55 protein-coding genes and 1 other RNA gene (2 of these 56 running past the window's edge) are annotated in these 57,671 nt (G+C 30.5%); 31 read left to right on the plus strand and 25 right to left on the minus strand.

Going from position 1 to position 57,671, the window contains the following annotated elements; genetic code table 11:
* Together H0I23_RS02425 and H0I23_RS02430 are read right to left on the minus strand one after the other, a co-directional pair.
* Positions 1–419 carry the 5' portion of a DUF4268 domain-containing protein gene (locus H0I23_RS02425; RefSeq protein WP_216784882.1) on the minus strand. 10 nt of this gene lie to the left of the window's left edge, so the window shows 419 of its 429 coding nt (coding positions 1–419); it begins with the start codon at positions 417–419; its stop codon lies off the left edge, out of view.
* Positions 420–1,091: a ZIP family metal transporter gene (locus H0I23_RS02430; RefSeq protein WP_216784883.1), complete on the minus strand. Its 672-nt coding sequence runs from the start codon at positions 1,089–1,091 to the stop codon at positions 420–422.
* 81 nt (positions 1,092–1,172) lie between these two features.
* Here H0I23_RS02430 and H0I23_RS02435 point away from each other — a divergent pair, with 81 nt between their 5' ends.
* Positions 1,173–2,339 (plus strand): class I SAM-dependent RNA methyltransferase, encoded by a 1,167-nt coding sequence (locus tag H0I23_RS02435; protein WP_216784884.1) that lies wholly within the window; start codon positions 1,173–1,175, stop codon positions 2,337–2,339.
* A gap of 2 nt (positions 2,340–2,341) precedes the next feature.
* A complete protein-coding gene (locus H0I23_RS02440) occupies positions 2,342–2,572 on the plus strand; it encodes a hypothetical protein (protein ID WP_216784885.1) in 231 nt (76 codons plus the stop codon).
* Here the strand turns inward: H0I23_RS02440 and H0I23_RS02445 are convergent.
* From H0I23_RS02445 to rlmD, 3 genes are read right to left on the minus strand one after another with little or no spacing between them, the layout of a single operon-like run.
* Positions 2,569–3,333, minus strand: coding sequence for a DUF6048 family protein (locus H0I23_RS02445; protein ID WP_216784886.1), 765 nt, complete (start codon positions 3,331–3,333; stop codon positions 2,569–2,571). The two genes, H0I23_RS02440 and H0I23_RS02445, sit on opposite strands and share 4 nt — an antisense overlap.
* Entirely contained in the window at positions 3,314–3,820 is a 507-nt protein-coding gene (locus H0I23_RS02450; protein ID WP_216784887.1) for a DUF6452 family protein, read from the minus strand. Before H0I23_RS02450 ends, H0I23_RS02445 begins: the two co-directional genes overlap by 20 nt.
* Before the next feature lie 12 nt (positions 3,821–3,832).
* Positions 3,833–5,248, minus strand: coding sequence for a 23S rRNA (uracil(1939)-C(5))-methyltransferase RlmD (gene rlmD / locus H0I23_RS02455; RefSeq protein ID WP_216784888.1), 1,416 nt, complete (start codon positions 5,246–5,248; stop codon positions 3,833–3,835).
* Between the two features lie 235 nt (positions 5,249–5,483).
* Here rlmD and rocD point away from each other — a divergent pair, with 235 nt between their 5' ends.
* On the plus strand, positions 5,484–6,764 hold the full coding sequence (rocD, locus tag H0I23_RS02460; protein WP_216784889.1) for an ornithine--oxo-acid transaminase: 1,281 nt from the start codon (positions 5,484–5,486) through the stop codon (positions 6,762–6,764).
* Between the two features lie 73 nt (positions 6,765–6,837).
* Here rocD and H0I23_RS02465 read toward each other — a convergent pair whose 3' ends face one another.
* From H0I23_RS02465 to H0I23_RS02475, 3 genes are read right to left on the minus strand one after another with little or no spacing between them, the layout of a single operon-like run.
* Entirely contained in the window at positions 6,838–7,149 is a 312-nt protein-coding gene (locus tag H0I23_RS02465; protein ID WP_216784890.1) for a CCC motif membrane protein, read from the minus strand.
* 1 nt (position 7,150) lies between these two features.
* Positions 7,151–7,483 carry a CCC motif membrane protein gene (locus tag H0I23_RS02470; protein ID WP_216784891.1) on the minus strand — a complete coding sequence of 111 codons (333 nt, stop codon included), beginning with the start codon at positions 7,481–7,483 and terminating at the stop codon, positions 7,151–7,153.
* A gap of 19 nt (positions 7,484–7,502) precedes the next feature.
* On the minus strand, positions 7,503–7,802 hold the full coding sequence (locus tag H0I23_RS02475) for a DUF2752 domain-containing protein (RefSeq protein WP_216784892.1): 300 nt from the start codon (positions 7,800–7,802) through the stop codon (positions 7,503–7,505).
* A 49-nt stretch (positions 7,803–7,851) separates the two neighbouring features.
* Here H0I23_RS02475 and H0I23_RS02480 point away from each other — a divergent pair, with 49 nt between their 5' ends.
* Positions 7,852–8,034, plus strand: a complete 183-nt coding sequence (locus H0I23_RS02480; RefSeq protein WP_216784893.1) for a hypothetical protein — start codon at positions 7,852–7,854, stop codon at positions 8,032–8,034.
* Positions 8,035–8,036: 2 nt separating this feature from the next.
* Positions 8,037–8,582 (plus strand): Smr/MutS family protein, encoded by a 546-nt coding sequence (locus H0I23_RS02485; RefSeq protein WP_216784894.1) that lies wholly within the window; start codon positions 8,037–8,039, stop codon positions 8,580–8,582.
* On the opposite strand, the gene H0I23_RS02490 is transcribed toward H0I23_RS02485, so the two are convergent.
* Positions 8,579–9,085: a hypothetical protein gene (locus H0I23_RS02490; protein ID WP_216784895.1), complete on the minus strand. Its 507-nt coding sequence runs from the start codon at positions 9,083–9,085 to the stop codon at positions 8,579–8,581. The genes H0I23_RS02485 and H0I23_RS02490 overlap by 4 nt on opposite strands.
* Before the next feature lie 159 nt (positions 9,086–9,244).
* Here H0I23_RS02490 and H0I23_RS02495 point away from each other — a divergent pair, with 159 nt between their 5' ends.
* Positions 9,245–10,393 carry a cysteine desulfurase family protein gene (locus tag H0I23_RS02495; RefSeq protein WP_216784896.1) on the plus strand — a complete coding sequence of 383 codons (1,149 nt, stop codon included), beginning with the start codon at positions 9,245–9,247 and terminating at the stop codon, positions 10,391–10,393.
* 1 nt (position 10,394) lies between these two features.
* Here H0I23_RS02495 and H0I23_RS02500 read toward each other — a convergent pair whose 3' ends face one another.
* Genes H0I23_RS02500 through H0I23_RS02510 form a run of 3 tightly spaced genes read right to left on the minus strand, consistent with a single transcriptional unit; the run spans position 10,395 to position 15,198 of the window.
* Complete coding sequence (locus H0I23_RS02500) at positions 10,395–11,048, minus strand: hypothetical protein (protein ID WP_216784897.1); 654 nt, start codon at positions 11,046–11,048, stop codon at positions 10,395–10,397.
* 10 nt (positions 11,049–11,058) lie between these two features.
* A complete protein-coding gene (locus H0I23_RS02505; RefSeq protein WP_254073638.1) occupies positions 11,059–13,506 on the minus strand; it encodes a TonB-dependent receptor plug domain-containing protein in 2,448 nt (815 codons plus the stop codon).
* Positions 13,507–15,198 (minus strand): M23 family metallopeptidase, encoded by a 1,692-nt coding sequence (locus H0I23_RS02510; protein WP_216784898.1) that lies wholly within the window; start codon positions 15,196–15,198, stop codon positions 13,507–13,509. It abuts the gene before it with no gap.
* Between the two features lie 190 nt (positions 15,199–15,388).
* Here H0I23_RS02510 and H0I23_RS02515 point away from each other — a divergent pair, with 190 nt between their 5' ends.
* From H0I23_RS02515 to H0I23_RS02535, 5 genes are all read left to right on the plus strand, one after another.
* Positions 15,389–15,679 (plus strand): hypothetical protein, encoded by a 291-nt coding sequence (locus H0I23_RS02515; RefSeq protein WP_216784899.1) that lies wholly within the window; start codon positions 15,389–15,391, stop codon positions 15,677–15,679.
* A 15-nt stretch (positions 15,680–15,694) separates the two neighbouring features.
* Positions 15,695–15,991: a cell division protein ZapA gene (locus H0I23_RS02520; RefSeq protein ID WP_216784900.1), complete on the plus strand. Its 297-nt coding sequence runs from the start codon at positions 15,695–15,697 to the stop codon at positions 15,989–15,991.
* Between the two features lie 52 nt (positions 15,992–16,043).
* Positions 16,044–16,155, plus strand: a non-coding RNA gene (gene ssrS, locus H0I23_RS02525) — 6S RNA.
* A 51-nt stretch (positions 16,156–16,206) separates the two neighbouring features.
* On the plus strand, positions 16,207–17,778 hold the full coding sequence (gene rny / locus H0I23_RS02530) for a ribonuclease Y (protein ID WP_216784901.1): 1,572 nt from the start codon (positions 16,207–16,209) through the stop codon (positions 17,776–17,778).
* Between the two features lie 188 nt (positions 17,779–17,966).
* Entirely contained in the window at positions 17,967–20,843 is a 2,877-nt protein-coding gene (locus H0I23_RS02535) for a pitrilysin family protein (protein WP_216784902.1), read from the plus strand.
* A gap of 81 nt (positions 20,844–20,924) precedes the next feature.
* Here H0I23_RS02535 and H0I23_RS02540 read toward each other — a convergent pair whose 3' ends face one another.
* Entirely contained in the window at positions 20,925–23,390 is a 2,466-nt protein-coding gene (locus H0I23_RS02540; protein ID WP_216784903.1) for a M14 family metallopeptidase, read from the minus strand.
* A 226-nt stretch (positions 23,391–23,616) separates the two neighbouring features.
* Between H0I23_RS02540 and bshC the strand changes: the two genes are divergently transcribed.
* Entirely contained in the window at positions 23,617–25,218 is a 1,602-nt protein-coding gene (bshC, locus tag H0I23_RS02545; protein ID WP_216784904.1) for a bacillithiol biosynthesis cysteine-adding enzyme BshC, read from the plus strand.
* Positions 25,219–25,289: 71 nt separating this feature from the next.
* Positions 25,290–26,660 (plus strand): aminotransferase class V-fold PLP-dependent enzyme, encoded by a 1,371-nt coding sequence (locus H0I23_RS02550; protein ID WP_216784905.1) that lies wholly within the window; start codon positions 25,290–25,292, stop codon positions 26,658–26,660.
* Here the strand turns inward: H0I23_RS02550 and H0I23_RS02555 are convergent.
* The gene (locus H0I23_RS02555) at positions 26,657–27,202 is read right to left on the minus strand and encodes a pyridoxamine 5'-phosphate oxidase family protein (protein WP_216784906.1); all 546 of its coding nucleotides are present in this window, start codon (positions 27,200–27,202) and stop codon (positions 26,657–26,659) included. The genes H0I23_RS02550 and H0I23_RS02555 overlap by 4 nt on opposite strands.
* 142 nt (positions 27,203–27,344) lie before the next feature.
* Between H0I23_RS02555 and guaA the strand changes: the two genes are divergently transcribed.
* The 3 genes from guaA to H0I23_RS02570 all read left to right on the plus strand — a co-directional run bounded on the left by guaA (position 27,345) and on the right by H0I23_RS02570 (position 31,665).
* Positions 27,345–28,877 (plus strand): glutamine-hydrolyzing GMP synthase, encoded by a 1,533-nt coding sequence (gene guaA / locus H0I23_RS02560; protein WP_216784907.1) that lies wholly within the window; start codon positions 27,345–27,347, stop codon positions 28,875–28,877.
* 74 nt (positions 28,878–28,951) lie between these two features.
* On the plus strand, positions 28,952–31,117 hold the full coding sequence (locus H0I23_RS02565; protein WP_216784908.1) for a LysM peptidoglycan-binding domain-containing protein: 2,166 nt from the start codon (positions 28,952–28,954) through the stop codon (positions 31,115–31,117).
* A gap of 17 nt (positions 31,118–31,134) precedes the next feature.
* Positions 31,135–31,665 carry a DUF922 domain-containing protein gene (locus H0I23_RS02570; RefSeq protein WP_216784909.1) on the plus strand — a complete coding sequence of 177 codons (531 nt, stop codon included), beginning with the start codon at positions 31,135–31,137 and terminating at the stop codon, positions 31,663–31,665.
* Positions 31,666–31,705: 40 nt separating this feature from the next.
* Here the strand turns inward: H0I23_RS02570 and H0I23_RS02575 are convergent, their stop codons facing one another.
* Complete coding sequence (locus H0I23_RS02575; RefSeq protein ID WP_216784910.1) at positions 31,706–32,572, minus strand: hydroxypyruvate isomerase family protein; 867 nt, start codon at positions 32,570–32,572, stop codon at positions 31,706–31,708.
* 180 nt (positions 32,573–32,752) lie between these two features.
* Positions 32,753–34,024, minus strand: a complete 1,272-nt coding sequence (locus H0I23_RS02580) for an MSCRAMM family adhesin SdrC (RefSeq protein WP_216784911.1) — start codon at positions 34,022–34,024, stop codon at positions 32,753–32,755.
* 101 nt (positions 34,025–34,125) lie between these two features.
* Between H0I23_RS02580 and H0I23_RS02585 the strand changes: the two genes are divergently transcribed.
* The 6 genes from H0I23_RS02585 (at position 34,126) to mazG (ending at position 41,310) form a co-directional block, all read left to right on the plus strand.
* The gene (locus H0I23_RS02585) at positions 34,126–34,359 is read left to right on the plus strand and encodes a DUF3820 family protein (RefSeq protein WP_216784912.1); all 234 of its coding nucleotides are present in this window, start codon (positions 34,126–34,128) and stop codon (positions 34,357–34,359) included.
* A 60-nt stretch (positions 34,360–34,419) separates the two neighbouring features.
* On the plus strand, positions 34,420–36,033 hold the full coding sequence (locus H0I23_RS02590) for a CTP synthase (protein ID WP_216784913.1): 1,614 nt from the start codon (positions 34,420–34,422) through the stop codon (positions 36,031–36,033).
* A gap of 124 nt (positions 36,034–36,157) precedes the next feature.
* Positions 36,158–38,011 carry a membrane protein insertase YidC gene (gene yidC, locus H0I23_RS02595; RefSeq protein WP_216784914.1) on the plus strand — a complete coding sequence of 618 codons (1,854 nt, stop codon included), beginning with the start codon at positions 36,158–36,160 and terminating at the stop codon, positions 38,009–38,011.
* A gap of 358 nt (positions 38,012–38,369) precedes the next feature.
* Entirely contained in the window at positions 38,370–39,560 is a 1,191-nt protein-coding gene (mnmA, locus tag H0I23_RS02600) for a tRNA 2-thiouridine(34) synthase MnmA (RefSeq protein ID WP_216784915.1), read from the plus strand.
* Positions 39,561–39,563: 3 nt separating this feature from the next.
* Positions 39,564–40,505 carry a nitronate monooxygenase family protein gene (locus tag H0I23_RS02605; protein WP_216784916.1) on the plus strand — a complete coding sequence of 314 codons (942 nt, stop codon included), beginning with the start codon at positions 39,564–39,566 and terminating at the stop codon, positions 40,503–40,505.
* A 31-nt stretch (positions 40,506–40,536) separates the two neighbouring features.
* Positions 40,537–41,310, plus strand: coding sequence for a nucleoside triphosphate pyrophosphohydrolase (mazG, locus tag H0I23_RS02610; RefSeq protein WP_216784917.1), 774 nt, complete (start codon positions 40,537–40,539; stop codon positions 41,308–41,310).
* Between the two features lie 11 nt (positions 41,311–41,321).
* On the opposite strand, the gene H0I23_RS02615 is transcribed toward mazG, so the two are convergent.
* A complete protein-coding gene (locus H0I23_RS02615; RefSeq protein ID WP_216784918.1) occupies positions 41,322–41,723 on the minus strand; it encodes a response regulator in 402 nt (133 codons plus the stop codon).
* 229 nt (positions 41,724–41,952) lie between these two features.
* Between H0I23_RS02615 and H0I23_RS02620 the strand changes: the two genes are divergently transcribed.
* The 4 genes from H0I23_RS02620 (at position 41,953) to H0I23_RS02635 (ending at position 45,842) form a co-directional block, all read left to right on the plus strand.
* Positions 41,953–43,329 carry an MATE family efflux transporter gene (locus H0I23_RS02620; RefSeq protein WP_216784919.1) on the plus strand — a complete coding sequence of 459 codons (1,377 nt, stop codon included), beginning with the start codon at positions 41,953–41,955 and terminating at the stop codon, positions 43,327–43,329.
* A gap of 64 nt (positions 43,330–43,393) precedes the next feature.
* On the plus strand, positions 43,394–43,621 hold the full coding sequence (locus tag H0I23_RS02625) for a hypothetical protein (protein WP_216784920.1): 228 nt from the start codon (positions 43,394–43,396) through the stop codon (positions 43,619–43,621).
* Between the two features lie 5 nt (positions 43,622–43,626).
* Complete coding sequence (locus H0I23_RS02630; protein WP_216784921.1) at positions 43,627–44,196, plus strand: phosphatase PAP2 family protein; 570 nt, start codon at positions 43,627–43,629, stop codon at positions 44,194–44,196.
* Positions 44,193–45,842 (plus strand): glycosyltransferase family 39 protein, encoded by a 1,650-nt coding sequence (locus tag H0I23_RS02635; protein WP_216784922.1) that lies wholly within the window; start codon positions 44,193–44,195, stop codon positions 45,840–45,842. The genes H0I23_RS02630 and H0I23_RS02635 overlap by 4 nt, the downstream gene beginning before the upstream one ends.
* A 3-nt stretch (positions 45,843–45,845) precedes the next feature.
* Here the strand turns inward: H0I23_RS02635 and meaB are convergent, their stop codons facing one another.
* Positions 45,846–46,925: a methylmalonyl Co-A mutase-associated GTPase MeaB gene (gene meaB, locus H0I23_RS02640; RefSeq protein ID WP_216784923.1), complete on the minus strand. Its 1,080-nt coding sequence runs from the start codon at positions 46,923–46,925 to the stop codon at positions 45,846–45,848.
* A 147-nt stretch (positions 46,926–47,072) separates the two neighbouring features.
* Between meaB and H0I23_RS02645 the strand changes: the two genes are divergently transcribed.
* Positions 47,073–47,498 carry an Ohr family peroxiredoxin gene (locus H0I23_RS02645; RefSeq protein WP_216784924.1) on the plus strand — a complete coding sequence of 142 codons (426 nt, stop codon included), beginning with the start codon at positions 47,073–47,075 and terminating at the stop codon, positions 47,496–47,498.
* A gap of 62 nt (positions 47,499–47,560) precedes the next feature.
* Here the strand turns inward: H0I23_RS02645 and H0I23_RS02650 are convergent, their stop codons facing one another.
* Together H0I23_RS02650 and msrA are read right to left on the minus strand one after the other, a co-directional pair.
* A complete protein-coding gene (locus H0I23_RS02650; RefSeq protein WP_216784925.1) occupies positions 47,561–48,460 on the minus strand; it encodes an aldose epimerase family protein in 900 nt (299 codons plus the stop codon).
* Between the two features lie 144 nt (positions 48,461–48,604).
* Positions 48,605–49,273: a peptide-methionine (S)-S-oxide reductase MsrA gene (msrA, locus tag H0I23_RS02655; RefSeq protein WP_216784926.1), complete on the minus strand. Its 669-nt coding sequence runs from the start codon at positions 49,271–49,273 to the stop codon at positions 48,605–48,607.
* Positions 49,274–49,382: 109 nt separating this feature from the next.
* On the opposite strand from msrA, the gene H0I23_RS02660 reads away from it, so the two are divergent.
* The 4 genes from H0I23_RS02660 to H0I23_RS02675 all read left to right on the plus strand — a co-directional run bounded on the left by H0I23_RS02660 (position 49,383) and on the right by H0I23_RS02675 (position 51,393).
* On the plus strand, positions 49,383–50,063 hold the full coding sequence (locus H0I23_RS02660) for a peptidoglycan DD-metalloendopeptidase family protein (RefSeq protein ID WP_216784927.1): 681 nt from the start codon (positions 49,383–49,385) through the stop codon (positions 50,061–50,063).
* Between the two features lie 185 nt (positions 50,064–50,248).
* Complete coding sequence (locus H0I23_RS02665; protein ID WP_216784928.1) at positions 50,249–50,491, plus strand: hypothetical protein; 243 nt, start codon at positions 50,249–50,251, stop codon at positions 50,489–50,491.
* Between the two features lie 292 nt (positions 50,492–50,783).
* Positions 50,784–51,026: a hypothetical protein gene (locus H0I23_RS02670; RefSeq protein ID WP_216784929.1), complete on the plus strand. Its 243-nt coding sequence runs from the start codon at positions 50,784–50,786 to the stop codon at positions 51,024–51,026.
* Positions 51,027–51,150: 124 nt separating this feature from the next.
* Entirely contained in the window at positions 51,151–51,393 is a 243-nt protein-coding gene (locus H0I23_RS02675; RefSeq protein ID WP_216784930.1) for a hypothetical protein, read from the plus strand.
* Between the two features lie 122 nt (positions 51,394–51,515).
* Here H0I23_RS02675 and H0I23_RS02680 read toward each other — a convergent pair whose 3' ends face one another.
* The 5 genes from H0I23_RS02680 to H0I23_RS02700 all read right to left on the minus strand — a co-directional run.
* The gene (locus H0I23_RS02680) at positions 51,516–52,715 is read right to left on the minus strand and encodes a sensor histidine kinase (RefSeq protein ID WP_216784931.1); all 1,200 of its coding nucleotides are present in this window, start codon (positions 52,713–52,715) and stop codon (positions 51,516–51,518) included.
* 182 nt (positions 52,716–52,897) lie between these two features.
* On the minus strand, positions 52,898–56,260 hold the full coding sequence (gene secA / locus H0I23_RS02685; protein ID WP_216784932.1) for a preprotein translocase subunit SecA: 3,363 nt from the start codon (positions 56,258–56,260) through the stop codon (positions 52,898–52,900).
* A gap of 173 nt (positions 56,261–56,433) precedes the next feature.
* The gene (locus tag H0I23_RS02690) at positions 56,434–56,658 is read right to left on the minus strand and encodes a DUF2795 domain-containing protein (RefSeq protein ID WP_216784933.1); all 225 of its coding nucleotides are present in this window, start codon (positions 56,656–56,658) and stop codon (positions 56,434–56,436) included.
* 127 nt (positions 56,659–56,785) lie between these two features.
* Entirely contained in the window at positions 56,786–57,358 is a 573-nt protein-coding gene (locus H0I23_RS02695; protein WP_216784934.1) for a cob(I)yrinic acid a,c-diamide adenosyltransferase, read from the minus strand.
* A gap of 234 nt (positions 57,359–57,592) precedes the next feature.
* Positions 57,593–57,671: the 3' end of a hypothetical protein gene (locus H0I23_RS02700; protein WP_216784935.1), read on the minus strand. Its footprint extends 266 nt past the window's final position; only the last 79 of its 345 coding nucleotides appear in the window; its start codon lies beyond the right edge, outside the window; it ends in the stop codon at positions 57,593–57,595.

Below are 57,671 nucleotides of genomic sequence, written 5' to 3' on the forward strand. Positions count from 1 at the left end.
AGTACTTCTTCGAAATCTATAAAGAAAGCTTCAAATTTTTTCATATTGTCATTCAAAAACATCATGGTTTCTTGCCATGTATTTTTATTATGAATAGAAACATTTTCTCTTATAATATATATTCTTGATATTTCTGTTTGATTTTCTAGATAAGTATATTCTTGAAAAATAATATCTTCAATATAATTTTCTTTTAAAACAGATTTTAAGGAAATTAACTTCTCCCAAAGTTCAATACGCTTTTCTAGATCTTTACTCTCTATATCCATTGATACCATTGCTCTAGAAGTATCAAAATGAAACTTTAAAGAGAAATCTTTAATCTTTGTATCGTATAATATCCATTTTGTAGGATATGATTTTCCAAACGATATCCAGAAATTTTGACGTAATTTTTTAGATTCTTCTTTACTAAACATTTATAAAAAATAAGCAATTATAATACCAAGTGTAATAACTAATAATTTTCCTAAATTAAATTTGTGACCTTCTGAGCTTTCAAATAAAATTACTGTTGAAATATGAAGAAATACACCTATAGCAATAGCGGTAAGTTCAAGTGAATAATTAGAAATAAGTTCAATGTTTGAAGATAAGTAAGTACCTAAAGGTGTCATTATAGAAAACAAAATAATGAAGAATAATGCGTTTATGATTTTTATTTTAGAACCTAATAAGAAAATACTTAAGATTATTGCAATAGGTATTTTATGAATTAAAATTCCATATAATATAGTATGATCGTAATTAGCAGGTACACCTTCTAAAAGTGAATGTATAGATAAACTTATAAATAAAAGCCAAGGAAATTGTTTTTTTTCGCTATTTAAATGAACATGACCATGTTCTGCTCCTTTTGAAAAAAATTCTAAAAAGATTTGCAATAAAATTCCTAACATTACAAATACTCCAATCCTTTTTGGATTGGTGTTGATGTAAATTTTTGGAAATAATTCGAAAATAGTTAAAGACAGTAGAAAAGCGCCACTAAAAGCAAGTAATAATTTAAAACCTTCTTTATTTTTTGGTTTTACAAAATATACAAATGCGAAACTGAGTAATACAGCTAGTATGGGTAATAAATAGGACATGTATTGTTATTAGGTTTATTTGAAATAGTAACCTTTAAGGGGTAAAATTAATGTATTTTTGCGGTATTGTTTTAGATACTTATGGATAATAATTTTAAAATGGTTGCCAAAACCTTATTTGGTTTTGAAGAAATTTTAGCTAAGGAACTTAGAAAGCTTGGAGCGATGAACATTCAAGAGGGTGTAAGAAGCGTTAGTTTTGAAGGTGATACTGGTTTTATGTATAAAGCTAATCTATGTTTAAGGACTGCTATTAAGGTGTTAAAGCCTATTCATTCTTTCAATGTAGTTAGTGAAGAAGATTTATACAAAAAAATATATGCTTTTGATTGGTTCGAATACTTATCGGCAGATACTACTTTTGCAATAGATACCACTTTAAATTCTGATAATTTTTCTCATTCACTTTATGTATCACAAAAAGTGAAAGATGCTATTGTTGATAAATTTAGAGATACAGATGGAGAAAGACCTAGTGTTGATATTAAATTTCCGGATATTAGAATTAATATTCATATTCAAAAAGACCATTGTAATGTTGCGTTAGATACCTCTGGTAAATCTTTACATCAAAGAGGTTATAAAACAGCTACTAACATAGCACCAATAAATGAAGTTTTAGCAGCAGGTTTATTGTTGTTGAGCGGGTGGGATGGACAATCTGATTTTCTTGATCCTATGTGTGGTAGTGGAACGATATTAACTGAAGCAGCTATGATTGCTTGTAACATACCACCTAACTTAAATAGAAAGGAATTTGCCTTTGAAAAATGGCCTGATTTCGATCAAGATTTATTCGAAAAAATTATAGAAGTCTCATTAAATAAAACGAGAGAGTTTCATTTCAAAATTGCAGGCTATGATAAAGCGCCATCTGCAATACAAAAAGCAAAAGATAATATTGAAAATGCTAATTTGTCAGAATATATACAAGTTGGTCAATACAATTTTTTTGAAACTGAAAAAACAGTAGATTCACATTTACATATTTTATTTAATCCACCTTATGGTGAGCGATTAGATATAGAAATGGAGGGCTTCTATAAAGAGATTGGAGATACTTTAAAACAACATTATCCAGGAACAGATGCTTGGTTGATTACGTCTAATTTAGAGGCATTAAAACACGTAGGTTTAAGGCCGTCTAGAAAAATAAAAGTATTTAATGCTCACTTAGAATCTAGACTTGTGAAATACGTAATGTATGAAGGAAGTAAAAAAGCTAAATTTAATAAGGATAATTATTAATTATGTCTTTAAAAAATAAAGCACTCATATTTAATTTCTTAGGTTTTGCCATTTTATACATTTTAATGAAATGGCTTGTTATGAGTTTTGTTGAACTAAATTCTATTGTAGAATCAATAATATCGGCGATTGTAGCAACCATTTTAGCTCCTAAGTTTGCAGAAGTAAAAATTAATGGAACCTTTAAATTAGTTTTAAAGTGGATTTTTATTAAAGGGTTTAAAGAACTTTAATTTGTAGGTTTTTCTTCTTCAGAAACTTTCTTTTTCTTAAGTTCTTTTTTCTTTTTATATAATGGTATTAAATAGCTAATAGAATAGTTATAACTAGCACCAAAATTACTGTTATCTGTAACTTTATTAAAACCAGGAATCCATAAATTCTTAAAACGTTCGTCTTCTTTATTAGTAATTAATAGACCAATACGAACACTAGCTCCTAAATATAAATTTTTAAACAATTCAACTTTTGTTCCTATAACGGCTTCTAACCAAGAGGCATTCAAAGATCCAAATTCTTCAGAAACATCTGATCCAAAAGCAAAATCAGCATCTTCAAAATATCTTTCTGTACTGAATATTTGATAGTTGTTTAAGGTTTGACTAAATGAGCTAACCGCATACCGACCACCAATGTGTATTATATTGCTCATACCAAACCAGTTCTCGTATGTATTAAAATCTACACCAAATTTTAAGTAGCTTCCTGATACGGTAAAATTATACAAATCTTCTTGCTTAGTAAATTCTTCATTTCCTAATTCAGCGGCTAAATATAGATTTCTTTTAAGTCTGTAATCGCCAACAAGTTCTAAGCCTTTATAATTTTCATCAAGAGTAGATAGAATTATTTTACTTAAATCTAGACCAACACGAATACCATACTTATCTGTTTTAGTAATGGTATCTTTTGGTTGTAGATCTATAGGTTTACTTTGTGACCAAACCAAAGAAATAAATAAAAATAAAAATAAATTAATGATATATTTTAACATGAGTAGTTGTTTGGTTTTCAATTACAGCATTTGCTATTTCAACTTCTTTAATCCAGTTTAATTCATCAATAGTTAATTCTGCTGATAAATTTTCGTAATTAACAATAAACCCGCAAGCTCTTGATATAAAAAGATCGTTTGTAGTATAATTAAAGGTTATAATATCTACATTGTCGTTAGCTTCATCTGTAGTAGTATTGGTAGAAAAACTATAAACAGTTGTTAATTCTTCAATCCGTAACGGTATATTTAAAGAGTCAGTAGCTGTATTTGTTATAATATCTCCAAAAGTGTCGTCATCTAATAATGCTGTTACTATTAAATTTGAAGGATCTTTTCTAGTCTCCTTATCTTCAAAATCATAAAACTCTACAACCATTAAGGGGGTAGTGCCATCTACGCAAATATCATCCTTCTCACAGCTGTTTAAAAATATAGCTGTGAGGGTTATTACAGTAACCAGACTTAAGTATTTAAATAACTTCATATAATTGTATACTTATCGTTTTTCTAAAAGTACAACATTTTCAACATGGTGTGTTTGTGGAAACATGTCTACAGCTTGTGTTTTTGTAATAGTATAGAGGTCTTTCATCATTTCTAAATCACGAGCTTGCGTTGCACTATTACAACTTACATAAACTATTTTTTGAGGTGCAATATTTAAAATTTGCTGAACAACATCTTTGTGCATCCCATCTCTAGGAGGGTCTGTTATAATAATATCAGGCACTCCGTTTTCAGTAATAAACTCTGGATTGAAAATATTTTTCATATCACCAGCAAAAAAAGAAGTATTGTCTATATTGTTTAATATAGCATTAGCTTTTGCATCTTCAATAGCCTCAGGAACAGCTTCTATACCAACTACTTTCTTAGCTTTTTTTGAAACAAACTGAGCGATTGTTCCTGTGCCAGTATATAAATCGTAAACCAGTTCTTCACCTGTTAGGCCTGCAAAATCACGAGTAATTTTATATAACTCATATGCTTGATCAGAGTTTGTCTGATAAAATGATTTAGCATTAATTTTAAACTTAAGGCCTTCCATTTCTTCAAAAATATGGTCTCGGCCTTTAAAACAAACTATAGTTTGATCGTAGATAGTATCATTTTGTTTTTCATTTACAACATAAAGGAGAGCTGTAATTTCAGGAAATTTTTCAGATAAATGATTCAAAAGCAATTCTCTTTTTGTTTTATCATTTTCAAAAAACTGTACAAGAACCATAATCTCTCCTATAGATGAAGTTCTAATCATCATGGTACGTAAAAGACCAAATTGATTTCTTGGGTTAAAAAACGATAATTCATTAGCAAGAGCAAATTCTTTAGTAGCTAATCGAATAGCATTAGAAGGGTCTTTTTGTAAATGACATTTTTTTATGTCTAGTATTTTATCCCACATGCCTGGAATATGAAAACCTAAAGCATTTCTATCCTTTATTTCTTCATTAGAATTTATTTCATTTAATGACAACCAGCGGCTATCAGAAAAAGAAAATTCCATTTTATTTCTATAAAAATACTGTTCTTTAGAACCTAAAATTGGTGTAATTTCTGGAAGCTCTAGATGGCCAATTCGTCTTAAATTATTTTCAACCTCTTTTTGTTTGTAAAAAAGTTGATTATCGTAAGACATATTTTGCCATTTACAACCACCACAAGTGCCAAAATGTTCGCAAACAGGTTCTGTTCTTTTATCAGATAAAGTATGAAAATTAATAGCAACACCTTCAAAATAGGCTTTTCTTTTTTTTGTAGTTTGTACATCTACAATATCGCCAGGTACTGTGTTTGTTAAAAAAATCACGCGACCGTCAGGAGCCTTTCCAATAGTTTTTCCTTTTGCACCAGCATCTACTACGGTTACGTTTTCAAAAACCGTTCTTGTTTTTTTATTTTTTCTACGCATAACGCAAAAATAGAGTGTTTTTATGTAAGTAAACAGAAGTTTAAGAATTTATAAGTGTAAAATTTTATTTTAAGAAATTTAGAATCAGTTTGGCGAAAAACTTTAGTATCGTATTAATATTTACTAATTTGCAGCTTCTAGGGGTGATTTCTTTCCCACGCTGAATTTTCGAGCCTTCGAAAGGATAAAGGTAGAGAAGGAATGGTTATTTTATTCACAATATAAATTTATTAGAATGGCTATTTTAGAAACATTAACTTCTAAAGATGCAATCGCATTAGAAGAAAAACACGGAGCCCACAATTATCATCCACTACCTGTAGTTTTAAGTAAAGGAGAAGGTGTATTTGTTTGGGATGTAGAAGGAAAAAAGTATTACGATTTTTTATCTGCATATTCAGCAGTAAATCAAGGTCATTGTCATCCTAAAATTGTAGGAGCAATGGTAGAACAAGCTCAAACATTAACACTTACATCTAGAGCGTTTTATAATGACGTTTTAGGGGTATATGAAAAGTATGTAACTTCTACTTTTGGTTTTGACAAAGTATTACCAATGAATACAGGTGCAGAGGCAGTAGAGACTGCTTTGAAATTATGTAGAAAATGGGGTTATGAGAAAAAAGGAATTGCAGAAAATGAAGTAGAGATTGTAGTTTGCGAAAATAATTTTCATGGTCGTACAACAACAATTATTTCTTTTTCGAATGATCCGGTTGCGCGCAAAAATTTTGGACCATATACAAATGGTTTTATTAAAATTGAGTACGATAATTTAACAGCTTTAGAAGAAACATTGAAAGATAATTCTAATGTAGCAGGTTTTCTAGTAGAACCAATACAAGGTGAAGCAGGTGTTTATGTGCCTTCAGAAGGATATTTAAAAAAAGCTAAAGATTTATGTAAAAAGTATAATGTACTTTTTATAGCAGATGAAGTTCAGACAGGTATTGCAAGAACGGGAAGATTATTAGCTACTTGTGGTAACTGTTCTTGTGCAGATAAGCACTGTAGTGGTACACCAGAGGTTAAAGCAGATATTTTAATTTTAGGAAAAGCACTTTCTGGAGGAGCTTATCCAGTTTCTGCTGTTTTAGCTAATGATGATATAATGAATGTTATTCAGCCAGGAAACCATGGAAGTACATTTGGTGGTAACCCTGTGGCAGCAAAAGTTGGTATAGCAGCTTTAGATGTTGTTAAAGAAGAAAAATTAGCTCAAAATGCTTTTGATTTAGGGGAGTTGTTTAGAGCAGAATTAAATAAATTTATTCCAACATGTACTGTAGTAAATTCGGTAAGAGGAAAAGGTTTGTTAAACGCTATTTTAATCAATGATACAGAAGATAGCTCAACTGCTTGGGATATTTGTATGGCTCTAAAAGAAAATGGCTTATTAGCAAAACCAACACACGGTAATATTATTCGTTTTGCACCACCATTGGTAATGAACAAAGAGCAATTATTAGCTTGTGTATCAATTATTACGACTACGATAAAAACATTTGAAAAATAAGAGTTGTAAGTAGAAAAAAATAAAAATCCCCAAAGTTTTACTTTGGGGATTTTTTATATAATAATTTTTAACTTTAAAGGTTGCCTTCAGCTATTGCAGCAACTACAACAGCTGCTATTACTCCAAAATAAAGAATAACAAATAGCAAGTATATTGCTGAAATAGCAAGACCAATATATGATAATATTTTTCCAATTTTAGAGTTTTCATATCCTGTATATTGCCCATTACCTTCCATATATATGCGTTTTGCTTTATTTGCATTTGAAATGCCTATAAAACCGAATATACCTCCGAATGGTCCACAGCAAAAAAATGTTAATACTATAGATAGAATTCCGAAAGTTAAGGCATTATTAGAGCCAGGTAAAGATTCTTGATGCATTTTACTGGTTATTAAACTGTTCCATCATAATGTTAAACTGCTCCATGTAAGCATCCCATCCCCCCATTTGAATTATGCTGTATGATGTCCAAAGTAAACTTCCGATAGCTAATACTAAACCGATAATTGCAACTATTTTGGCAGTTTTTAATGCACTAAAGTTTGAGTATTCTTGAGGGTTTTGGTTATATAATTTGGTGTCTTTACTTATTAAAAATAAAGCAATACCAGATAATATAATACCGCCAATACCCATACTAAAACAGCAGCATAAAAAAGACACGATTGAAAGTACTAGGGCAATTGTTACATTAGGTAATTTTTGTTGTTCCATAATTTTAAAGGTTTAGTTGTTATAAAAATTTTAATATATAATTCGTAAGTATTAAGAATACCGTAATTGTGGTTAATATTATAATTATTTTACCAGCATATTTAATAGTGAAAAAACTATCTGCTAATAAAAAAGCAAAAAGTAATAGTAAAGTATATATTGCAGGGTACATTTTAAAAGCAGCAATAAATTCACCATGAAATATTAATGAAATAGCTCTTTGAATACCGCAGCCAGGACAATCTACTCCAAATATTTGTTTGCTAAAACATGGAAGCATATACTCTTCAAGGCGTAAAAAATACACAACTAATTGCATTTTGATAAAAATTCGATTCTTTTCGGAAAAATACTACTAATTTTAACCAATGAAAATAAAACAATTAACTTATTTTGCTCTAATTGCAATTGGTGCATCAATTATGGCCTTTGGTAAGCTTTATATTTTAGAAGAATATGCCTTAGCAATTGGTATTGTGTTTTTAATGTTTGGTATTTATAAGATGAGTACATCTTGGAAAAATACAGAAGAGGATTCAAAAGAAGTATAAAAATGGATTTTGTAAAAGGAGATAGAGTAGAGGCAATGGATGATACTATAACAGGTGTTATTGAAAAAATAGATGGTACTACAATCATGGTTTTGAGTGATGATGGTTTTTTGATTAAATATTTGCCATCAGAACTTATTAAAATTGTAGACGATAGAAATTTAACGGTTACTAATTATGAAGTAGCTAAGATTAAATCTGAAAAAGCTCAAGGAAAGAGAAAAAATACGCCAGTTGTAAAACCAAAAGAAAGAACGGCTCCTAAAATGGAAGTAGATCTTCATATTCATCAATTAGTACCTTCTAAAAGGGGAATGTCAAATTATGACATTTTAAATATACAGTTAGATACAGCAAAAAGACAACTTAACTTTGCGATCAGTAAAAAAATACAAAAAATAGTTTTTATACACGGCGTAGGCGAAGGTGTTTTAAAAGAAGAACTTCGTTACTTATTTGGCAGGTATGATAATGTAAAGCATTATGATGCAGATTACCAGAAATATGGTTTAGGAGCTACTGAAGTTTATATTTTTCAGAATTTTTAACTTGTTGTAATAGTACCAAACTCGTCAATAGTTAAATCCGTAATTCTTTGCCCTTGAGATGTGTCTAAGGTGATATCTATAATTTCTATAGTATGTTCAAAACTACCTTCTGTTGTATCTGATAAAACTGTAGTAATTTTAAGAGTACCTTTTGATGCAACAATTTCATCAATAACAGTTGGTGTAATTGGAGGAATATCATCACAGAAGTAATTACTGGTAGCTGCGTCAGAAAAAATTCGATAAATTAAAGTAGTATCAGTACTGTCAGTAATTTCTACCTCAATTACACCTTCTTCGTTTTTAAGAACATTAGCAGCTAAATCTATTATTAATGCTTGATTATCATTTAATTTAAACAAAGTGTTTTGAGTAGTAATAGATACTGTGTTACATGTTTGTACAGTGACAATACTATTAAAATCTAAAGTTTCTATTTGCAAATCTCCATCATCACAACCAAAAAATAAAGGACAAATTAAAAGTAAAAACAATTTTTTCATTTATAAATTTATTTTTGGTGTCTGATAAATAATAATTTATTTTTAATACTTCTCCAAAGTTACAAGAATTAGGATTGATATTCCTAGAGGTTTATCTTCATTTTATGAAAAATTAACTTTATTTCAATTAATTTTGTGTCTTATTAGATTTCAAATTTCATGCAAAAAATTTATTTAGATAATGCTGCAACTACAAAAGTTAGAGCATCTGTAATTGAAAAGATGCAAATTGCTTTAGCTGAAAGTTATGGTAACCCATCATCTACTCATACATTTGGCAGGTCAGCAAAAACAGCTATTGAAAAAACTAGAAAAATTATAGCAAAACTAATAAATGCTCATCCTTCAGAAATAATTTTCACATCTGGCGGAACAGAGGCAGATAATATGATACTTCGTTGTGCAGTTCGTGATTTAGGGGTGCGTACAATTATTACCTCTAAAATTGAGCATCATGCTGTTTTACACACCGTAGAAGATTTAGAAAAAGAGCATGGTATAAGTATAGAATATGTTGCATTAGATGAATTTGGTAACCCTGATTTAGAAAATTTAGAATTTTTATTGAAAAAAGATGATTCTAAAAAATTAGTAAGTTTAATGCATATTAATAATGAAATAGGAAATGTTTTAGATATTGATGCTGTTTCTCATTTATGTGGCGAAAATGGAGCACTATTTCATTCAGATACAGTACAATCATTAGGTCATTTTGCTTTTGATGTTCAAAAAATAAAGGCTGATTTTTTAACAGCTGCAGCTCATAAGTTTCATGGACCAAAAGGAGTTGGTTTTGCTTATATTAAAAGAAACATAGGTTTAAAAGCATTACTGTCTGGTGGTTCACAAGAGCGTGGTTTTAGAGCTGGTACAGAGCCTTTTCATAATATAATAGGTTTAGAAGAAGCTTTTGTGAAAGCTTATGAAAACTTAGATGAAGAAAGAGCTTATATATTAGACTTGAAATCTTATTTTATCAAAAATTTACAAAAAGCGTTACCAGGAGTCGAGTTTAATGGCCATTCTGGTAATTTAGAAAAAAGCACATACACATTAGTAAATGTCAGATTACCTTTTGATCAAAAGAAATCTCTAATGTTATTATTTCAGTTAGATATAAAAGGTATTGCTTGCTCTAAAGGTAGTGCTTGCCAATCTGGCAGCGATTTAGGATCACACGTATTAACACAAATATTAAATGCTGAAGAGATGAAAAAACCTTCTATTCGATTTTCGTTCTCTAAATACACAACAAAGCAAGAATTGGATTATGTAATTAATGAGCTAAAGATTTTCTCAGAAAATTAATTTAGTTTCCTTTTCTGCTTTTTAAAGATTCTCTATCATAAGGAAATTTTTTAGTAGCTTGTTTCATCATCAATTCAATTAAATCTTGTGTGTTTTTGCCAGATTTTTTATTTATTTTCTTTTCGTAACGCCATAAAAGTTTACTGGTTTCGCCATCACTAATTTTTATTCCGATTCGGCCATAATCAGCATCAACTAAAATATAATCTATAAAACTAAAATCAGAAGCGATACCATCTGATAGCAAAACATTTAAATCAATATTGCCACTAATAATACCATCAACATTTAATATTTTACAAAGTTCTTTTATACTATAGATATCAATATTACCATAGTTGATATCGTTTTGAGCTAAAATAGCATTAGTATTTTTTGTATTTTGAAACTCTACAGAAAATTTCTTTTTCTTTTTTCTTTTTGAAAAATAGATTTCTAAAGCATCTTGTACAGCGTAACCCTCTTTCTGTTCTAATATCTTTTTCTCTTCTTTTGATATAGATTTTTCTAAATCTAAATGTGTAAAAAAAGGAAGTATAGCTAGTACTTTATGATCTTTAGAAAGGTTATCAAACTTTGGGCTCTCGTATATGTTTTTCTGTGAAAAAGTTAAAGTAGCAATTAAAAGAAAGATTGATGTAATTACATTTTTCATTTTTACGTATCTATAGGCGCATGCGAATTCTTAAATTTAGAATACGGCTTGTTAAATAATTAGGCACTGCAAATTGCTGCTTTGTATCAATATCTCTAACCCATGTGTTTGTTATAGAGTTTTGATTGTTGAAGATGTTGAAAATTTCGAAACCTCCAGAAAGTTCTTTAAAACTATTTAGCCAACTATTTTTTAATGCTTTTTTGTTTTCGCCTACAAAAGTATATGAAATTCCTAAATCTGCGCGTTTATAATCTCTTAATCTTGATTGAAAATTGTATGGATCGGCATAATTAGGAGATCCACTTGGTAAACCTGTATTATAAACTAAATTTAAATGCATTTTTACATCAGGTATTGTTGGAATATAATCTTGAAAAAGAATAGCAAATTTCAGTCTTTGATCTGTTGGTCTAGATATAAAACCTCTATTAGAGCTATTTTCTTCAGTTTTTAAATACCCAATGCTTATCCAGGATTCTGTGCCAGGTACAAACGCTCCATTCATTCTAAATTCAGCTCCATAAGCATATGCTTTTGCATCATTATTAGCGACATACCTAATACGCACATCTTCTACGGTATAGGTGTTTACATTTGTTAAGTGTTTATAATATAATTCACTTGTGAGTTTAAATGGACTATCCCACATTTTAAAACTATATTCATTGCTTAATACAGCGTGTATGGCTCTCTGTGCTTTTACATCTGTATTAATAGTACCAAAAGTATTTCTAAACTCTCGATAAAAAGGGGGCTGATGATATATACCTAAAGCTAGTTTAAAAAATAAATCTTTTTTCCAATCTGGTTTAATCGCAAACTGTGCTCTTGGACTTATAACAGGATTTGAATTACCTTTTTCATCAAAATTTGAAGTGGACCAAAATTGACTTCTAACACCAATATTATAATAAATATCGTGTGTATTCCATTGTGTTTGTTTACTGAACTGTACAAATGCAGAAAACCTATCGGTTTTGATATTATTTATAGCATTGCTGCTTTCTAGAGCAGTCAGAGGAATATTCAAAGGTTGTTCGGGCTGGTTATTAGAAAATTCAATGCCAGAAGGCCTAACAAAAAAACCTGTAGAATCTAAAAATTCAGATTCTCTTATTTGATCACGTACATCTTCATGGGTATATTTAAGTCCCCAGTTTATTTGATTAACACCTTTACTAAATTTTCCTTTGTGTTCTAGGTTAAAAATTAAAGCATCTAAAATATTTCTAGCTCTATTAAATTGTGTACCTAGTTTTTTAGTAGTATTATCTTCTCCTAAATTATTTGAAACACTCACTAACTCGTATTGAGAAATTAAATCTGAAGATTCTTCTTCTATAGTGTGATAAATAGAAGGTATAAATTTTAGAGTCACATTTTTATTAAGATTATAAGTAGTTTTTAAAGCTCCAGAAAGAGATTGATATGTATTCTGTTCCTTACCTGCGTAAAATATAGAAAGTGACCTTGGATCATTGAGTGTTCCGAAATTTGTTTTTCTAGTTTTTGGTTCGTTTAAGTAATTGTTAACCGAAGCATTACCTAAAAAATCAATATTTATTTTTTTTGAAAATTGATAACTTTCATAGGTTTGAATATCAAAAAACCTCGGTTTTACATTTGTAATTGTTTCTTGGCTATTTATAAATAAACTATTGTCTCTATAACGAACACCTGTAATTGTGCTTAATTTTTTATTTTTAGAACTAGTTTCTACAGTTACACTAGCGCCAATTAAACTGGCATCAACATTTAAACCAAAAGAGCTTGGTTTTTTATAGGTTATATCTAAAACAGACGAAAGCTTGTCTCCATATTTAGCTTGAAACCCTCCTGAAGAAAAATTAACTTTCTGAGTCATATCGCTATTTATAAAACTTAAACCTTCTTGCTGACCAGAACGTACTAAAAAAGGGCGATAAACTTCAACTTCATTAACATAAACAAGGTTTTCATCATAATTTCCACCTCTTACATTATACTGGGTACTTAATTCGTTATTTGATGATACACTTGGTAATAATTTTAAAATATTCTCTACACCTGCATTTGCTCCAGGTATGTTTCTAATAATATTAGGTTGAATAGTATTAATAGTGTTAGCTATTTTAGAGCCATTAGCTGTTATTGTAATTTCGCCAATTTGAGTAACTTTTGATTTTAAAACAGGATTAAACTCAAAACTCTCGTTAGTAGATAGTGTAAGTTTTTTTAATATAATGTTTTCATGTCCTAAATGAGAAAAAGTTACTGTAATTTCTTGATCGGCAGCAACTTCTAAAAAATAAAAACCATTACTGTCAGAAATACTGCCGGTTGTTGCGGTACTAATATTTGTGTTAGGTACAGGTAGGTTTTCTTCATCTAAAATAACCCCAGTAATAATAGCATTTTGAGCGGCTAGTATCGTTGGGAAAAATAATAGAATAAATAATTTAAAAAACTTCAACATTTATTTTCTAAAGAAAGTACTCTTAAAGGTAGTACTATTACCAACATTATCGGTAACAATAAGTTCTAGATTACATTCTTTTTCATTTAAAATATTAGAGTCAAAATTATAGGTAAGTGTATTTTTTTTAGATTCATACTCCATTAAAATCCATTTTCCATTTAAGGTTGCAGAGTAGGTATCTATACCACTTAAGTCATCTGTAATTTCTACACTAAGGTAATTGTAGTTACTCAACCATTGCTTCTCTTTAAAGTTCTTAGCACGCACTTTAGGAGCAATTGTATCTTTAGCAAGTGTAAAAGTACCTAGGTATCTAGTTCGTGTAGAAAATGTTGTTCCTCTTCTGTAAGTTGATTCGTAGCTAGGTTCTAATCGGCTATTTAATCGTGCAATAAATAATTTTTTAAGATCCTCTTTTGGGTATTTAGATACATCAAATGATATGGTAAAGTTTTTATGAGCAGGTGTAGAGCTATCATGTATTTTAACAGTGTCAGCACCTTTTTCTAAATCGATATAAAAATCGTTGTAAAAGATATTGGCAGGAAAATAAACTTGAGCTATTCCTAAATCATATGTATTTGGTTTTTTAGCAACTAAATAATTATCTGTCTTTTTATCTTTTTTATCAATTTTTAAAACTTCTTTTTTCCCTTCAACAGGTATTATAACTTTAGTTGTGTTACCATGAAAATCTTTTAGAAGTAACTCTACCGAGTAACTTAAGCCTTCAGTTACATCAATTTTACCGTCGTTATATAATTCTTTGTAGATACTTAATTTGTTGCTAGGGTCTTTATACAGTTTTTGAATTCTTTGACGAAATCTCGCATAATGGCTATAATCTATTAATGTATTGATATATCTAGATTCGCCGAAAGAAAAACTCTCAAGGTCATAATTGGTATATGTTTTTCCATTTACAATTTGTTCAACTTTATATAAGCCATTTTTGTTAGCGGCCATATCTTGTCTGTCATAAGAGTTTACTCCAAAGCCAATAGTTCCGGTAGCATATACTTTATCCGCTAAAAAAGTACCATCACTTTGTTTTGTAAAATTAAGCGCTACTTTTTGGTTGCTTTGGTTTACAATACTATTATCTGTTAATGGATAAGTATATAAATTAAGTAAAATAGGATCTAGAGCGTCTCTAACTTCTAAACCATATAATAGCGGATTTGTTGGTTTTTCGGTAACGCTACTACGTATTTCAAAATGTAAATGAGGCCCGCCAGAACCACCAGTATTACCAGTGTATGCAATTACTTGACCTTTTTCTACTTTTAGCTCGCCAAAATCAGGAAAAACCTCTATTTCGTACGCTTTTTTGTTATACTGTATCTTTTTTACATATTCTTCTATCTCAGGTCCAAATTTTTGCAAATGACCGTAAACAGAAGTGTGTCCGCTAGGGTGAGCAATGTACAAAACTTTACCATAACCATATAAAGAAACTTTTATTCTGGTAATTGTACCATCGGCAATAGCGTACGTTTTTAAACCTTCACGTTGTTGTGTTTTAATATCTACACCTGAATGAAAGTGATTACTTCTTAACTCACCAAAGGTGCCAGATAACACAAGGGGTATATCTAAAGGAGATCTAAAAATTTCTTTTGAGTATTTTTCTTGAGCTGTAATTGTTAAAGAAAATAACAATAGGAAACCAAATATGGCTTTTTTCATAATAAAACGTACTTATACTGCGAAAGTAATTAATACAAATTAAAATTTAAAAACAATCGAGTGTAAATAAAATAAGAATTGAATACCAATTTTGGCTTTAATGAATTTTAAAAAAAAAGAATATTTAAAAAAGAATTGGGAAGTCTTAATATCTGTGTTAACTTTGTGTAAAATGCATTGATGTTTGCATATGAGTGAATTAGTAGAAATAGTAGATTCTTTAGAAAACAAAATAAGCAAGCTGTTACACAAAGTAGAGCTGTTACAGCAGGCTAATACTAGGTTAGAAGAAGAGCTTACGGTTGTTAAGAGTGATCATGGCAATACTAGAGATTCGCTTGTTGGTTGGGAAGAAAAATATAATTCTTTGAAACTAGCAAATTCGATGCTGGGTAGTAATACGAACAAAACAGAAGCTAAGCTTAAAATAAATACATTAATCAGAGAGTTGGATTATTGCATAACGCAACTATCTGAATAATACATTTACAATACAATGTCTGAAAAACTCAAAATAAAGCTTTCTATCGCAGATAGGGTATATCCGTTAACGATAGATCCAAGCCAAGAAGAGGGTTTACGTAAAGCTGCTAAAAATATTGAGCAGTTAGCTAAAAATTTTGAACAGAATTATGCAGTAAGAGATAAGCAAGATGTACTGGCTATGTGTGCCTTACAATTTGCTTCGAAGATAGAACAACATAGTATTGAACAATTAGAAGATACAACAGAGGTAACCGCTAGATTAAAAGCGTTAGACGAACTAGTATCAGATAAACTTAGTGTAAAATAAGTTCTTTAAAATAGATTAAATTACTACCCACATTGGTGATTATTTTTGACAAACTCAACGTTAAATTGTTTAAAAAGGGTGAGTTTAGGTTGTAAAAGCAGGCCTTGTATTCTAATAGGATCCTTGAGCAATCTGTTAGCCCTAAACTTGTTATTTTGGAGTTTGTACAAAACTTCGATCCAATGTGGGTTTTTTTATATAAATAGGTTAAAATTATGAATGATACAGCAGTACTTATAATAGCAGTAATAGTCGGTTTAGCAATTGGTTTTGCGATTGCAAAATTTATGGAAAAAGGAAGAGCTTCCAGAACAATTGCAAATGCAAAGAAAGAGGCAGACAGTATAGTTAAAGATGCTAAAGTAGAAGGAGAAAATATAAAGAAAGATAAAATATTTCAAGCTAAAGAAAAGTTTTTAGAATTAAAGGCAGAGCATGAAAAGGTTATTATTTCAAAAGATAAGAAAATTGCTGATTCAGAAAAACGAGCAAGAGATAAAGAATCACAAGTAGGTAGTGAGTTAGCTAAAAATAAAAAACTTAACGATCAGCTTGAAGATAAAATAAAAGATGTTGATTATAAAGGTGAATATTTTGATAAAAAACAATCAGAATTAGATAAGTTACATAAAAATCAAGTACAACAGTTAGAACTTATTTCAGGGTTATCTGCTGATGATGCTAAAGGACAATTGTTAGAATCTTTAAAAGAAACGGCAAAGTCAGATGCCATGTCGTACATGCAAACGACAATGGAAGAAGCTAAATTAACGGCAGAACAAGAAGCTAAGAAAATCATTATAAATACAATACAACGTATTGGTACTGAAGAGGCTGTTGAGAACTGTGTGTCAGTATTTAACTTAGAGTCTGATGATGTTAAAGGTAGAATTATTGGTAGAGAGGGGCGTAACATTAGAGCCTTAGAAGCTGCAACTGGGGTAGAGATTGTTGTGGATGATACTCCTGAGGCAATTATTCTTTCTTGTTTTGATTCTGTTCGTAGAGAAGTTGCTCGTTTGTCATTACATAAATTGGTTACTGATGGTCGAATTCACCCTGCTCGTATAGAAGAGATTGTAAAGAAGACAGAAAAGCAAATAGAACAAGAAATAGTAGAAATAGGAAAACGTACTGTTATTGATTTAGGTATACACGGTTTACACCCTGAACTTATTAGAGCAGTAGGTCGAATGAAATACAGATCATCATACGGTCAAAACCTTTTACAACACTCTAGAGAAGTTGCAAAACTTTGTGGTGTTATGGCTGCAGAACTTGGTTTAAATACTAAAATGGCTAAAAGAGCAGGTTTGTTGCATGATATAGGTAAGGTACCAAATACAGAAGCAGAGATGGAAACACCACATGCTATATTAGGTATGCAATGGGCTGAAAAATATGGTGAGAAACCAGATGTTTGTAATGCTATTGGAGCTCACCATGATGAGATTGAAATGAAAAACTTAATAGCACCAATCGTTCAGGTTTGTGATGCTATTAGCGGAGCAAGACCAGGAGCTAGAAGACAAGTATTAGATTCATATATACAAAGATTAAAAGATTTAGAAGAAATAGCTTTTGGTTTTGGAGGTGTGCAAAAAGCATATGCAATCCAAGCAGGTAGAGAATTACGTGTAATTGTTGAAAGCGAAAAAGTAACAGATGATAAAGCTGCTGAACTTTCATTTGAAATTTCTCAAAAAATACAGACTGATATGACATATCCAGGTCAAGTAAAGGTTACTGTTATTAGAGAAACAAGAGCGGTAAATGTTGCTAAATAAATAAACTTTAAAATAAAAAAAAGGGACTCATTTTGAGTCCCTTTTTTTTATTTTAAATTTAAGTTAAGATTCTTTATGTAGCTGTAATCTTCATATTACAAGTGTATTACCTTCAATATTTAACTTTATTTTTTGATTTTTAGTTTCTTCGAATTGTATATTTAGAGAGACTAAAAACCATCATTAAAATGAGAACACAAAAATTACTAAAACTTCCTATTATGGCAGCCGCGTTGGTTGCATTTAGCTTTACGTCTTGTAAAACTACTGATGAAGAAGTGGCTCCGGAAAGTACATCATTATCAGTTGATTTTGAGAAGTATGAGCTGGAAAATGGACTTGATGTTATTTTGCATCAAGATAAAAGCGATCCAATTGTATCTGTAGCAATACAGTATAATGTAGGGTCTAATAGAGAAAAAACAGGAAGAACAGGCTTTGCGCATTTGTTTGAGCATATGTTATTTCAAGAATCAGAAAATGTTCCGCAAGATCAATTTTTCAAGAAAATTCAAGATGTAGGTGGAACGCTAAATGGTGGTACTTGGAAAGATGGAACTATTTATTATGAAGTAGTACCTAAAAATGCGATGGAAACTGTTTTGTGGCTAGAGAGCGATAGAATGGGATTTTTAATTAATACCATAACAGAGTCAGCATTTAATAACCAACAAGAAGTTGTTCAGAATGAGAAAAGACAACGTGTAGATAACAATCCTTATGGTCATGAAGGTTGGGTTTTAGATAAAAATATTTATCCAGAAGGTCATCCTTATAATTGGCAAGTAATAGGTGAGTTAGAAGATTTACAGAATGCTACTGTTGCTGATGTAAAAGAATTTTACGATAAATATTATGGACCAAATAACGCAACATTGGTATTAGCTGGTGATTTTGAAATTGCAGATGCTAAAACATTGGTAGAAAAATATTTCGGAGAAATAAAGAGAAGGCAAGAAGTAGAGCCTTTAAAACCACAACCTGTTACTATTTCAGAAACAGTTCGTCTGTTTCATGAAGATAATTTTGCTAACACGGCTCAATTAAATATGGTTTGGCCTACCACGTATCAGTATACAGAAGATGCGTATGCGTTAGATTTTCTATCAGAACTTTTATCAAGTGGTAAAAAAGCACCGATGTACAAGGTTTTGGAAAAAGAAAAACAACTTACATCTAGGTCATATGCTTATAATAATTCTCAAGTTTTAGCAGGAGAATTTCATGTAACAGTAACTGCAAATAGTGGTAAAAGTTTGAATGATATAGAAAAAGGTATGTTTGAAGCTTTTACACTTTTTGAAAAAGAAGGAGTAACAGATAGAGATGTTGAGAGAATTAAAGCAGGATTAGAGACTGGTTTTTATAATGGAATTAGTAGTGTTTTAGGTAAGTCGTTTCAATTAGCGCGTTACAATACTTTTACGGGTGATCCTGGTTTTATAGAAAAAGATATTGAAAATATTAAAAAGGTAACTAAGGAAGATGTTATACGTGTGTATAATACATACATAAAAGATAAGCCCTATGTAATTACTAGTTTTGTGCCTAAAGGACAAATGGATCTAGTTGCAGAAAACTCTATTAAGGCACCTGTTGTTGAAGAAGAAATTAAAGAAAATGTAGCAAAAGTAATTGAAGAGTCTCAAGAAGAAATAGTAAAAACACCTTCTAAAATAGACCGTTCTAAAGAGCCTGAGCAAGGTGAGTCACCTAGTTTAAATGTGCCAGCGAGTTGGACGTCAGAATTGACTAATGGTATGAAGGTATATGGAATTGAGCAAAATGAAATTCCGACGGTAAACTTTAGTATTCGTATTGATGGAGGGCACCTTTTGGATGACATGAGTAAAAATGGTGTTGCTAATTTGATGACTGATATATTAATGGAGGGAACTAAAAATAAAACTTCAGAACAGTTAGAAGAAGAAATAGAAATGTTAGGAGCAAACATTAATATGTACACGACTAACGAGGCAATTGTTATAAGGGGAAATACACTTGTGCGTAATTTTGATAAAACTATAGCCTTAGTAAGGGAAATATTATTAGAGCCTCGTTGGGATGAAGAAGAATTTGCTTTAATAAAAACAAGTACTATAAATGGAATAAAGCGTTCCGATGCTGATCCCAATGCGGTTGCAAATAGAGTTTATAATAAACTTTTGTATGGAGAAGAACATATTTTTAGCTATCCTACAAGTGGTACTGTTGCTTCGGTAGAAGCAATTACTATTGATGATTTAAAAGCTTTTTATAATAAAAATTTTTCACCATCAATTAGTTCTGTTCATGTAGTAGGTAAAATAAATAAAGGTGCTGTTTTAGAAACCTTAAAAGGTTTAGAAAATGATTGGGCAGCAAAAGAAGTTACTATTCCTGAATATTCAATTGTTAATAATAGAGATAAATCTTCATTATATTTTGTTGATATACCAGATGCAAAACAATCAGTTATTAGTATTGGAAATATTGGTTTAACAAGGAACGATAAAGATTTTTTCCCTGCCGAGGTAATGAATTACAAACTAGGAGGTTCTTTTTCTGGTAATGTAAATTTAATTTTAAGAGAAGAAAAAGGGTATACTTACGGAGCTCGTTCTAGTTTTAGTGGAAGTAAAATACCAGGTACTTTTACAGCATCTTCAAGTGTTAGAACAAACACAACAGGAGAATCTGTTTCTATCTTTAAAGAGGAGATTGAGAAATATAAAGAAGGTATATCTGAAGAAGATTTATTGTTTACTAAAAACGCATTGATTAAATCTAATGCTCGTCGTTTTGAAACACAAGGTTCTTTATTGGGAATGTTACAAGAAATGAGTGAGTATGGTTTAGATGCTAACTATATTGAAAAAGAAGAAGAAGTAATTAAAAATATGACATTAGAAGAGCATAAGGCACTTGCAAATAGGTTGTTAGATGAGTCTAAAATGGCATATTTAATAGTTGGTGATGCAGCAACACAATTTGCTCAATTTAAGCTTATGGGCTTTGATGAGGTTTTGTTAATCACTAAGGACGGAGAAGAGTCTAAAATGGATAATAGAAAAGATATTAGATAACAAAACTTATTATAAAAAAAAGGGTCGATGTGAAACATCGACCCTTTTTTTTATTGAAATTATTTAATATTTTAATAGTTATTAGTTAACCATAAACAAAGCATTTGCAAAAAACAACTTTCCATTTTCCCAGAAACCTCTAAATAAAGGGTTGTCTACCATGTAAATTACTTGACCATTGCCAATATCTTCAACACCAAATATCATTGTTTTTGCTATCTCTTTTTTAGCTTCACTACCAGCAAAACCAGCAACAGGAGTGTTGTTATTTTCAATATAGGTAACGGTACCTTCTTTTAAATAATTAAAAGAATCACTTCCTAACTTTAGAGTAAAGTAGTTATCGTCATAACCAAAAGCAAGTGGGTGTGTATTATCCACTTTAGTTTCAAATATAGCTCCAGTTATTAAATTTTTTATTGCATCTCTTTCAGAGGTTTCAAAAGTGCTTAAGTCTATAGTTTTGGTAGAGTCTTTTTCTTTTACTTTGGTTTTAATAGAAAACCCTTCTGTGCCTTCTAAACCTTTAACAGCGCCACCCATGGCAATTAATTTACCACCACTTTTAACCCATTCTGAAAGTTTATTTTGTTTGTCAGAATCTAAAAAACGACTATACCATCCGTCAGGTAAAATTAAAACATCATAATCTTCAAGCTCACTTTTACTTAATTTAGAATCATGTAATACAGTTATAGGGTATTGTAGTTGTTGTTCGAAAAAATGCCAAATTTCACCAAATTGTAAGGTACTTGTTGGGCTGCCTGATAAAACAGCAATTTTGCTGTTTTTTATAAGCTTTACAGAGCTTGCTCCTAAATCATTGCCTTCATCAACAAAACCTGTTTTTACAGCAGTTAATGATGCATTTTCTTTTTCTTGAACTTTGTTTAGTATTTTAATAAAATCTTTTAAATGTTCATTATCTTTTTTTGTGATGATTAAGCTTCCTCTTTCGTACTTCTTATTATCAATATTAAAAGGCTTTTCTGTATAACGTACTTTTATTTTTTCTTTTAAAAGTTCAGCTAAAAATCGAGCATCTTCCATGCTATTCCAATCTTTTATATAGGCATATGCTTTATTATTGCTGATTAAAGGTATGTTAGTGACAGTATTTTTAGATGCATTAGTTTTAGTGCTAGCTACATTGTTTTCAGAAGCAACAGCATCTAAACCATAAGCATAAGGTAAAGACCATGCTGTTATATCGTAAGTTAAAGAGTCTGTTAACTTAGCATTAGGTTCAAAAAGTACTTTTACTAAAGTACCTTTAATTTGGTCTGTAGAAACTACTAGTGTATTAGGAGTAGTTTTTATAGTTTTTATTTTTTGAGTCTTATAATCTAAACCTTTACTCGTGCTATTTGATGCCCAACCGTATTCTATTTCATGCTTATCAAGTAAACTTGTAAGTGCGTTAATTTTGTCAATATCAGCGTTTAAAACATAGCTTTTATATTTGAAATTTTTATTGGTGTAGAATTTCTTAAATTCAGTATTTAATTTTTTAGAATTTCCAGAAGCAATTTCAACAGTTGAAATTCCTGTCGTGAAGTGATGTTCTAATCTGTCTTTTAATGTTAATGTGTCACCTGCTTTTGTAAGAATGCCTAAGCCTGCTCTTCCGCTTCCACCTTGTTCATATGTCATTCCTATAGCACCGTTATACAAGGGGTATGTGTCACCATAACTAGGGTAGAATAAATCAAAAACTTCTTTAGTGAAATAAAACCAGCCGTTTTCATCAAAATATTTAGCATGGTTTTTACCTATTGTTACTTGAAAGTCTCTTTGGAAATTTGTAATTACCTCATGAAAAGGTTCAGCAGCAGGAGCAAAATAATAAGGAGAATCTACACCTTGCTCATGAAAATCTACATGTATGTGTGGTAACCAATTATTATATGCTTTTAGTCGTTGTTGACTTTCAATTTGTGTTAGCCAAGCCCAATCTCTATTTAAATCAAACATATAGTGATTTGCTCTACCGTTTAACCATCCCTCGTTATGTTCTTTACTATTTGGGTCGGCAGTAAATGGAGTATTTTTATTTTCATTATACCAGTTTACATATCGATCTCTACCATCAGGGTTAATACATGGGTCGATAATAACTACTGTATTCTCTAAATAATCAGACTTTTTAGTTAATAGTTCATATATGGTTTTCATAGAAGCTTCAGTGCTTACACTTTCATTACCATGTACATTATAGCTTAGCCAAACAATTGCAATTTCAGAATTACCTTCTCCTTTAGTACTTTTTAGATGCTCAGATCGTATGGCTTCTAAATTTTTAATATTTTTTGCAGATGAAATATAAGCTAGTAGTAGTGGTCTTCTTTCGTTTGTTTTACCGTAAGTACTTAGCTTTATATTATCAGAAACTTCTTTTGCTAAGTATTCATAATAATCTACAACTTCATGATGCCTGGTAAATTCAGTGCCTAATTCATACCCTAAAAATTCTGAAGGCGATTTTACTTGTTGAGCACTTATAAACGTGTAAGAAATAAAAATGAATGCGACTAAAATTTTTTTCATAAAAATGTTGTTTGATTATATTCAAATCTAATAATAAAAACTTAATCAGATTGTACTGATTTTTAATTTGTTTTTTGTGCAATAGATTTAACATCTTAACGTATTTTTAGTATTTGATAGAATTCTAGAATTCTATCTTTACAAAAGCTTTTAAATTTAGAGTATTATACCTTGAAAAGGATAACATTTGATTGTATAAAACCTAAAAAAATATAAAATTAAATAGATGAAGATTGATGAAATCCCCTATGTGAAAACGGGTTATTTTTCTAAGTTAATGTGTGATTATTTAGAAGAGAAGAATAACTTGATACCTTTTTATAACCGTTTTCCATCTATTGAAAACTTTGAGGCACAAATAAAAGAAAAGCAAAATAATTTTTCGGTATCAAATAGAGTAGTTCTTAGTGATGCTTTGCAAAAACAATATTCTAGAGTTGATATAAGTACGTACACTCAAGATAACATTACACTTTTAAAAAACGAAAATACATTTACTATAGTTACTGGACATCAATTAAATTTATTTACAGGGCCTTTGTATTTTCTTTATAAAATTATTTCAACTATAAACTTGGCTAAGGAGTTGAAAAACAAACACCCTGATTATGATTTTGTACCAGTGTATTGGATGGCTACTGAAGACCATGATTTTGATGAAATTAATTACTTCAACCTTAATGGTAAAAAAATACAATGGAATAAAGAGGCTTCTGGGGGAGTAGGAAGATTAAATACAGAAGGATTAGATATTTTAAGTGAAACTTTATCAGCTGAATTAGGTGGTAGTCAAAATGCAGAATTTTTAAAAGACTTATTTAAAAAAGCATATTTAAATAACGATAACCTTACTGATGCAACAAGGTATTTAGCAAACGAATTATTTAAAGAATACGGATTGGTTATTGTTGATGGTGACGATACTAGTTTAAAACAATTATTAATACCCTTTGTAAAATTAGATCTGTTAGAAGAGAAATCTTTTAAAACTGTTACACAGAGTATCGAAAAGTTAAATGATTTACCAGAAAACTACGCAATTCAAGTAAACCCAAGAGAGATAAATTATTTTTATTTAATTGATGGTGTTAGAGAGCGTATTATAGAAAAAGATGGTATGTTTTTTATAAACGATACTACGCTTAAGTTTTCTAAAGAAGAGATGCTTACAGAATTAGAACAGCACCCTGAACGCTTTTCTCCAAATGTAGTTTGTAGACCTTTATATCAAGAAGTTATTTTACCAAACCTATGTTATATTGGTGGTGGTGGAGAGTTGGCATATTGGTTAGAGCTTAAAGCTTATTTTGAGGCAGTGAATATTACTTTTCCAATGTTGTTATTACGCAATTCTGCTTTAATAGTTAAGGAAAAGCAACAGGAAAAATTAGAAAAATTAGATCTTAAAATAGAACACTTATTTTTAAAACAAAATACGTTTATAAACAAAAAAATTAGAGAAATATCGAATATAGATATTGATTTCAAAGATCAAAAAGAACATCTTCAAAATCAATTTAAAGGTCTTTATGTGTTGGCGGAACAAACTGATAAATCTTTTCTCGGAGCGGTAAAAGCTCAGGAAGTAAAACAGTTAAAAGGACTAGATGCTTTAGAAAAAAGACTTTTAAAAGCTCAAAAACGAAAATTAAAAGATCATGTTATTCGAATAACAGAAATTCAAAACGAATTATTTCCTAACCAATCATTACAAGAAAGGCAAGCTAACTTTTCAGAATTTTATTTGGAATATGGAGAAGAGCTTATACCTGCTTTAGTAGCGAACTTAAAACCATTATCTAAAAATTTTAAAGTTATAACATTTTAATTATTAATTAGATACAGCTAATTTTTAATAAAACACAATCTCCGTTTATAACCATTACTTATACCTTTGCAATGCATAAAATAGATATAGAACTTGTAGAAATGACACTGGATGTCATGAAATATGTTATAAATCGTATTACGAAAACATTGCCCGAATTGGGGCAACCAAAAAAGGAAGAAGAATTAAAAGTTCTAGTAGGAGAAACAATTACTTCTGCAGGTATTGGAGGAGAGAAAGCATTTCAATTATTTCGTGATGTTTTAGTAAAAGCAACTGTGCCAATTGATCATCCTAGGCATTTAGCCTTTGTGCCAGCATCACCTACCAGAGCTGCAATTATGTTCGATTTGGTAACGTCAGCTTCAAGTATTCATGGAGCTTATTGGATGGAAGGTGCAGGGGGTATTTTTTGTGAAAATGAAGCGATGCATTGGTTGGTTTCATTAACAGGTATGCCAGAGGGATCTTTTGGGGTATTTACAAGTGGAGGTACTGCTGCAAACCTATCTGCAATGGTAGCTGCTCGTGAAAATTGGAGGCAAAACCCTGAAAATATTGAAAAAAGAGGAGTTATAGTAGCTTCAATAGGTGCACATTCTTCTGTAAAAGCAATGGCAAAAGTTATGGACGCTGAAATAGTGTTAGTACCTTCTGAAGAAAAAATGTATGGAACTGACCTAAGTACTTTTGTTAGTAAGTTACCAGACGAAAAGAGAAATAGAATATTTGCAATTGTAGCAACAGCAGGAACAACAAATGCAGGTATAATTGATGATTTGGAAGGTATTGCAGACTTTTGTATTAGTAATAAATATTGGTTTCATGTAGATGGAGCTTATGGTGGTGGTGCTTTATTAGCTGATTCAGTTAGGCATTTATTTAATGGTATAGAAAAAGCAGATAGTATCACTATTGATCCTCACAAATGGTTGTTTTCACCATACGATTGTGGTGCAATTTTATATAAAAACCCTGAAATAGCAAAGGCAGCACATTCACAAGAAGGCTCTTATTTAGAAATTTTTAAAGATGAAGGAGCTCATGGTTTTAATCCTTCAGATTACCAAATACAGCTTACACGTAGGTTAAGAGGCTTACCATTGTGGTTTTCATTAGCTATGCATGGTGTTGATAAATATAAATGGGCTGTAGAACGTGGTATTACACTAGCGAATACAGCGGGCGAATTGATAACTAAAAATGAACACGTAGAGTTGGTTAGAGACCCTAGTTTGTCTTGTGTTCTTTTTAGACGAAAAGGCTGGTCTCCTGATGATTACAGGAATTGGACTTATGAAAACCATAAAAAAGGCTTTGCTTTAGTAACTCCAACAAAATGGAAGCAAGGAACAGAATTTGAAACTGTAGCTCGCTTTTGTTTTATCAACCCAGATACTACAGATGAAGATATTATTGCTATTTTAGATACGATGCATTAAGGTACTAAAAACTCCCCATTCCATTTATTGTTTTCTTTAGAGTACCTTATTTTTAAATGGTTAGGTTTTGTTATTTTAAGATATTCAATTTTTTTAGCTTCGATAGATACAAGGCAGAAATGGTTTTCGTTTGTTAAATATTCAATATTTGTATTATCTGAAATAGCACTGCCTGGTGCAGATGTCGTCGTATAATCTTTTTTTAGATGATCAGGAGTTCTTTTCCAATAGGCTTCTAAAATTTTATCATCTTTAATTATAGTCGCGATTCCTTCAATTTTTAATTGAATCATTTTTTGAGGATGAAAAAACAGGAGGCTTACTTTATTGTTTTCTTTGATGTGAATTACTTTTTTTGATCTTTTATCAGTAAAAAAAGTAATTTTAAAATCATCAGAGAACTCTCGTAAGACTATAGACCTAAGTCTAGCTACATGGTCTAAGCCAACAGTGGCTAGTGTAAAGTATTTAAAAGGATGTTCTTTTTGGGTAAGCCCGTCTTGTAATTCCTTTTTTAGTTCTTTAAATATATTTGTAGTCATATTCTTTCAATTTTTGATCCAAAATGAAGTAAAAAGGGCGTTTTTAAAACAAATGAAATAGTGTAATGTAAAAAACTTAAAATATTTAATAAATATAAGTAAAAGAAGCTTTTGTAAAATTATCATTTTACTATTTTTGCGGATGCAAAATAACGTCCTGATTTTAGATTTTGGTTCTCAGTACACACAACTTATCGCAAGAAGAGTTAGAGAGCTTAATATTTTTTGTGAGATTAAGCCTTACAATAAACTTCCAGAAGATTTATCAATTTATAAAGCAGTAATACTTTCTGGTTCGCCGTTTTCGGTAAGAGCAGAAGATGCTCCTCATCCTGATTTGTCTCAAATACAAGGTGAAAAGCCTCTTTTGGCAGTATGTTATGGTGCTCAATATTTAGCACATTTTAAAGGAGGAGAAGTAGCTCCTTCAAATACAAGGGAGTATGGTAGAGCAAATTTATCATTTGTAAAACCAGAGGAAGCTTTTTTTGAAAACGTAAGTGAAGGTAGTCAAGTATGGATGAGTCATTCAGATACTATAAAAACATTGCCAACAAACGCAGTTAAATTAGCAAGTACTCACGACGTTGAAAATGCAGCTTATAAAATAGAAGGGGAAGATACGTATGCTATACAGTTTCACCCTGAGGTTTATCATTCTACTGACGGAAAACAATTGCTAGAAAACTTTTTGGTACATATAGCAGGAGTAGCACAAACATGGACTCCAGATTCATTTGTAGAAAGTACAGTTGCAGATTTACAGAAAAAAATAGGAACAGATAAAGTTATTTTAGGATTATCAGGAGGTGTAGACTCATCAGTTGCAGCAATGCTTTTGCACAAAGCAATTGGTAAAAACCTACACTGTATATTTGTTAATAATGGTTTATTGCGTAAAAATGAGTTTCCGAGTGTGTTAGAACAATACGAAGGAATGGGACTTAACGTAAAAGGTGTTGATGCTTCGGCACGCTTTTTGGATGAATTAGCAGGTGAAAGTGATCCGGAGAAAAAACGTAAAATTATAGGTCGTGTTTTTATTGAAGTTTTTGATGATGAATCTCATTTAGTAGAAGATGCAAAATGGTTAGCACAAGGTACTATTTATCCCGATGTAATCGAATCTGTGTCGGCAACAGGTGGGCCATCAGCAACAATTAAAAGTCATCATAATGTAGGTGGTTTACCTGATTTTATGAAATTAAGTATTGTAGAGCCATTGAGAATGTTATTTAAAGATGAGGTTCGTAGGGTTGGAGCAAGTATGGGGTTAGATCCTTTATTATTAGGTAGACACCCATTTCCAGGACCAGGACTAGCAATTAGAATACTTGGAGATATAACAAGAGAAAAAGTAGCTATTTTACAAGAAGTAGATGCAATTTTTATAAATGGATTGAAAGATGCTGGACTTTACGATAAGGTGTGGCAAGCAGGAGCAATGCTTTTACCTGTAAATAGTGTAGGAGTTATGGGTGATGAGAGAACGTATGAAAAATGTGTAGCTTTACGAGCGGTAGAAAGTACAGATGGTATGACTGCTGATTGGGTAAATTTACCATATGAGTTTTTACAAAAAACATCAAATGATATTATTAATAAAGTAAGAGGTGTAAACAGAGTTGTTTATGATATTAGCTCTAAACCACCAGCAACAATAGAATGGGAGTAGTCACTTTAGCTAATATTATACTTAGATAAACTAAAAAAACATCTTTTTTGAACACAAACAAGGATATTTAGAAAATGAAAAAATCAATATTACAATTTTATATAACTACACTATTTGTAGTGTTGTTTAGCTTTTCTGCTTTTGCACAAAAATTTACAACTCATTCTGTAAAAAAAGGAGAAACTATTCAAAGTCTTTCTAGACAATATAAAGTTACACCTGAAAGTATTTTAAATCTTAATAAAGAAATTAAAAATGCTGATGAATTAAAACCTAATACTATATTAGTTATTCCGCTAGATGCAAAAGCAACTGAAGCGGGTAATGTAACAGTAAAGAATACAAACTCAACTACAGCAAGCAATAACGATGTTGTTGTAGTTCAAGAAGAACCATTTGGTTTTGAGACCTATAAAGTAAAAAGAAAAGACAATCTTTTTAGATTAGCTGAAAAATTTGGAGTTAGCCAAGATGCTATCAAAAAATACAATAAAGAGCTTTATTCGGTTCAATTAAAAAAAGGAATGACATTAAAAATTCCTAAATACAGAAAAGTAAAACCAGAAGAAAACCCATTTAACGAAGATTTCTTTGAAGTATATACTGTTCAGCCAAAAGAAACAAGGTGGTCTATAATTCATAAATATGGAATTACAATGGATAGTTTGTTGGTTTTAAATTCAGACCTGTCTAAAGATGATACTAATATTGCTGCTGGTAGAAAATTAAGATTACCTAAGTTAGCCGGTAGTACAACAGAAAATCAAACTACACAATTATACATATCTTATACGGTACCGCCTAAAAAAGGTTTTTACTCTATAGAGAAAGAGTTTGGGGCTACAGAAAAAGAAATTAAAGCGCTTAATCCAGAAGTTAAAGAGTTAGGCTTACAAGAAGGTATGGAAATAAGAATACCGCAAAAGAAAACTTCTAATACAAAGGTTAATACTGATAACTTTATATTTTATGAGGTTAAAAACAAAGAAACAGAATATTCTTTGACACGTAAATTAGGACTTACTTATAGAGAACTAATTACTTTAAACCCTGAGTTACAATCGGGCTTAAAAGCTGGTATGGTTTTAAAATTACCAAAAGGTAGTGATGGAGATTTCGAAGTTAAAAACTCTTTAGTAATAGAAAATATAAATTTGATCAATTCTATAAATAAAGACAATAAGCCTAATTTAGTTATAATGTTGCCTTTTCGTTTAGACAAGATTGATGTAGAAAATAAGCAAGCAGCTTCTGAGTCGGTTGATAGAAGGAAAGATGCTAATTATAGTTTAGGATTATATAGTGGTGCACTTGTTGCATTAGATTCTATTAAAAAATTAGGAGTATCTGTTAACGTTTCTGTTTTTGATACAGAAAAGAGTGTAGAGCGTACTAAAGAATTACTGTTCAAGTCAGAAATAAAGAATGCTAACGCTATAATTGGCCCTTTAGATTCTGCTTCTTTGCAAGAAGTAGCAGTTAGAGCAGGTGCGAATCAAATACCTGTAATAGCTCCGTTACCAGCTAAAAGTGAAATTAGTTTATCTAATGTTTTTTATACAGTACCATCTGATGAGGTTTTAAGAAATCATATATTTGAGTATGTGAAAGAGAACAAAGCCACACAAAATATTGTTGTGATTACAGATGATGAGCATAAAGGTGTTAAAGATCTAATTGTTGAGCAATTTCCTGCAGCAAAATCACTTCAGTTGATAGAGAAATATTCAATGAAGAATAAAATTCTAGCATTATTATCTTCAAAAGAAGAAAATTGGGTTTTCTTAGAGGCAGATCAGTTTAATACAATAAACAGTGTTATATCGGTACTAAACGCATCAGCTACTGATAAAATTAAAATCAGATTATTTACAACCTCAAAAGGAAGAGCGTATGATAATCAGAAAATAAATAACGCACATTTATCTAATTTATCATTTACATACCCATCTGTTGAAGGGGAAGAAACTGAAGATAGTTTTGAGGCTGCTTATAAGAGGTTGAATAAAGGTAAATCTCCTGATAAATTAGCTCGTAGAGGTTTTGATATTACTTTTGATGTTCTATTGAAGTTAGCATACAAAAATAACCTAATAGAGGCTTCAAAGTTTGTTGGAGAAACAACTTATAGTAATAATAAATTTAATTATATTCAAGTGCCATCTGCAGGGTACTATAATACAGCTTCATACATAATGTCTTATAATGATATGTGGGTGAAGGAAGTGAAAAATAATTAAATACTAATATTTTATAATTGAGCTTTTTAAAATCTATTATATTCATAAGCTTGCTCTTCGTTATTAATGACGGAGAGCAAGATGATGAAACAATACTTTGGGAGTCAGATAAAAAGTTAAATTGGGAAGATTTTAAAGGTGAACCACAAAACCAGAGAGCTGCAGCTGTAACAGCAAGTGGTTTAACATACCGTTTTTCTACTACCAAGAATAATGGAGAGGTAATCGCAATTGATTACGAAGTAACATCTTTTTTTTACCCAAATATATCATGGTACAGACCCGAAGTTTGTGATGATATTATACTAGGTCATGAGCAATTGCATTTTGATATCACAGAGCTATATGCTCGTAAATTCCGTAAACTATTGAGTGAAAAGAAGTTTACAAATGATGCTAAAAATGAAATCAAAGTTATTTATCAAGAGATTAATACTGCATTAAATGATTTTCAAAATCAGTATGATAAAGAGACTAACTTTTCTCGAAATAGAGAACAACAATCTCTTTGGAGTAAAAATATTGAAAAAGCTTTAAAAGCTTATTAAATTACCTGTTAAGGTATATTTTATTATTCTAAAATATTAATTATACATCACAAATTGTAAAGCCTTGTTTTAAGGAATCTAGTTTGTTTTCTCTTTTAGGAATAAACTCTTGAGCAACATAACCAGTGTATCCAGTAGCTAAAATAGCACGCATAATAGCTGGGTAATATAATTCCTGAGTATCATCAATTTCATTTCTTCCAGGAACGCCAGCGGTATGGTAGTGTCCAAAGTATTTGTGATTATTTTGAATGCTTCTTATAATATCACCTTCTTGTATTTGCATATGATAAATATCAAAAAGAAGTTTAAAATTCTCAGATTTTAAACCTTCACATAATTGTATTCCCCAAGCAGATTTGTCGCACATATAATCAGGGTGGTCTACTTGGTTAAAAAGCTCCATTTGTATAACTACACCATGTTTTTCAGCTAACGGAATTATTTTGCTTAAACCGTTAATACAGTTTTGTAAACCAATAGTGTCATCCATACCTTTCCTGTTTCCACTAAAACATATTAGGTTTGTATAACCTGCTTCGGCTACCTTAGGTATTATTTCAGTATAGTTTTTTATTAATATATTATGGTATTGAGGGTCATTCCATCCTTCTGTTAAACTAATTTCAGCTCCATTACACATTGTAGAGTGTATATTGTATTTCTTCAATAGAGGCCATTCATTAGGTCCCATTAAATCAATAGCTTTTACGCCAAGTTCATTTAGGTATATTAAAAAGTCTTCAAGAGGTATATCTTTAAAACACCAATGGCAGACACTATGGTTGATGTTGTTTTTGAGAGAAAAGATTTCTTTTGTATTTGTGCTGCTTGTATTTGTACTCTTACAAGCTACTACTCCGATAGATGCTGCTGCTGCAGACCCAATAAACGTTCTTCTTTTCATCTTAAAATTGTTTTAAAGCCATAAAAGATAATCATATTTGATATTGTTTATATCAAATATAATTTCATGTGTGCTTTAAAGGTAATTTTTTAAAATGAATTTATTTAGTTATTAGAAGCAATAAAAAAAGCGTTAAAGTATATGCTTTAACGCTTTTTTTTATTTAAAATTAATTTTTTTTTATTTAGAGAATGTAAGTATAAGAGTTCCTCTAGAGTCGATATCAACACCACCTGCAGGTACAATTCTATTTATTTCGGTGCTTAGTATTAGAGTTGAATCATTTATTTCTAAAATAGTATAATTACCATTTACATCTTCATTTGAAGTAATTTGAATGATATTACCATTTACAACTTCCCAAGTTCCATTTTCAAAAGGACTTTCTGTTGTAACTTCTTCAGTGTAATCTGTACCTAAAAAAGTATAATTTAAAGTAGTATTATAATTACCAGTTGATGTAATAATATTAGGTTCTTCGCTAAACTCTAAAGTTAAATTCTCGCTAGAAGATGTAGCGGTGTATGTTAAATCGAATGTTTGGCCAATGTAGTTTATAACACCAGTACCATTATCTATCTCAGCATTTTCTAAATTCCATACCCCAACTAGAGGAGAAACTATTTTTATTTCATCAAAAACAAGAGGGTTTGTTCCGTTTAAAACTTCTGCAGAGTTTGAAACACCGTCATTATCACAATCAGCTGAATTCCAAGCTGTATCGGGTGTTTGTTGTTGGTTGTTTAAAACAAAAGAACAACGATCTAACGGGTTTGTTGAATCTGTTTTTTCTATGTTATCTGTAACACCATCACCATCGGTATCCATTTTTAATGGGTCAGTTCCATCCGTTTTTTCAATACCATCATTTATAGTATCACCATCAGTATCAGCTAATAATGGGTTTGTTCCATCTGCTTTTTCTGCTCCGTCTGTAACACCATCGGTATCACTATCTGAATTTAAAGGGTTTGTGCCATCTTCTTTTTCAACACCATCATTTACACCGTCAGTATCAGAATCACTTTTTAATGGGTCTGTTCCATCCGTTTTTTCTGTTCCATCATCAACACCATCATTATCAGAATCTTTTTTGGTAGGGTCAGTGCCGTCTTCTTTTTCTGTTCCATCGTCAACACCATCATCATCAGTATCAGCTAGTTTAATATTAGTTCCGTCAACTATTTCAACTGCGTTTGTAACACCATCATCATCACAATCAGCATCACCCCATTCTGTAGTTGCATCAAGAGTTTGGCTATTTGCTATAAATGAACAAAAATCATTTATGTCTGTTTCATCAGTTTTTTCATCTTTATCTAAAACACCATCCCCATCTGTATCTAAAGTGTTTGGATCAGGTTTGTTAATAGCATCGACAAGGTCTTGACGGTCAGCAGAACAAGAATTTAATAATAAAAGGGCAAGGAAAATTTTAAGAATAGTTTTCAATTGTGTTGGTTTTAATAGATGATTTATAGCACGATAGGCTATTGTGTTAATTTTATTTCTTTTATTTACGTTTATAATTGATTTTTGGACTTCGATAACTCATGCTAAAACCTGATACAGATAAACTTATAGAACTTGCTCATTATAAAATGCCCTTTGGAAAGTTTAAAGGTCGCTATTTGGTTGAGTTGCCAGAGCCATATTTAATATGGTTTCAGCAAAAAGGTTTTCCAGAGGGTAAGCTAGGAAACCTATTAAAAGCAATGACAGAAATTAAAATAAATGGATTGGAAGGATTAATTCGGAAAATTCAAAAAGATTTTCCTAAACAATAGGCTATATATCTTGTAGCAATTTGTACTTTTGCTTGCGTTAAGAAATCAACCTAACGCTACATGTCACAGACAAAATATATTTTCGTAACCGGTGGGGTTACATCTTCACTAGGTAAGGGTATAATTGCAGCATCATTAGCAAAATTATTACAAGCTAGAGGCTACAGAACTACAATTCAAAAACTAGATCCATATATCAACGTTGATCCAGGAACATTAAACCCATATGAACATGGTGAATGTTATGTGACTGATGATGGAGCTGAAACAGATTTAGATCTTGGTCATTACGAGCGTTTTTTAAATTCGACAACATCTCAAGCAAATAATGTTACTACAGGTAGAATTTATCAAAGCGTTATTGAAAAAGAACGTAGAGGAGAATTTTTGGGTAAAACTGTTCAAGTAGTACCTCATATCACAAATGAAATCAAAAACCGTATCCAAATTTTAGGAAAAAGCGGTGATTATGATATTGTAATTACAGAAATAGGTGGTACCGTAGGCGATATAGAGTCTTTGCCATATATTGAAGCTGTTAGGCAGTTGTTATGGGAATTAGGAGATAATAATGGTATTGTTATTCACTTAACACTTGTTCCTTATTTATCTGCTGCAGGTGAGTTAAAAACAAAACCTACACAACACTCTGTAAAAACTTTAATGGAGAGCGGTATTAAAGCCGATATTTTAGTTTGTAGAACAGAACATGAAATTTCAGATGAAATTAAACATAAACTAGCTCTTTTTTGTAACGTAAAAAGAGAAGCCGTTATACAATCTATTGATGCATCTACAATTTATGATGTGCCTTTATTAATGCAAAAAGAAGGTCTAGATACTGTAACATTACAACGTTTAGACTTAGCAGATAATACCTCTCCAAACTTAGATCAGTGGAATGTGTTTTTAAATAAACATAAAAACCCTAAAAATGAGGTTACAATTGGTTTAGTTGGTAAGTATGTAGAGCTGCAAGATTCATACAAATCAATTTTAGAATCTTTTATTCACGCAGGTGCTGTTAATGAGGTAAAAGTAAATGTTCGTTCTATTCATTCAGAGCATTTAAGTGGAACTAATTTTGAAGAAAAATTAAAAGGTTTAAATGCTATTCTTGTAGCACCAGGTTTTGGGGAAAGAGGTATAGAAGGTAAAATAAAAGCAGTACAGTTTGCAAGAGAAAATAATGTGCCGTTTTTAGGTATTTGTTTGGGTATGCAAATGGCTGTAATAGAGTTTTCTAGAAATGTATTAGGTTTTGCAGATGCTACTTCTACTGAAATGAATGAAAGTACTGAGCACCCTGTTATAAACCTTATGGAAGCACAGAAAAATGTAACAAATAAAGGAGGGACAATGCGATTGGGTTCATGGGATTGTGAGCTTAAAGAAGGTTCTTTAGTTAAAGAAATGTACAATAATAGTAAAGACATTTCAGAACGTCATAGGCACAGGTACGAGTTTAATAACGATTACAAAGAGCAAATTGAGAAAGCTGGAATGGTAGCTTCTGGTATAAATAAAGAAACAGGCTTGGTTGAAATAGTTGAAATACCAGAACATCCTTGGTTTATTGGTGTTCAATACCACCCAGAATATAAGAGTACTGTTTTAAACCCACACCCTTTATTCGTGGGCTTTGTGAAAGCTGCATTACAACACAAAAAATAATAGAGTATGCCAGTATGGCATAAAAAAATAATTGGGTCTATTTTTGTAAAAGATTAACAAAAATAGACGCTTTTAGGTTTTAACACCTTTATATAATAAAAGGTATTTGATAATAGTTTTTTAAATGGAAGAAAAGAAAATAGACGCCAATACGATAATAGGTTTTGTATTGATTTTTGGAATACTGCTTTTTATGTTGTGGCAGAACCAACCATCTGATGAAGAGATTGAAGCTGAAAAAGCAAAACAAGAATTAGTAGACAAAAAAGCAAAACAAGATGCTCCTGTTGAAAAAGATTTAACATCTCCAGCAACAGTTAATTTTCAAGATTCTACCGCAGTTGCTAATTATAAGAGTACCATAGGTGCTTTTGGTTTTACTAAAGCTTCAGATGAAATTACAGTTTTAGAAAACAACCTTGTTTATATGAAAATAAGCAATAAGGGTGGACAAATTGTAGAGGCTAGGTTAAAAAAGTTTAAAACATACGATTCTATACCGGTTTATTTGATAAAAGATGGTAATGCATCATTTGGTATTAATTTTTCAACTTCAGATAATAGAGTATTAGATACTAAAGATTTATTCTTTGAGCCATCATTAAGTGATAATGGAGGCAATAAAGTGCTTTCAATGAAAGCTAAGGTTTCTGAGAATCAATATTTAGAATACCGTTATGAAATGAAACCAGATGAGTATTTAGTAGATTTCTCTATTAAGTCTCAAGGGTTGAGTAACGTTATAAATAGTAGCAAACCAATTGATTTAGATTGGAAACTAAAAGCAATTCGTCACTCTAAAAGTATTCAGTACTCTAACCGATATTCTGAGTTAACATATAACTATGAAGATGGTAAAATAGATAAGCTTTCAGATACTAGTGATAAAGATGAAGAAACAGAAGAAGATGTTAGATGGTTATCATACAGACAGCATTTTTTTAGCTCTATTTTAGTAACAAAAAAACCTTTTGAAACAGCTAAATTAACATCAGAAAATTTAGTAAAAGAAGAAAGTCATACTCAAAAATTCATGAAAATATATGAATCTCAAATGCCTTTGAAAATTGAAGGTGGTGAGTTGTCATATAATATGAATTGGTATTATGGACCAACGGATCAAAAAGTACTATCTCAGTATAAAGAAATAGGTTTAGATGATTCTATACCTTTTGGATGGGGAATTTTTGGTTTAATAAATAGATATTTATTTACACCGTTATTTAGCTTTTTAAGTGGTTTTGCTCCTGCAGGTATAGCAATTATTATTATGACTATTCTTGTTCGTTTAGCAATGTCACCAGTTACTTATAAATCATACTTATCACAAGCAAAAATGAAGGTTTTAAAACCTGAAATTGCTGAGATAAATGAGAAGTATAAAGACAACCAAATGAAAAGACAGCAAGAAACGATGAAGCTGAACAACAAAGCAGGTGTAAGCCCGCTTAGTGGTTGTGTGCCAGCATTAATACAGTTGCCGATATTCTATTCGTTATTTATGTTTTTCCCAACTTCTTTTGCATTACGTCAGAAGTCGTTTTTATGGGCAGACGATTTATCTTCTTATGATACGATCGCACAATTACCTTTTACAATTCCTTTTTACGGAGATCATGTAAGTTTATTTCCAATATTAGCATCTATAGCAATATTCTTTTACATGATGATGACTACGGGTCAGAATATGACACAGCAACCAGGTATGCCTAATATGAAATTTATTATGTATCTATCACCATTAATGATGTTATTTTTCTTTAATACATATGCTAGTGGATTGAGTTTGTACTATTTTGTATCTAACTTGATTACTATATTTATTATGTTAGCGATTAAAAACTTTATTCTTGATGATGCTAAAGTACATGCTCAGATACAGGAAAATAAAAAGAAGCCTAAAAAAGAAAACAAATTTCAACGTAAAATGCGAGAAATGATGGAGCAAGCAGAAGCTCAAAAAAAGGCAGGTAAATAAAATAAATTATATAAAATTAAAAAGCTCCTTAGTGTAAAACTAAGGAGCTTTTTTTATAGGTAGTTTGGTAAGATTTGGGACTTCAAAGATGCGGCTTAACTACAGTTTTTTATAATAATAGTTGTTAAGTACTCATTTCTGTATATTAAACAGCTTATTTATGATGTTATGTGTTTTTGTGAAAATTTGTCTAACAATTAACGTTCCTTTTTCTTTTTTGATTTATTACAAGTTATATCATATCATACAAAGAAGTTGTTTTAATACTTGTTCAACTTCATTTTGTCATGTTCTTAATAATGTTCGACAAAGTATTTGATTTTTAAATTTTGTATTTTTGCACTCTTATTTTAAGTAAATGAAAAAAGTTGTAGTAGGCCTTTCTGGTGGTGTAGATTCGAGTGTAACAGCCTATCTTTTAAAAGAGCAGGGTTACGAGGTGATAGGTCTTTTTATGAAAAATTGGCATGATGATACTGTTACAATATCTGATGAATGCCCATGGTTAGAAGATAGTAATGATGCTATGATTGTAGCAGATAAATTAGGTATTCCTTTTCAAACCGTAGATTTAAGTACGGATTATAAAGAACGTATTGTTGATTATATGTTTAATGAATATGAAAGAGGCAGAACACCTAACCCTGATGTTTTATGTAATCGTGAAATAAAATTTGATGTTTTCATGAAAATTGCAATGCAATTAGGAGCCGATTATGTAGCTACTGGCCATTATTGCAGAAAAGGAACAATATTGAATGATGACGGTACGGAAACATACCAACTATTAGCAGGTAAAGATGGTAATAAAGATCAGTCTTATTTTTTATGCCAGTTATCGCAAGAACAGCTATCAAAAACGTTATTTCCAATTGGTGATTTACTGAAACCTCAAGTACGAGAAATAGCAGCTGCTAATAATTTAATTACAGCAGATAAAAAAGATTCACAAGGTTTGTGTTTTATAGGAAAAGTACGTTTACCTGAGTTTTTACAACAAAAACTGAAACCTAAAAAAGGTGTAATTGTAGAAGTGCCTTCTACTATCGAAACATATCAAAATATCATTTCTGAATTTTCTTCTAAAAATGAAGAATTAGCATATTTTGCTCAAAAGCCAATTTATCATTTAGAAGATGGTAAAGTAGTAGGTGAACATCAAGGGGCTCATTATTTTACAAAAGGACAACGAAGAGGTTTAGATGTTGGAGGTACCAAAGAACCTTTATTTGTAATTGAGACAGATGTTGATGAGAATGTAATTTATACAGGCCAAGGTAAAAATCATCCAGGACTTTATAGAAGAACTTTATTTGTTACGGACGCCGAATTACATTGGGTACGTAAAGATTTAGAATTGAAGGAAGATGAAACAATGGAGGTTTTGGCACGTATACGATACCGTCAAGATTTACAGAAAGCAAAATTATATAAAATAGAAGGTGGTTTATATGTAGATTTTGTAGAAAAGCAATCAGCAATAACTGAAGGTCAGTTTGTGGCTTGGTATTTAAATGATGAGTTGATTGGTTCAGGAGTTATTTCTTAGCGTATGCAAAATAGAATTACAGAACTTTTTAAAATTAAGTACCCTATAATTCAAGGAGGAATGATTTGGGCTAGTGGTTGGAAACTTGCTTCTGCAGTTTCAAATGCTGGCGGATTAGGCGTTATTGGTGCAGGCTCTATGTATCCTGATATTTTGAGAGAGCATATTATAAAATGTCAAAAAGCAACTAATAAACCATTTGCGGTTAACATTCCAATGTTATATCCTGATTTAGATAAATTGATGGATATTATTGTAGAATTAAATGTGAAAATAGTTTTTACATCTGCAGGTAACCCAAAAACATGGACATCTTTTTTAAAAGAGAAAGGCATTATAATAGTACATGTAGTAAGTAGCTTAAAGTTTGCTTTAAAAGCTCAAGATGCAGGTGTAGATGCTATAGTAGCAGAAGGTTTTGAAGCAGGAGGACATAATGGGCGTGATGAAACAACAACACTTACTTTAATACCATCTATAAAAAAACACATAAAAATACCTTTAATTGCAGCAGGCGGTATAGCTACAGGTAGTGCTATGTTGGCTGTTATGGTTTTAGGAGCTGATGGGGTACAGGTAGGGAGCCGTTTTGTAGCAAGTGAAGAGGCTTCTTCACATCAATTATTTAAACAAAAAATAGTTGAGGCGGTAGAAGGTGATACACATTTAACGTTAAAAGAATTAGCGCCTGTACGTTTACTTAAAAACGAATTCTATAATAGCATTCAAAATTTATATACAAAAGGAGCTACAAAAGAAGAGCTTATAGCGTTATTAGGTAGAGCAAGAGCTAAAAAAGGAATGTTTGAAGGTAATATGACCGAAGGTGAATTAGAAATAGGTCAAGTTTCAGCATTAATTAATGATATAAAACCAGCAAGAAATATCATAGTTGATATGGTAGAAGAGTTTGAAAAGGCTAAACAAATGATTACTTTGCTTTAGTAAAAAATAGCATTTAATAAATTAAAATTACATGAACTCACGCCAAGATCAATTACAGGCTTTCGATAGATTGTTAACCATAATGGATGAGTTAAGAGCTCAGTGCCCGTGGGATAAGAAGCAAACTATGCAAACACTTCGTCATTTAACTATTGAAGAAACTTATGAATTAGGAGATGCTATTTTAGATAACGATTTAGAAGAAGTTAAAAAAGAACTTGGAGATGTGCTTTTACATATTGTTTTTTATGCAAAAATAGGAAGCGAAACAAATGATTTTGACATCGCAGACGTGGCTAATGAAATTTGTGAAAAACTAATTCATAGACATCCACATATTTATGGAGATGTAAAAGTAAAAGATGAAGAAGAGGTAAAAAGAAATTGGGAAAAACTAAAACTTAAAGAAGGTAAAACTAGTGTTTTAGAGGGCGTGCCAAAAGGGTTGCCAGCTTTAGTTAAAGCAAGTAGAATACAAGAGAAAGTTTCAGGTGTAGGTTTTGATTGGGAAAAACCAGAACAAGTTTGGGAAAAAGTACAAGAAGAACTAAATGAATTCGAAGCAGAAGTAGAAGCGAACGATACGGATGCTATGGAGGCTGAATTTGGTGATGTTTTATTCTCTATGATAAATTATGCTAGATATAAAAATATCAATGCTGAAAATGCGCTAGAGCGTACAAATAAAAAATTTATAAGTAGGTTTCAATATTTAGAAGCTAAAGCCAAGGGCTTAGGTAAAGAGTTGAAAGATATGACGCTTGCTGAAATGGATATTTTTTGGGAGGAAGCAAAGAAAAACTAATTTTCAGTTAATTATTTGGTTCCATTTATCAAATTAGCCAACTCTTTTGGCATAATGGGTTTCAGTAAATAATCAGATATAGCGCTAATGTTTTTTGCTCTTTTTACGTCAGCTTCATCTATAGATGAAGAAACCATGTAAATAGTTATTTTTTTACCAACAGACGGCTTTAGTTTAATATATTCTTCCATAAACTCAAATCCATCCATTATGGGCATGTTTATATCTAGAAAAATAACATCAGGAATATTTTCATTTTTATTTAAGTTTTCTATAAAAAACTCAAGGGCTTCTTCTCCATTAGAAAAAGTGATGATTTTGTTCGTCAATTTATTTACTTTCACAGCTCTTTTAACTGCATACTTATAAATATCATCATCATCAATTACACATAAAAGGTTGGTTGTTTTCATGTTTTTGTGTTTTAAAGAAAACTATTTAATGAAAAATTAATTGTATAAATTTTAGTATTATATATAAATTAATTTTTTGTAGTATAAAGCTTACTTACTTGGTTTTTTAATATAACGCTCAAATTATCTCTTTACGTATATTTTAGATAGTGTTTTCTTTTGATGTTTTAATTTTTGTCGTTTAAAAATGTAAAAGGCTATCTTTGCCGTCTTTTAATTTACTATTATTTTGTTTCAACAATACACTAAAGAATTTCGTTACAATTTAACCTTAGCAATACCCGTAATCATGGGAATGTTAGGTCATACTTTTGTTCAATTTGCTGATAATATAATGGTGGGGCAATTAGGTACAGCTGAACTCGCAGCAGTATCATTAGGCAATAGTTTTGTTTTTGTAGCAATGTCTTTAGGTATAGGTTTTTCGACTGCTATAACGCCATTAGTAGCAGAAGCAGATGCATCGGGTAATGTTGCAAATGGTAAAAGTGCGTTAAAACATGGCCTGTTTTTATGTACAATTTTAGGGCTTGCATTATTTGGAATAATTTTTTTAGCTAAACCTTTAATGTATATGATGAAACAACCTGTAGAGGTTGTTGATTTAGCAATGCCATATTTAGATTTAGTAGCCTTTTCTTTAGTTCCTCTAATTATTTTTCAAGCATTTAAACAGTTCTCAGAAGGGTTGTCACAAACTACATACCCGATGTACGCTACCGTAGTAGCTAATGTGATTAATATCATTTTAAACTATTTATTAATATTTGGAAATTTAGGCTTTCCGAAAATGGGTATAGTTGGTGCCGCAATTGGAACGCTAGTATCGAGGGTTGTTATGGTATTCTTTATATGGTATCTTTTAAAAAGTAAAAGCAAATTTCACGAATACGTTACAGGCTTTAATTTTAAAGTTATAGAAGCCAAAGTTGTAGAAAAAATTATGAGTTTAGGCTTTCCTTCAGCATTACAAATGTTTTTTGAAGTTGCTATTTTCACATCTGCAGTTTGGTTAAGTGGTGTTTTAGGTAAAAATCATCAAGCAGCAAACCAAATAGCATTAAATCTATCGAGCATGACATTTATGGTTGGTATGGGTTTAGGCGTTGCGGCAATGGTTCGTGTTGGAAACCAAAAAGGTTTAAATAATTTTAAAGAATTGAAAAGAATTGCAGTTTCAATATTTTTACTGACTTTTATTCTCGAAATAATTTTTGCAGCCATTTTTTATATATTTAATTATTGGCTGCCTACTTTATATTTAGATGTAAACGATGTTGCCAATCAAGTAGATAATTCTGAAGTGATATTTATAGCAGCTCAATTATTAATTGTAGCTGCGGTTTTTCAAATTTCAGACGGATTACAGGTCGTTATTTTAGGAGCTCTAAGAGGTGTACAAGATGTTATTATACCAACTATTATAACATTTATTGCGTATTGGCTTATTGGTTTTCCGACGAGTTATTATTTATGTTTATATACAGAATATGAAAGCCAAGGTATTTGGATTGGTTTATTGGCGGGTTTAACAGCATCAGCAATTATGTTGTATATCCGATTTAGTTATTTAACAAAAAAAATGATAGATAATAAATTGACTTAAAATTGAAAAATTCAGATTAAGTCAGCTACATAAAATAATTTTAATTTTAGAAAAAATATACAATATGGAATTTCCTAAATTTTTATTAGGTGATAATACAGATTACCCAACAGCTATTTTTGTTGTACACACAGATTATCCTAGATTTATAATTAATTTAGAGAATGATGAAGTAGAATGGTTAGAAGATTTTACGAAAGAAGATGAAGAAGAACTTGAAGCAGAGGCAGAAAACCTTATTGAATTAGCAACAGAGTTTTACGATAGAGAAGTAGGTAGATATGAAGAATAAATAATATGTTAGAAGAATTAGTACAATACGATAAGCAGCTTTTTCTTTTTCTTAATAATTTAGGTACTCCTACTTGGGATAGTTTTTGGTTGTTTATAACCAATAAATTTTCTTCAATTCCATTATATATAGTTTTGGCTATATTGTTTTATAAATCATACGGTTTTAAAAAAACAATAGCAGTGTTGGTTACTATAGCGCTTTTAATAACAGTTACAGATCAGCTAGCCAATTTTTTTAAATATGGAGTTCAGCGTTTAAGACCATGTCATGATATTGAAGTAAATTCATTAATGAGGTTAGTTAAACAATCTTGTGGAGGTCAATTTGGTTATTTTTCAGCGCATGCAGCAAATTCTTTTGCTGTAGCTTTTTTCTTTACTAAATTTTTAAATAAAAAAATAAAATATATAAGATTTTTATTACTCTCATGGGCAGTGTTAGTAGCATATAGCCGTATTTATATTGGTGTTCATTTTCCTTTAGATGTTATTTCAGGGGCACTAATTGGCTCAGTGTTTAGCTGGTTATTTGCAAAGTTGTATATATTTGCAACTTATCGATTTAGTTTATGATATCTAATACTAGATATTGCTTTTTACTTTTCTTATTAGCGATAGTCTATTTCGCAGGAATTTTCTTAGAGTTATTTGAAAATGGTTCAGCACGTTATGCTGTTATTGCGATGGAAATCGTTCAGACAGAAAATTTTTTTAGTTCATTTTCAGATGTAGCAAATTTCTGGAATGAAGCACCATTGCATTACTGGTTGGCAGCTTTATCTTTTAAAGTATTTGGGATAAATGATTGGGCATATCGATTACCAGGTGTATTGGCGGTTTTTTTAGGAGCATATAGTACGTGTGGCTTAGGTAAAATACTATATAATAAAAATGTAGGTAAATTATCAGCTCTTATTTTTTTAACATCTCAAACCATTCTATTTTCTATTTTAGATGTTAAAGTAAATGTGCTTTTGACGGGTTTTGTTATCTTTTCTGTTTGGCACTTTGTAGCGTATATAAATACTAGCAATTTTAAAAACATAATATTAGCATCTATAGGTGCAGCTCTTGCTTTTTCTACAAAAGGTTTGCTGGGTGTAGTATTAATATTATTACCTATAATATGCCATTTATTATATTCTAAAAAATGGGAAAGTATATTTGACTTTAAATTTTTAATAGGGGTTGTGTTATTCTCAGCTTCAATAATACCTGTCTTGTATGTTTTTTGTCATATTTACATAGAAGATAAGAGTGTAGCGAATTTTATGCATATCTTATTTTATTCTTTTCAAAATCAATTTTTTAATACTATGACTAGCCCTAATTTAAAAGTAGGGGATACTAATTACTTATTTATAGCATATAAGTTTTTTGCGGTTTTTTTACCTTGGTCTTTTATTGCTTTTGCCGCATTTTATACAAGGTTTAGAACGCTACTTAAACTAAAGTTTAAGTTTAATTCTAAATACGAGTTTTTGACATTGGGTGGCTTTGTTTTATTTGTTCTCTTAATTCTAATTACAGGCTTAGATTTATTATATTATATATGCATTATTATACCATTATGTTCAATTGTTTCAGCATCTTACCTACATAGTTTAAACGTTTTTATTAAAGATTCAACAATAAAACTTTTCTTGGGTATTCAATATTTTTTATTAGGAATAGTGTTTATAATAACTACTTTAATTTGTTTTTACGTTTTTAAATTTACAGGTACAACACCTTATATTGTCTATATTATATCAGGTATTATAACTATTTATTTTACTTTAAAACAAGAATCTTATGCACTACGAATCATAACAATTTCTGTTTCAACGTCTTTATTATTGAATGTTATAATGAATTATCACTTTTATCCTAGTTTATTAAAATATCAAGCAGGTTCATCTATGTCTAAGATTATTGAACAAGAAGAGGTGCCTACTACTGAAATTTATAAAATAAATAAAGAGGAAACTTGGTCATTAGACTTCTATAATCAGAATAAGGTTAAATATGTTACTGTAGAAAATCTAAAATCAAAAAATATAACATGGGTTTATGCAACTGAGCAAGATTTAATAGAGCTGCGGAATGCTGGTTTTGATTGGAATATTCAGAAAAGTGTGGATGATTATAATGCTTCAAAATCATTATATACTTTTTTAAATACTATAAGTAGAAAAAAAGCACTCACTAAAAAATACTTAGTACACCTTTTTTATTAACAACTACAATTTCTTATATCTCTCTAATAAAATTTCAGCGGCTACAAATGGAGAGATTTGTGAAGTTATTACCTTACCTAAAAGAACATCAAGCTGTTTTTGAATTTCTTTATTTTGATAAAAATTAGTTTTCAACTGGTTTTCGATAGTTTGTATCAACCAATATCTGTTTTGTTCTTTTCTTTTTTTACTTATAAATGAATTTGTTTCTTTTAAAAAGGTTTCAACAGTTTCCCAAATATCGTTTATACCATTTTTTTCGATAGCAGAGCATTGTAACACTTTTGGTGTCCAACCATTTTCTTTTGGCGGATATAAGTGCAAGGCTCTTGTAAATTCTATTTTTGCATTTTTGGCAGCTTGTATATTGGCTCCATCTGCTTTGTTTACAGCTATAGCATCAGCCATTTCCATAATACCTCTTTTGATACCCTGTAACTCATCACCAGCACCAGAAAGCTTTAAAAGAAGAAAAAAATCAACCATACTGTGTACAGCAGTTTCACTTTGTCCAACTCCAACGGTTTCAATAAGAATTATATTATAACCTGCAGCTTCACATAAAATTATAGTTTCTCTAGTTTTTCGAGCTACACCTCCTAAAGTTAACCCCGATGGTGATGGCCTAATGAAAGCATTTTCATCTTTAACTAAAGACTCCATTCGTGTCTTGTCACCTAAAATACTTCCTTTACTTAATGAGCTGGTTGGGTCTACTGCTAAAACAGCTACCTTTTTTCCTTTAGCAGTTAATAATTTTCCAAAAGCTTCGATAAAGGTGCTTTTTCCAACACCTGGTACTCCTGTAATACCTATTCTAATCGTTTTATTTTGATGCTTTAAGCAAGATTCAATTATTTCATTAGCCTTTTTTAAATGTAATGAGTTGGTACTTTCAATTAATGTAATAGCTCTGCTTAAAGATGCTTTGTTATTTGCAAATATTCCGAGACTTAGTTCTTTTGCTGTTGGTTGTTTTTTTCTTGATAATTGAATTTTCGAGATACTTTTTTCCCCTAAAGTATGAGCGGAGTTAATACCATCTTTTTCTTCTAATGTAGATTTTTTTTCAGATTTTTTCAAAAGATAGAAACTAGTTAAATTGAAAATTAATAATTTTTAAGAAACATTCACACAAATTTAATAATTCATTTTTCCAATCTTGTTTTTCTATCACTATATTAAACTTTTTAATTAAAAACACTGTAATTACTATAAATAATAAAAATTATGAAAACAATATTTGAGTCGAGTGCGACTAATACAGGAGGTAGAAGCGGTCATGTAACTAGTGATGGAGGTCTTATAGATTTAGATGTTAAGATGCCTAATGGTAAAGATAACATAGAAGAAAAATATACAAATCCAGAGCAACTTTTTGCGGCAGCCTATTCTACTTGTTTTGCAGGAGCTTTGCAAGCTGTAGCAAAAGATTATGGAGTTGATGATTTGGGAGACTTTAGTGTAACTGCGGTAATAGGTTTCGTAAAAGATGAAGATGGTTTTAATATTGAAGCTACTTTAGATTCGTATTTACCAACAGTAAATAAAGAAAAAGGGGAGGAGCTTATAAATGCAGCACACGAAATTTGCCCATACAGTAAAGCTACTCAAGACAATATTACAGTAACACTAAATTTACTATTAGAAGAATAATTTGTTTTGATTGTTAATTCTGAAAAGCCAAATGCTTATAAAGCATTTGGCTTTTTAATTTTTTAATTGAAAGTAAAAAAAGATTCATTTTTATAAACTTCACCAGGCCTTAAAGTGCTTGATGGAAAATTTTCTTGATTTGGAGCATCAGGAAAATTTTGAGTTTCAAAACAAATAGAACCTGTTTTAGGAGGTGTGTATACTATTAAGGCAGGTTGATTTGTTTTTACCTTCATAGTAATACCAGATTTTTTAGACTTTACTATTGCCGAAATATCACTGCCTTTATCAATTGCAAAAGGAGTGTCTAACCTTGTTTCTCCAATATATTTTTCTTTAGTAAAATCGTATTTACTATTCTCTACATTTAAAAAGTTACCATTAGGAAGCAAGTTATCGTGTGTTTCTGTAATTTTAGAACAGTTAAGTTGTAACCTATAGTCATTAACCTCTTCAGCATCATCAAGTTTAAAATAAGAATGATTGGTAAGGTTTACGACAGTGGTTTTGTCGGTAGTAGCCTCGTGTGTAATTTTTAGAGAGTTTTCTAACAAGGTATAAGTTACCAATACTTTTAAAGTACCAGGGTAACCTTCTTCTAAGTCTCGACTTAAATAGCTAAGTTGAATAGAGGGTTGTTTACTATGATCAATTTTTTCTATTTTAAAATATTTTTGATTGAAGCCTTTTAAACCACCATGTAAATGAACAGATTTATCTTGGTGTAATTTATAGTTTTCATTATTTAATGAAAACTCACCATTAGTAATTCTGCCAGCATACCTGCCAATACAAGCACCTAAAAACATATCGTCTACTAAATAGTCTTCAGAGTTTTCATAACCGACAACAACATTTGTTGGGTTTCCATTTTTGTCTTTTATAATAAGCTTCTGAATTATGGCACCAAAATCAAGTACCGTAAGCTCTATATTGTTGTTTTTAACTGTAATTTGATTCAAAAGAGACGTATTTAATATGTAAAACTAAACTTTTTAAGAATACCTATTAATAAAATTTTAGCCTTTTGATTTACGAGTTTGAACATAGGTATTAAAACAAAAGCCCATCCATATAGACGGGCTTTTGTTTTGTAAATAGTACTTTTAATGCATCTCTTTTTTTATTAATTCAGGATATTTTTTTTGAAACCTTTTCAATCTTGGTACAGATACACCTTTTATATATGAATTGTTAGGGTTGTTTTTTTCATAATCTTGATGATAATCTTCAGCATCATAAAAAACAGAGAACTTAGTAACCTCTGTAGCTAATGGCTTAGAGTATACTTTTTCACTTGTAAGCTTAGCCATGTAATCTTCAATAATTTTTTTCTCTTCTTTATTTTTATAAAACGCAACAGAACGGTATTGTTTCCCCATATCAGGTCTTTGTCCATTAACGGTGGTTGGATCGTGAGACCCAAAATAAACTTTTACTAATGTCTCAAAAGAAATCTCACTAGAGTCATAATATACTTTTACAGCTTCAGCATGTGTTGTTCTTCCGTATCCAACATCTTCATAAGTTGGGTTTTTTTCTGTACCTCCAGAATAGCCAGAAACTACTTCTTTTACACCTTTTACACTTTCAAAAATGGCTTCAACACACCAGAAACACCCACTAGCAAAATAAGCTGTTTCATATTTTGATAAATCTTGAGTGGTAGTATTTGTAGTTAAAACTATATTGCTTTTATTTTCTTTATTTTTAGAATTGCAACTAATAGTGAATAATATCACTAATAAAAGTGCTGATATTTTAAATATTTTCATAACAATTTTTTTATGTTAGTTGTAAGCTTAGGTTAATACTTACGGTTGAAGAGTATTAAAGGATGTTAATTTTATTATAATTTAAATAACGGTAGTTTATCTTTAATATATGAATAAGCTTGAAAAAATATTATTTTCTATTTCAGAAAAACCAATACATATATTGGATAGAAGTATCTCTATAGATAAATACACTTCTTTAGATTTATCTAAATCGAATTCAGATTTATTAAATATAAAAATTACAAATCCAGTTGTGTGCCAAGCGTATATTACAGAAACATTACAAGCTGCAAATGCTGAGGTTGCATTTGGTGGTTATTTAGAAAAAAGAAACCTTTATGCGGATAAGGGAAATTTTTCAGGGGAAAAGACTGCTTTAAGAAACATTCATTTAGGGATAGATTATTGGGCAAAAGAGGGTACAATAGTTATTACTCCTTTAAGGGGAAAAGTGCATAGTTTTAAAAACAATACAACATCAGGAGACTATGGACCGACAATTATATTAAAACACCAAATAAGTGACATATACTTTTATACTTTATATGGGCATTTGTCTGTAGAGTCTTTAAGTGACTTATATATAGGTAAAGAATTTGAAGAAGGTTCTGTATTAGGTTATTTGGGGGCTACAGCAATAAATGTGAACTATGCTCCTCATTTACATTTTCAGATTATTAATGACATGCAAGGCTGTTTAGGAGATTACCCTGGGGTATGTGCCTTATCAAATTTAGATTATTATACCTTAAACTGTCCTAATCCTAATCTTTTATTAAAACTGTAAACTACGTTTCAACGACTAAATACCAAATATTTCGGTAACCGAAAAACATCCTATTTTCTTATAACGGGTATTAAATACATTTAATCTGAAAATTGTTCCGATACCGAAAAATATGGGTTTTTGGGCGAGTTTTACCTGAGCAAGCTTCATCTTGAAATTACCTTTGTAAAAGAAAATTACAAGTCATGAAAGCAATCGCAACAATAGTATTTATAATCTTTATCAGTTTTTCAGCTCAAGCTCAAGAAAATAACTTAGAAGCTAAAGTAGTGGCACAAACTGAAACAGTAGCATTGGCTAATGAAGTAATTACAACAACTTTAAATAGTAATGACACTAAAGTTGCTCGTTTATATATGGATAGAAATTATAAAGTAAAAAAGGAATTATCTTTTAAAACAAAAAAGAACAAAAGTAAATTAGCTTAATTATTTAAAGTACATTATTTCTACACACACACACACACACACACACACACTTTCTTCTTCTTCACAACACAACAAACTTATACTTGAAAAACTCTATTGCTATTAATTAGTGATAAATCACGATTAAACACCAATAATTTCGTTTAGCGAAATAACTATTCATTTCAGTTAACGGCTAAAAAGCACCTTTTATCTGAGTTTTGTTCAGATAGCGAAAAATAATGATTTTTAGCGATTATTAAACTCACACATTTCATGTAGGAATTATCTTTGACACAGATAACAACAAGCCATGAAAGCAGTTTTAACAATTTTATTTATTCTTTTTATCGGGTTATTTGCTCAAGCACAAAACAATGGTGTTGAACCAAGAGTAACTGCCCAAACAGAAAGTGTTGTATTGGCTAACGAAACTGTAATTTCAGAACTGAATAATAACGAGACTAAAATTGTTCGTTTGTATTTAGATAAAAATCACAAAGTAAAAAAAGAATTATCTTTTAGAACTAAAGCATTCAGATCTAAATTGGCATAATTAACAACCAAACTAATTTCATTAAAGTTGTTTATTGTTTACTCGTCGATAGCTTATTGCAGCCTACCGATATTCTTAAAAAATAGTTTTATGTTGTAATTATCTTTGATAAAAAATAAGTTACATGAAATCAATTAAAACAATATTCTTTATCCTATTTATAGCTTCATTTGCTCAAGCACAAGAAAAAAATACTGAAGTAAAAATAACTATTCAAACAGAAGTAGTAGTTTTAAATAAAGAAGTTGTAACTTCTACTTTAAATACAGGAGAAGATAAAATAGCTCGTATTTATTTATATAAAAAGAAAAAGTTAATTAAAGATTTGCTTTTTATAACTAAAGAAGCAAAATCTAAATTAGTATAACTATGATCCAGATTTCAATTGTAATTTTAATAGTCGCTATAGTAATATTGATTGTTAGTAATAATAACGATAACGATAAAAAAAGATTAATACCTATTAAGGTGAGAGTTAATAAAAAATAATTACGCTATTGGTTGAAAATTTTGTCCAATTTCTTTAAATGTAATTACGTAATTGGTTCCTTTTTTAGTGCAATCTTTTAGTATCGATCCTTTTAGTTGTCTTGTTAGGTTGTAAATTAATTTTAAACCTAAAGATGTTGTGGTTTTAGGAGTAATAGTTTCAGGATATCCCTCTCCATTGTCTCCTATATTCAAAATATAATCTTCTTCTTGCTTTTTTAAAGCAATATTTATTTCGCCCTCACTATTATCTTTTATTCCATATTTTAAAGAGTTTGTAATAGCTTCATTTATCAAAAGCCCTAGTGGTATAGCGGTGTCAATACCTAAGTTAATGTCTATTATATCAATAGCAACTTTAATCTTATTATCAGCTCCTTTTATTGATCTAACCAAGTATTCACTTAATTCTTCAACATACGATTTGTATTCTATCTTAGATAAATCTTCTCTCATATAGAGCATTTCATGAACCATAGCCATAGAGTTAACTCTATTTTGGCTACTTTTTATTAAAGTTTTCATCGCAGGATCCTTCATGTTTCTGGCCTGTAGGCTCAATAAACTTGAAACTGTTTGAAGATTATTTTTAACTCTATGGTGAACTTCTTTAATTAAGGTTTCTTTTTCTTTTACTTTCTTTTCAACTTCTTTTTTAGACCGGTACAAATTGTAATGAGTAGTTACTAAAATTTTTCCAAAAACACCGCCTAACAAGTAAACTGAAAATAGGATACTAATGAAGTTGAAAATGTTTTTAGTCTTTTCTGGTACTTCATTTCTTATAAACGAAATATCAACCAAGCTTTCTAAGTAAATTAAAGTAACAATTATAAAAACTAAGTAAAGATAGAATGATCCATATTTTTTAGTAGCAATATACCCAGCCAAAACAACTAGGGTAAGTACAAAAATGAAAGAACTGTTAATTCCTCCACTAAACATCGTTACGATTATGGAGCAAATTAAGGTCAGAGCTGAATTAATATTAAATGCGGGAGCTAATTTCTTATGAAAGTTAAACAGCATGGTGTTTATAATGGTGAAGAAGCTATATGAAACTAATGTAATAGGAATTACATTATATATTTCTAAAAAATAAAAACACACTAAACCGAAGAGTAATGATAGTATGGATGAAATATAATTTACTTTTAAAAATAAATTAGTTTTGGTTTTGAGGCGTTGTGGGTAGGCCATTTGGTTGAGTTGATAATTTATTGGTTGCTTTTGGTTTTAAGCTTAAAAAATTTAAGTTAAGAAATTTTCTATTTAAAAGCGAAAAAATAATATCTAACTATTAATCTTAAGGTGTTTTTTCTTATAAAAACAAAAACGACAGCTTTTTGCTGTCGTTTTTAAATATTGATTTAAACTAAAAATTAGTTACCAGTAATAACCCATTCACCTTTAGATATAAGTAATTCTGCTTGTTTAAATTTCATTGTTTTACTTTCTCCTGACATTACATTTTTAATTGTAACACGGTCATTACGACCAATTTTAGGAGCTTCTCTTGTAATGGTTTCTGTAATTGGCTGTTTTCCACCTTGATTTTGACCAACAGCTCTATTTTGAGCCGCAAGTTCATCACTATTTAAAACCTCCTCTTTACTAACATTTAAATCTTCTTTAGGACGATTGATGTTACGAGCTTCTTGAATATTAGTGTTTTCTCCATTAGGTATATCACCTTTGTATAAGAACGCAACAACTTCTTTATTAACTTTATCAATCATTCCTTTAAAAAGCTCAAATGCTTCAAACTTGTAGATTAATAAAGGATCTTTTTGCTCATGCACTGCTAATTGTACAGATTGCTTCAATTCATCCATTTTTCTTAAATGAACTTTCCAAGCTTCATCTACAATTGCTAATGTTATGTTTTTTTCAAAATCAGTAACTAATTGTTTACCATCGCTTTCGTAAGCATCTTTTAAGTTTGTAACAATATTATAGGTTTTTATTCCATCAGAAAAAGGAACTACAATACGTTCGAACTTATTTGATTCTTCTTCAAATACATTTTTAATAACTCTGTAGGCGTTGGTGGCACTACGCTCCATTTTTTCTTGGTAGTACTCGTATGCTTTTTTATAGAGTATAGCTGCAATATCTTGAGCAGTTTTTTTAGAAAACTCTTCTTCAGAAATTGGAGATGTTATTGAAAAATACTTGATTAATTCAAATTCAAAGTTTTTATAATCGCTTGCTGCTTTATTTGTATCTGCAATAACTTCACAGGTATCATAAATCATATTAGCGATGTCAACTTTTAAGCGTTCCCCTTGTAATGCATGACGACGACGTTTGTAAACAACTTCTCGTTGTGCATTCATTACATCATCATACTCTAATAAACGTTTACGAACTCCAAAGTTATTTTCTTCTACTTTTTTCTGAGCACGCTCAATAGATTTGGTCATCATCGAATGCTGAATAACTTCACCATCTTCTAAGCCCATTCTATCCATCATTTTAGCAACTCTATCAGATCCAAATAAACGCATTAGGTTATCTTCTAAAGAAACATAAAATTGTGAGCTTCCAGGATCTCCTTGACGACCAGAACGACCTCTTAATTGTCTATCGACACGACGAGAATCATGACGTTCTGTACCAACAATAGCTAAACCTCCAGCTTTTTTAACGGCTTCAGAAAGTTTAATATCGGTACCACGACCGGCCATGTTAGTTGCTATGGTTACAATACCAGCCTTACCAGCTTCTTCAACAATGTCAGCTTCCTTTTTATGCATTTTAGCATTCAATACATTATGCGGTACCTTACGAATACTAAGCATACGAGATAAAAGTTCAGAAATTTCAACCGATGTTGTACCTATAAGAACAGGTCTTCCTGCGGCAGAAAGTTTAGTAACTTCTTCAATAATAGCATTATATTTCTCTCTTTTTGTTTTGTAAATTAAATCATTTCTGTCATCACGCGCGATTGGTCTGTTTGTAGGAATTTCCATTACATCTAACTTGTAGATTTCCCAAAATTCTCCAGCTTCAGTAATTGCAGTACCTGTCATACCAGAAAGCTTGTTGTACATTCTAAAGTAGTTCTGTAAAGTAACTGTAGCAAATGTTTGCGTTGCAGCTTCTATTTTTACACTTTCTTTAGCTTCAATAGCTTGGTGAAGACCATCTGAATAACGACGGCCGTCCATAATACGACCAGTTTGCTCATCAACAATCATTACTTTATTATCCATTACCACATATTCTACATCTTTTTCAAATAATGTATATGCTTTTAATAATTGATTTAAAGTATGAATTCTTTCACTCTTTATTCCAAAGTCTTTAAAAAGTACTTCTTTAAGTTCAGCTTCTTTTTCTATTTCTAGGTTTTGATTTTCTATTTTAGAAATTTCCATCCCAATATCTGGCATTACAAAAAACTCTTTGTCTTGCTCTCCAGAAATATGTTCAACACCTTTTTCAGTAAGTTCTATCTGATTATTTTTCTCATCGATTACAAACCATAATGCTTCATCAATTTGATGCATTTCGCGGTTGTTGTCTTGCATGTAAAAATTCTCAGTTTTTTGAAGTAGTTGTTTAACACCTTCTTCACTCAAAAATTTAATTAATGCTTTATTTTTAGGTAAACCTCTATGTACTCTTAAAAGTTGAAAACCACCCTCTTTAGTATCGCCAGAAGTAATTAGTTTTTTTGCTTCAGCTAAAACACCTGTTAAATATTGTCTTTGTAGTTGTACAATATCATTAACTTTTGGTTTTAACTCATCAAATTCGTGAATATCTCCTTTAGGTACAGGGCCTGATATGATTAATGGTGTACGCGCATCATCGACTAATACAGAATCGACTTCATCAACAATAGCATAGTTGTGTGGTCTTTGTACCAAATCACTTGGCGTATGGGCCATATTATCTCTTAAATAATCGAAACCAAATTCGTTATTTGTACCATAAGTAATATCAGCATTGTAAGCAGCACGTCTACCATCTGAGTTAGGCTGGTGAAGATCAATACAATCAATAGTTAAACCATGAAATTGAAAAATTGGAGCCATCCAGGCACTATCACGCTTTGCTAGGTAATCATTTACAGTAACTAAATGCGTTCCGTTACCTGTTAATGCATTTAAATATAATGGTAGGGTTGCAACTAAGGTTTTACCTTCACCAGTATGCATTTCTGCAATTTTACCTTGGTGTAATGCAATACCTCCAATTAATTGAACATCATAATGTACCATGTCCCAAGTAACTTCCTTTCCAGCAGCATCCCATGAGTTTTTCCAAATAGCTTTGTCACCTTCTAAAGTAACATAGTCTTTACTACCAGATAATTCTCTATCAAATTCAGTAGCAGTTACAGTAAGTGTTGTATTGTTTGTAAAACGTTTTGCTGTTTCTTTCACTACAGCAAAAGCTTCAGGAAGAATCTCATTTAATGTTTTTTCAGAAATTTGATAAGCTTCTTCTTTTAGCTTATCTATTTCTTCGTAGATATCTTCATTCTTATCAATATCTTTCGATGCTTTTACTTCTTCTTGTAAAGCTTCAATTTTATCATTAATTTCTTTACAACTTTCTTTAATCTTATTTTGAAAGAAGAATGTTTTATTTCGAATTTCATCTATCGATAAACCTTCTAGTTCTTTTTCGAAAGAATGAATTTGTTTTATAATTGGTTGTAGTGCACCTACATCTTTTTTAGCTTTATCGCCTACAAAAACTTTTAAGACAGAATTTAAAAAACTCATATTGGTAATTTATTTATTTTGAATTATGCCATAACCATACCAAAGCTACTTTGGTATAAAAGCATGACAAAATGAACTTATAATGTATTACAGAATAGAATACGTTGTAAGTTTCAAAATTAAGCAAAAAAAAAGCCTCGTATGAGACTTTTTTAATGTAATTCTATAATATTTTAATATTCATCCTCATTCCAGAGGTAATCTTCTTCTGATGGGTAGTCAGGCCATATTTCTTCGATAGATTCGTATATTTCGCCACCTTCTTCTTCCATAGATTGTAGGTTTTCTACAACCTCTAATGGAGCACCGGTTCTAATAGCGTAATCTATTAACTCGTCTTTGGTAGCTGGCCAAGGTGCATCACTTAAGTAAGATGCTAATTCTAAAGTCCAATACATTTTAATAGTCTGATTTTAATTTTTTGCAAAAATAAATTTTAAATTGAAATAGCCAAGTTTATTTACAATTATTGTGAAAATATTTGCGTATTTCTTCTTTTATAACTTAAAAATGAAGGTTTTAGTATTATTTTTTTTCAGGAATCCATTTTATTTCATCTGCACCTAGGTCAAAAGAGAGCTTTCTTGATACTACAAAAAGATAATCTGACAAACGATTTAAATAGGTTAAAACATTTTCTTCAAACGGTTCAATTTCATTTAGTTGAGATGCATGTCGCTCTGCTCTTCGGCAAACTGTTCTTGCTATATGACAGTATGACACTGTTGTGTGCCCGCCAGGCAGAATAAAATGTGTCATTGCAGGTAAGTTTACTTCCATAGCATCGATACCTAATTCTAAAAATTCTATATCTGAATCTTTAATTTTAGAAATATTTAAGCGTTCTTTTCCGTTTTTTAAAATAGCTTTTTCAGGGTCTGTGGCTAAGACTGCACCTACTATAAAGAGCTTATCTTGTATATTAACTAATGCGTTTTTTATAATTGGATCAATTTTTTGATCACGAATAAGCCCTATCCAAGAGTTTAATTCATCGACAGTACCATAACTATCAATTCTTATGTGGTGTTTTGGTACACGTGTACCTCCAAAAAGGGCTGTTGTACCTTTGTCTCCTGTTTTTGTGTATACCTTCATACGTTAGATTATTCTTTTATAGAAGCGTTGTCTGGTGATTTATAAAGCATGAAATATATTAAAAATAATGAATTAGAAATTCTTATTTTTTATCCATGAATCTGCGATTTTTTCTTTCTTTAGATTTTTTACGATTACCCATAAGGTTTTTTATAAAAATTGCAGCTAAAAAGAAACATATAATGTAAAGAATGTAATCCATTTTTGGGTAGATTTTATGCTAAAATTAAAGGATTATATTCGAATTTTAAAATCCTCTTTGACCTGCTCTCTTCTGAAAAAAAGAATTCCACAATAAAATAGATTAATACTT

Source organism: Cellulophaga sp. HaHaR_3_176, assembly GCF_019021925.1.
In the GTDB taxonomy this organism is placed as follows: Bacteria; Bacteroidota; Bacteroidia; order Flavobacteriales; family Flavobacteriaceae; genus Cellulophaga.

Coding starts and splice junctions, on each gene's coding strand:
- mnmA (WP_216784915.1), top strand. CDS start 38,370: ATGAAAAAAGTTGTAGTAGGCCTTTCTGGTGGTGTAGATTCGAGTGTA.
- H0I23_RS02535 (WP_216784902.1), top strand. CDS start 17,967: ATGAGAACACAAAAATTACTAAAACTTCCTATTATGGCAGCCGCGTTG.
- H0I23_RS02625 (WP_216784920.1), top strand. CDS start 43,394: ATGGAATTTCCTAAATTTTTATTAGGTGATAATACAGATTACCCAACA.
- H0I23_RS02510 (WP_216784898.1), bottom strand. CDS start 15,198: ATGAAAAAAGCCATATTTGGTTTCCTATTGTTATTTTCTTTAACAATT.
- H0I23_RS02465 (WP_216784890.1), bottom strand. CDS start 7,149: ATGCATCAAGAATCTTTACCTGGCTCTAATAATGCCTTAACTTTCGGA.
- H0I23_RS02555 (WP_216784906.1), bottom strand. CDS start 27,202: ATGACTACAAATATATTTAAAGAACTAAAAAAGGAATTACAAGACGGG.
- msrA (WP_216784926.1), bottom strand. CDS start 49,273: ATGAAAATATTTAAAATATCAGCACTTTTATTAGTGATATTATTCACT.
- rocD (WP_216784889.1), top strand. CDS start 5,484: ATGGCTATTTTAGAAACATTAACTTCTAAAGATGCAATCGCATTAGAA.
- yidC (WP_216784914.1), top strand. CDS start 36,158: ATGGAAGAAAAGAAAATAGACGCCAATACGATAATAGGTTTTGTATTG.
- H0I23_RS02645 (WP_216784924.1), top strand. CDS start 47,073: ATGAAAACAATATTTGAGTCGAGTGCGACTAATACAGGAGGTAGAAGC.
- H0I23_RS02470 (WP_216784891.1), bottom strand. CDS start 7,483: ATGGAACAACAAAAATTACCTAATGTAACAATTGCCCTAGTACTTTCA.
- guaA (WP_216784907.1), top strand. CDS start 27,345: ATGCAAAATAACGTCCTGATTTTAGATTTTGGTTCTCAGTACACACAA.
- H0I23_RS02515 (WP_216784899.1), top strand. CDS start 15,389: ATGAGTGAATTAGTAGAAATAGTAGATTCTTTAGAAAACAAAATAAGC.
- H0I23_RS02490 (WP_216784895.1), bottom strand. CDS start 9,085: ATGAAAAAATTGTTTTTACTTTTAATTTGTCCTTTATTTTTTGGTTGT.
- H0I23_RS02630 (WP_216784921.1), top strand. CDS start 43,627: ATGTTAGAAGAATTAGTACAATACGATAAGCAGCTTTTTCTTTTTCTT.
- H0I23_RS02680 (WP_216784931.1), bottom strand. CDS start 52,715: ATGGCCTACCCACAACGCCTCAAAACCAAAACTAATTTATTTTTAAAA.
- H0I23_RS02675 (WP_216784930.1), top strand. CDS start 51,151: ATGAAATCAATTAAAACAATATTCTTTATCCTATTTATAGCTTCATTT.
- H0I23_RS02615 (WP_216784918.1), bottom strand. CDS start 41,723: ATGAAAACAACCAACCTTTTATGTGTAATTGATGATGATGATATTTAT.
- H0I23_RS02575 (WP_216784910.1), bottom strand. CDS start 32,572: ATGAAAAGAAGAACGTTTATTGGGTCTGCAGCAGCAGCATCTATCGGA.
- H0I23_RS02585 (WP_216784912.1), top strand. CDS start 34,126: ATGCTAAAACCTGATACAGATAAACTTATAGAACTTGCTCATTATAAA.
- H0I23_RS02605 (WP_216784916.1), top strand. CDS start 39,564: ATGCAAAATAGAATTACAGAACTTTTTAAAATTAAGTACCCTATAATT.
- secA (WP_216784932.1), bottom strand. CDS start 56,260: ATGAGTTTTTTAAATTCTGTCTTAAAAGTTTTTGTAGGCGATAAAGCT.
- H0I23_RS02670 (WP_216784929.1), top strand. CDS start 50,784: ATGAAAGCAGTTTTAACAATTTTATTTATTCTTTTTATCGGGTTATTT.
- H0I23_RS02435 (WP_216784884.1), top strand. CDS start 1,173: ATGGATAATAATTTTAAAATGGTTGCCAAAACCTTATTTGGTTTTGAA.
- H0I23_RS02565 (WP_216784908.1), top strand. CDS start 28,952: ATGAAAAAATCAATATTACAATTTTATATAACTACACTATTTGTAGTG.
- H0I23_RS02500 (WP_216784897.1), bottom strand. CDS start 11,048: ATGAAAAATGTAATTACATCAATCTTTCTTTTAATTGCTACTTTAACT.
- H0I23_RS02540 (WP_216784903.1), bottom strand. CDS start 23,390: ATGAAAAAAATTTTAGTCGCATTCATTTTTATTTCTTACACGTTTATA.
- H0I23_RS02485 (WP_216784894.1), top strand. CDS start 8,037: ATGGATTTTGTAAAAGGAGATAGAGTAGAGGCAATGGATGATACTATA.
- H0I23_RS02665 (WP_216784928.1), top strand. CDS start 50,249: ATGAAAGCAATCGCAACAATAGTATTTATAATCTTTATCAGTTTTTCA.
- H0I23_RS02430 (WP_216784883.1), bottom strand. CDS start 1,091: ATGTCCTATTTATTACCCATACTAGCTGTATTACTCAGTTTCGCATTT.
- H0I23_RS02445 (WP_216784886.1), bottom strand. CDS start 3,333: ATGTTAAAATATATCATTAATTTATTTTTATTTTTATTTATTTCTTTG.
- H0I23_RS02495 (WP_216784896.1), top strand. CDS start 9,245: ATGCAAAAAATTTATTTAGATAATGCTGCAACTACAAAAGTTAGAGCA.
- H0I23_RS02590 (WP_216784913.1), top strand. CDS start 34,420: ATGTCACAGACAAAATATATTTTCGTAACCGGTGGGGTTACATCTTCA.
- H0I23_RS02550 (WP_216784905.1), top strand. CDS start 25,290: ATGCATAAAATAGATATAGAACTTGTAGAAATGACACTGGATGTCATG.
- H0I23_RS02450 (WP_216784887.1), bottom strand. CDS start 3,820: ATGAAGTTATTTAAATACTTAAGTCTGGTTACTGTAATAACCCTCACA.
- rny (WP_216784901.1), top strand. CDS start 16,207: ATGAATGATACAGCAGTACTTATAATAGCAGTAATAGTCGGTTTAGCA.
- bshC (WP_216784904.1), top strand. CDS start 23,617: ATGAAGATTGATGAAATCCCCTATGTGAAAACGGGTTATTTTTCTAAG.
- H0I23_RS02505 (WP_254073638.1), bottom strand. CDS start 13,506: ATGTTGAAGTTTTTTAAATTATTTATTCTATTATTTTTCCCAACGATA.
- H0I23_RS02690 (WP_216784933.1), bottom strand. CDS start 56,658: ATGTATTGGACTTTAGAATTAGCATCTTACTTAAGTGATGCACCTTGG.
- rlmD (WP_216784888.1), bottom strand. CDS start 5,248: ATGCGTAGAAAAAATAAAAAAACAAGAACGGTTTTTGAAAACGTAACC.
- mazG (WP_216784917.1), top strand. CDS start 40,537: ATGAACTCACGCCAAGATCAATTACAGGCTTTCGATAGATTGTTAACC.
- H0I23_RS02440 (WP_216784885.1), top strand. CDS start 2,342: ATGTCTTTAAAAAATAAAGCACTCATATTTAATTTCTTAGGTTTTGCC.
- H0I23_RS02480 (WP_216784893.1), top strand. CDS start 7,852: ATGAAAATAAAACAATTAACTTATTTTGCTCTAATTGCAATTGGTGCA.
- H0I23_RS02520 (WP_216784900.1), top strand. CDS start 15,695: ATGTCTGAAAAACTCAAAATAAAGCTTTCTATCGCAGATAGGGTATAT.
- H0I23_RS02695 (WP_216784934.1), bottom strand. CDS start 57,358: ATGAAGGTATACACAAAAACAGGAGACAAAGGTACAACAGCCCTTTTT.
- H0I23_RS02635 (WP_216784922.1), top strand. CDS start 44,193: ATGATATCTAATACTAGATATTGCTTTTTACTTTTCTTATTAGCGATA.
- H0I23_RS02475 (WP_216784892.1), bottom strand. CDS start 7,802: ATGCAATTAGTTGTGTATTTTTTACGCCTTGAAGAGTATATGCTTCCA.
- H0I23_RS02660 (WP_216784927.1), top strand. CDS start 49,383: ATGAATAAGCTTGAAAAAATATTATTTTCTATTTCAGAAAAACCAATA.